Here is a 54,876-nt window from a genome sequence, read left to right as displayed (position 1 = left end):
ACGGCGGCGACGCGGGCTGAATCCCCGCGTGAAATGGAATACCGGCTGTTCGGCCAGGTGACGCGCGCCCTGATGCACGCCTCGACCCTGGAAAGGTCGGATGTCGCCGGGCGGATGGACGCGCTGGACTGGAACCGTCGGCTGTGGTCGACGCTGGCGACCGCCTGCACGGACCCGGACAACGCCTTACCGCAGGCGATGCGGGCGCAGTTCATTTCACTGAGCCTGTTCGTCAGCCGGCACACGTCCGAAGTCATGCGCGGCGAGGATGATTTCTCGACCCTGATCGAGATCAACCGCATGATCATGCAGGGGCTCAGCGGTCAGACCGACGCAGGCTGAGGCTCCGTCAGGCGGCCCTAGAACAGATTAGCGGCCCAGTGGGCGACGCCGCTGACCACCGCGACCACCGTGGTCCACACCAGAGCCAGATAGACGCCGCACACCGCCGTGCCGAACATGCCGGCCAGAATGAAGGCGCCGTCGCGCTGGATGATGCCCAGGCCGAACAGGGCCAGGGTCAGGCCGGGCAGGGCGTCGCCGAAAGGCACCGGCAACGCCATCATCAGCGCCAAAAGGATGCAGATCACGCCGATTCCAACGTCTGCGGCTTCGCCGGTCAGAGCGGGCCAGCGGGGGCGCGTCAGACGCTCGACCCGACGCAGGCGCGAAAGGACCTTTTCGACGGCCGTCCGATAGGCGGCGCGGCTCACCGACAGCTTCAGCAGCCAGCGGGGCAGCCAGACTCGGTCGCGTTGCAGCGCCAACTCCGCGGCGATCAGGATGATAGGAACTGAAAACACCGCCTTGCCGCCCGGCGGCCAGGGAAACAGCGCCATCAAAGCCAGCATCAGGATGACGGCGCCGAAGCCGCGCTCGCCGAACGCCTCGATCATTTCGCGCAGAGACAGTTTTTCAGCCTCGCCCTGGCCCAGTTGCTCCAGCACGTCGGAAAAGGTCCGTCCCTCATCGGGCGGTGGGGCGGAAACGAGCGTCATAAAGCGAGACTCAGAACGGTGTCATACGCGTAGTTAGGAGGCCGCAGCGCCTTGCGCCATCCCTACCGCTACGGTTGCTGTGCACTAGACGCCTAATGTTTCGAGACGTGTTCGGGTTTGCCCTTGCGCTTGGTGTGGACGAACTCTTCCAGCTGTTTCTCGCTCATCGATTCCATCATGGATTTCGACGCGCCCTTGAGCTTGGACTTGGGCGTATCGCCGCGCTTGGCCGCCAGGGCGGCTCCGGCGGCTTTCTGCTGGGCGGCGGATTTGGCGGGCATGACGATCTCCTTTCGAGAAGGGAGCAACTGTTCGCCTGTCCTAGGGTTCCTTGGGCAGGGTTAAACTGATCCGGGTTCGGCCGGCCTGCTGCTGGATTTCGTCGGCCGCGTCGATGCGCAGCGACAGGCCTTCCTTCTCAAGCAGAAAGGGTTCGCTGGCGCGTAATTCGTGAAGGTCGACGGCTGCCAGGGGCAGGGTGACGGCGTGTGCGATCACGCCGTTCGCTACCACGCCGACCGGAGCCTCGATCAGGGCCGGACTGCGTTCGCTCTTCAAAGCCAGCCCCGGAGCCTCCATGACCACCATGCCGTGCGGCAGGGCGATGGCGCCGTCGGCCAGCGGGGTCATCTCCGCCGCCGAGAAGGACAACTGGATTTCCTTGCCGCGATCGACGGGCGATTTCAGTTCCAGAACCAGCCAGTGCGGGGCCTGATCCAGGAAGGCTTCGCGGGTCGTGACGCCTGCGGGAGCATGGGCCAGTCTCTCAATCGCCTGGGCTTTGAGGGCGGCAAGGTTGAAATGCGCGGCTGCGGCCGAAACGTCCTCGGCGGAACCTTCGCCGATCGTCTGGCGCAGAAGGACATCCAGCGGGGCGCCCTGACCGACCTGGGTTCGCCACTGGTCCGCGCCTATGTCCGCCAACAGCCAGGAGAGGGCGGCGCCGACGGGATAGGCGCGCCAACGGAACAGCTCGGAGACCAGACTCATGTCGTTCTGACCGGGCGCTGCGAGCGCTCTGGCGATGGCGGAAGGCAGGGCTGCGTCGGGGCGACCGGCGATCAGGTGGCTGGCCTGCAGACCGATGAACTCGGCCGTGCCTTCGGACCATTCTCTTTGCTGCTGCACCGCCAGAACTTCGGCCGGCAGATCGGCGCTGCGTGCGGTCCTGAGCGCCAGATAGGTTCGCGCCAGTTGCTTTCGGGCGGGTGCGTCAGGCTCCAGCAGGGCCGCCTGCAGAACCAGACGCTCCAGATCCAGCGCGGCGATGAAACCGGCCAGGTCGGGTATTGCATCCAGATCGACGAATTCCTGATGCCCGTCGCCGGACATCCAGCGGAAGGCCGTGTCCTGGAAGTCGTGAAACTGTTCGTGGAAGAGGGTCGACAGGTCGTCGTCGGCGCCGTCGGGTCGCAACAGCACCGTGTCCGGAACGCCGGAAGGATAATCGAGGACGAAATGAAACTCGGCGCCTTCCAAGCGGCCGGGTCGGAAGCGGGGCGTGCCAGGCCGCCGGGCGCCGCCGAAGACGGCGCCGATATCCGGCGCATAGAGGATGAAGGGCTGATCCTTGGGCCAGTAGCCGGGCCACAGGCGGCTGAGCGCGTCGGCGTGTCGTTCGACGCGCTCGGCCTGCGCTATCAGGGCGTCCTGATCAAGTGTCGGCGCGGGGGCCTGAGCCCAGGCCGTGGAGGCGAAAAGCGCGCCCAGAGCGCCCAGCAAAGCCCCCCGCCCGATCACATCAGCTTCCCAGCAGCTCGCGGCCGATCAGGAAGCGGCGGATTTCGTTGGTGCCGGCGCCGATGTCGTAGAGCTTGGCGTCGCGGACCAGGCGCTCGACCGGCCATTCCTTGGTGTAGCCGGCGCCGCCCAGGGCCTGGACGGCCTCCAGGGTGACCTTCACGGCGTTTTCCGAGGCCAGCAGGATGGCGCCGGCCGCGTCGTAGCGGGTGGTCTTGCCCTGATCGCAGGCGCGGGCGACGGCATAGACATAGGCGCGGGCGCTGTTCAGGGCGACGTACATGTCGGCCACCTTGGCCTGCATCAGCTGGAAGGAGCCGATGGGCTTGCCGAACTGCTTGCGGTCGCGGACGTAGGGCAGGACCACGTCCAGCGCCGCCTGCATGATGCCCAGGGGGCCGGCCGACAGGACGGCGCGCTCATAGTCCAGGCCGCTCATCAGCACGGCCGCGCCGCGCCCTTCGCCGCCCATGATGTTCTCTTCGGGGACCTCGCAGTCCTCGAACACAAGCTCGGCCGTGTCCGAGCCGCGCATGCCCATCTTGTCCAGCTTCTTGGAGACGCTGAACCCCTTCATGCCCTTTTCGATCAGGAAGGCGGTGACGCCGCCGTTGCCGTCGCCGGTGCGGGCGTAGACGACCAGGGTCTCGGCGTGCGGGGCGTTGGTGATCCAGAACTTCGTGCCGTTCAGGACGTAGCGGTCGCCCTTCTTCTCGGCGCGGGTGCGCATGGACATGACGTCCGAGCCGGAGCCGGCCTCGGACATGGCCAGCGAGCCGACGTGCTCGCCCGAGATCAGCTTGGGCAGATACTTCGCCTTCTGCTCGGGCGTGCCCCAGCGGCGGATCTGGTTGACGCACAGGTTGGAGTGGGCGCCGTAGCTCAGGCCGATCGAGGCCGAGGCGCGCGACACTTCCTCCATCGCCACCACGTGTTCGAGGTAGCCGAGGCCGAGACCGCCGAACTCCTCCTCGACGGTGATGCCGTGCAGGCCCAGTTCGCCCATCTCGGGCCACAGGTCGCGGGCGAACTCGTTCTTTTCGTCGATTTCGGCGGCGCGGGGGGCCAGCCGTTCGGCGGCCCAGCGGGCGGTGGTGTCGCGGATGGCGTCAGCGGTCTCGCCGAGGCCGAATTCCATGGATTGGGGCGCGAAGGGAATGCTCATGCCCAAAGGCGTAGCATCGTGCGCGGCCTTCGCAAAGACGCCTGTTAGCGCGACTGTTTGTGCTTTGGCGGATGGTCCTTGGCGCGCAGGAAGCTCCAGGCTGCGACGCCGATGAAGACCAGCCCCGCCGCCGCCAGCCCGGCGCCGATCACCACTGTGGCGTCGCCCGAAGCGGGGGCGTTCAGGGCGCGTCGGAAGGCCGCGATTCCGGCCGCGAAGGCCAGGGCGCCGACGCCGCCGATGAACAGAACGGCGCCCTTGTCGCCCAGGGCGGCGTCGCCGGCGGCGGCTTTTGCGGCGCGTTTCTCGTGACGCAGGACGGGCACGCTGGGCGGCGGGGCGTCGGCGGAGGCGGCCTCCGCGCCGGGGCCCCGCACCGGGGCGGTCAGCAGGGCGTCCAGCGGGGCGGGCTGGTCGGGCGCCGTGTCGAACAGGGCGCGCTCGGCCGAGCGGCGGCGATAGAGGGCGTCGACCGGCGGGGACGCGCGCTCGGGCCAGGCGGACAGGGCCTCGGCGGCTTCGGGCAAGGCGTTCGCGTCCAGCTTCTCCAGCACGTCGGAGGCCTGAAACCGCTCAAGGCCGATGGAGAAGATGAAGCTGGCCAGGGCGTCGAACTGATGCTGGTTCAGCGGCAGGCGCACCCGCTCGTTCAGCAGGGCGACGATGGGCATCAGGTCGTATTGCAGCAGAAGTTCGGCCTCGGCCTCGCTGACCACGGCACCGGGCCGGGCCGAGCGCGCGTGGCCATAGCCGATGACCGGCGTCCCGTCGCGGCGCAGCACGGTGCGCGGGCGAAAGCCCTCGAAGCTCTTGATCAGCAGAAGGCCTTCACGAGAGACCTTGCGGCGTTGCGGCGCGGCTGCGGACACGGACTGACCCAATTCGAAACGGGCGTTCTCGCCCTGACCGGGGCGGAGCAAGCCTTGTTCCGAAACGGGCGGGGCCGTTTCAGGTCAGATCTACAGCAGGACGATGGTCGCCAGGCCCAGGAAGATCAGGAAGCCGAAGAAGTCGGTCGTCGCCGTCACGAACACGGCCGAAGACACGGCCGGGTCGAACTTCAGCTTGGCCAGGGTCAGCGGCGTCAGCACCCCCACGCTGGCGGCGACCAGCAGGTTTAGGATCATGGCCGTTCCGATGACGGCGCCGATGCGCCAATCCTGGAACCAGAAACCCGCCGCCAGGCCGATCAGCGGCGCCAGAATGAAGCCGTTGGCCAGGCCCACGGCCATCTCGCGCCAGAAGGTGCGCAGGGCGTTCGACGCGTTCAGTTCGCGCGTCGCCAGGGCGCGCACGGTGACGGTAAGGGCCTGCGTTCCTGCATTGCCGCCGATGGCCGAGACGATGGGCATCAGCACGGCCAGGGCGACGATCTGCTGGATGGTGCCCTCGAACAGGGCGATGACGCTGGCGCCCAGGACGGCGGTGAACAGGTTGATGCCCAGCCACGGCACCCGGCCGCGCACGATCTCCAGCACGCTGGACGAGCGGTCCTCGTCCGAGACGCCGGCCAGACGCAGGATGTCCTCGCGGTTCTCTTCCTGAATGATGTTGACGACGTCATCGACGGTCAGCTGGCCGACCAGCCGCCCGCCGGTATCGACCACGGGCGCCGAGATCAGGTGATACTTCTCGAAGATATAGGCGACTTCTTCCTGATCGACGTCGACCTCGATGACGTTGACCGGCTCCATCAGTTCGGTGAGCGGCGTGGAGCGCGGGCTGCGCAGCATCCGGCTGATGGCCACGCCGCCGACCGGGCGGTTCATCGGGTCGACGACATAGATGTCGAAGAAGAGCTCGGGCAGGTCGTCGCCCTGGGCGCGGACGTGGTCGATGGTGTCGCCGACGTTCCAGAACTGCGGCGCGGCCATGAACTCGCGCTGCATCAGGCGGCCGGCCGAATCCTCTTCATAGCCGAGCGAGGATTCGATGGCGGCGCGGTCAACCTCGGGCATGGCGGCCAGCACGCGCTCGCGCTGATCGTCCTCAAGGTCTTCGACCACCGAGGCGGCGTCGTCCGAATCGAGCTCCTGCAGGGCTTCGGCCAGGGTGGCCGAGGGGACGCGCTCCAGCACCTGCTCGCGGATGCCGTCGTCCATTTCGGGCAGGGATTCAGCCAGCAGGTCCGGCGGCAGCCACTGGACCACGACCGAGCGGTGCTCGGCGGTCAGGAAGCCCATCAGATCGGCGACGTCGGCGGGGTGCAGGTCTTCCAGCAGGCTGCGCAGGCGCAGGCCGTCGCCGTCGTCCGCCGCGTCCACCACCTTTTCGACGAAGGCCGCCGTCAGGGCGTAGTCTTCGCCAAGGGCGGCGTGACTTTCGTTTTCCAGATGGGAGTCCTCGGGGCGCAGAGGGGCAAGGTCCGTGTGGGTCACGTGTCTGCCTCCTCTGGAGTTGATGTCAGCTGTATCTAGCCGAGATTCGCCCTGTCAGATCAGATGGTGCGGTCGAGAAGACTCGAACTTCCACGGGTTGCCCCACAGCGACCTCAACGCTGCGCGTCTACCAATTCCGCCACGACCGCTCGCATCGGAGGGCGGGCAATAGCGGAGAGAGAGCGGAAAGAAAAGAGCGTTTTGCGGAAATAAGCCCGAGCCGGGTTTTTCCTCCCCATTTCATGGGGAGGGGGACCACGAAGTGGTGGAGGGGCCGCTCCGGCCGAACCAAGCAGCCCCTCCGTCTCGTCGGCTTTCGCCGCCGATCCACCTCCCCACTGCGTAGGGAGGAGAAGGCCGCGTCGGGTCGAGAAGGCGGAGCCTTCTGAGCGCGGCCCAGCATCAAGCCGCGTCGGGTCGAGAAGGCATAGCCTTCTGATCGCGGCCCAGCATCAAGCCGCGTCGGGTCGAGAAGGCATAGCCTTCTGATCGCGGCCCAGCGTTAAGCCGCCCCCGCCATGAAATCATAGACATCCGCGGGCCGCGTCACCGTGATGGCGATGCGGTCGTCGCGAATCTCGATCTCGCCGCGCGCGACCGGGTGGTTGTTGGCCAGGATCCAGACCTCGTCCCTTTCCGAGGCGTCCAGCGGGATCACCGCGCCACGGCCCATGCGCAGCAGCTGCTGCATAGGCAGGACCGAACGGCCCAGCACGACCGAAATCTCGACATCGACGGCTTCGATCTGGCTCAAAGAAGATACTCGCAAATCACCGGGCGACCCTTGCGCCGCCGCGTTCGGCCCCACATTGAGGGCATCATGCTTGCCGACCCGTTAAACTCTGCCCAACACAGCCTGCTCCGCGAGGATGAGCGCCCCGTCCAATGGGCGCTGTCGTCCGGCTATGTCGACTACGCCGCCGCCGAAGCCGCCATGGAGGCGCGCGTGGCCGCGATCGCGGCCGGCGAGGCTGAGGAGCTGGTCTGGCTGCTGGAGCATCCGCCGCTCTATACGGCCGGGGTCTCGGCCAAGGACGACGACCTGCTGGCGCCGGATCGCTTTCCTGTGCACCGGACCGGGCGGGGCGGGCAGTTCACCTATCACGGGCCTGGCCAGCGCGTGGCCTATGTGATGCTGGACCTGAACAAGCGAGGCAAGGACGTGCGCGGCTTCGTCCATGGGCTGGAGGACTGGATCATCGGCGCCCTGGACCGTTTCGGCGTCGAGGCCGGAATGCGCGAGGGCCGCGTCGGCGTCTGGGTCGAGCGCAAGGGCGCGGGCTGGAGCCGTGAGGACAAGATCGCCGCCATCGGCGTCAAGGTCCGCAAATGGGTCAGCTTCCACGGGATCAGCCTGAACGTGGAGCCGGACCTGGACCATTTCGGCGGCATCGTGCCGTGCGGCATCACCGAGCACGGCGTGACCAGCCTGGTCGATCTGGGGGTGCTGGCGACGATGGACGAGGCGGACGACGCGCTGAAGTCGTCCTTCCAGCGGGTGTTCGGCCCGGTTCAGCCGGGCGTCGCGCCGCTGTGACGCCGGGCGCCGGGCGCGGCGCCGTAGCGGTTAAAGGCCTTTTGGCCCGGCAGGACCCCCAGGTCGACGGCGACGACGGCCAGTCCTGCGACGGCGATCCAGCCGAGCAGGGTCATGGGCTGCGGCCAGGCCAGGGCGAAGGCCAGCAGGATCGGTCCGCTCCACCAGCCTGAGCGCCCCCGGTCATGCAGGCGCTGCGACAGGATGCAAAAGCCGCAATAAATCAGGGCGGCAGCGATCAGGGCGTGAAGCCAGCCGGACAGGCCGAGCACGAGGTCTACGACGGTCCACAGGCCCAGCAGGACGGCGGCGCCCGCCATGAAGCCGCTGCGTCCCACGCGGCCGGTCGAAGTCAGGAAAAGGTCGGTCAGGGCGATCATAAGCGTCGTCTTTTGACCTCATTGGCGGCTGCGGCGCCAGCCATCAAATGGATCAGGCGCGAGCGGAAGCCGCGCGCGGCGAATAAGCTGCGCAATTCGCCGCAGGGGTGGCGACGGCGCCGTTAATGAGTCTAAAACCCGGCGATACCGCGTTTTAGACGGACACCGGGAGATTCCCTCATGCAACGCCTGCTTTCCGCGTCGGCGGCCGCACTGGCCCTGACCTTCGCCGCCTCGGCCGCCTCGGCCCAGAACTTCAGCGATCTGGCGCGTCAGGATCTACAGGCCATGCACGCGGCCCTGCGCGACAACCATCCGGCCGCCGTGACGCCGGGCGAGGCCAGCGCGACGTTCCGCAGCTGGTTGGACGCCGGCTTGCAGCAGGCCCAGGCCAAGGCCGGACAGGTCAACAGCGGCGACAGCCACGCCTATCTGCTGCGTTGGTACGCCAACGGCTTCCGCGATTCCAACATCGCCGCCCGCCCGACCTATGAGGGCCTGGGCCCGTATTTCGCCACCAGCTGGCCGGGCGTGGCCACGGCCTGGCGCAACGGCCAGTACGTCGTCTCCTATGTTCAGGACGGCGTGCGCGGCGCGCCGCCGCTGGGCGCCGTGCTGAAGAGCTGCAACGCCGAGCCGATCGAGGACCTGGCCAAGGCCAAGCTGGACCAGTTCGAGGGCGACCTGACGACCGAAGCCGGTCGCGTCCGCAGCGCCCCCTATCTGCTCTGGAACCGCAACAACCCGATGACGACGGGCGTGCCGGGGACCTGCGAGTTCCAGGTCGGCCGCCGCACCCGCAGCTTCACCCTGTCGCCGCAGCCGGCCACGGCCCAGACTCTGGAGGCCGCCTATCGCGCCTCGGTCTATGTGCCTTCGGGCGCGCCGCTGTCGGTTCAGATGGTCGACGGGCGTCCGTGGGTCAGCGTTCACTCGCTGGCCGATGACGCGGGCTGGGACGCCTTCTTCGCCCAGGTCGAGGCCCAGTCCGCCGCTATTCGCGGGCCGCAGGGCTTTGTGCTGGACCTGCGCGGCGCCAACGGCGCCTCGGTCAACGCCACCTCGCGCGGCTATGGGCTGGCGAACCGCATCTGGTCGCCGGAATTCACCGTCAGCCGCCAGCCGGAAGCCGGTCAGATCACCTATCGCGCCACGCCGGGCAACCGCCAGTGGTTCGCGGACACCCTGAACCGGATGCAGTCTGATCCGCGCTTCGTCCAGGAATCGGGCGCGGTGATCGAACAGACCCAGGCTATCGTCGCCGCCTTCGACAGCGCCATCGCCGCTGGCCAGTCGACCTTCGTCATGCCGGGCCGTCCGGCGACCCCGGACACCGGCGCCGCCAATCCGGTGCAGGGCCAGGTGGTCGTGCTGGTGGACGCCGGTTGCTCGGGCGGCTGCCTGGACACGCTGGACCTGCTGAGCCGCCTGCCGAACGTGCGCATCGCCGGTTCGACCACGGCCGAGGACACCATCTTCATCGAGCCGACGACCCTGCGTCTGCCGTCCAACTACGCCGACCTGAGCTATGGTCATAAGGCGTGGACGACGCGTCAGCGCGGCAACAACTCGCCCTACGCGCCTGCAGGCGCCCTGGCCTACACGGGCGACGCCACGGACGAAACGGCCGTTCGCGCCTGGGTCGCCGGCCTGTTCGGCTGATCGCAACCATCTAAATCAGCCTATCGAGGGCCGGACGGTGGAACGACCGTCCGGCCCTTCCTATTTTCAGACCATGACCCAGACCGAATCTCACGCCGCCATGCGCTCCGCCTCCGGCTATGACCTGACGCCCCCGACCGACAGCCAGCGCGTTGCGCTGGAGGCCGACCTGTCGCCGGAAGAGAAGCGCGTGCTTCTGGCGCACGGCACCGAGGCGCCGTTTTGCGGGACGCTGCTGGGCGAGAAGCGGGCAGGGGTGTTCTGCTGTCGCGAATGCGGCCTGCCCCTGTTCCGGTCGGGAACCAAGTTTGAAAGCGGCACCGGCTGGCCCAGTTTCACCGAGCCGGTCGATCCGGCCCATGTCCGCGCCGTGCGCGACGACAGCCACGGCATGGTGCGCGTCGAGACGCGCTGCGCCCGCTGCGACAGCCATCAGGGCCACGTCTTCCCGGACGGGCCGCCGCCCACGGGCCTGCGCTACTGCATCAACTCGGTGGCGTTGAGCTTCGTGGCCGAAGGCGCAGCCCTGGCGGATCCTTTGGGGCGCGGCGACGGGACCGCCTGACCTTGGCCGCATTTAGGGGTAGGGTGGTTGTGAACGGGAGTAGATGCGTATGCTGATCGAACTCATGACCGCCTCCCTCTTGCTGGCGAGCAATGATCCCGAAGGCGTGGTTTCGACCGCTCCGCGCGCGGGTTCGGGCGCCGTGCCGACCGCCAGCGCGGCCGCCCTGGCCGAGACCGTAGGCGAGGCCTCGCCTGCTGTGACGCTGCAGACGGCGGCGCCGCACGGCCTCAGCACCGAAGAACAGATTTCTCGCTGGATCGGCGAGCGCAAGGCGGGTTCGCCGCCGGTCGAGCAATGGGCCGACGCCTGGGAAGAGGCCGCGCCGCGCAAGATGCGCGGCGAGGTCAGCGCCGGGATCGGCACCGGCGGCTATAGCGACTTCGCCGCCGCCGTCTCCATGCCGCTGGGCGAAAACGGCACGCTGAACCTGAGCGTCAGCCAGACCAAGAACGCGCCCTGGGGCTATGGCTACGGTCCCTACGGCTATTATGGCGCGGGCCGCTATGGGCTGAACGGCTACGGCTGGCGCGACGCCTATGGCGCCGTGCCGGGGCCGATGGGGGTGCGCAACCCGCATGAACGCCCCAGCCGCATCCGTCCCTTCAGCACGGACGAGCGGCAGGCTGAACCCGCGCGCGACCGGGATGGCGACGCCGGACGATAGTCCGACCGGCAGTAAAGTGCGTCTCATAGGCCACGCCGACCTTTTTTAGGGCCGGGCGTCGCATCGTCGCATTCCCTTGATAGCGCCTGATCCCATATGCCCTCGTGCAAAGGATCAGTATGGACAGTTTGCTTAGTTCGGCCGCCGACTTCATCGCCCGCAACGCCATGTGGGCCGGCGTGATCCTTGGCGCAGTGACCTTCTTTGAGTCGCTGGTCGTGATCGGCGCCTTCGTGCCCGCGACGGGCCTGCTGGTCGCCGCAGGCGGACTGGTGGCGGCCGGCGTGCTGGATCCCTTCACCGTCATTGGCGGGTGCGTGATCGGCGCCGTCATGGGCGACGCCATCTCCTACTGGATCGGCCGGCGGCTGGGCACGCGGGTGCTACGTCATCACCTGCTGGTGCCGCACCGCCGCAAGCTGGCCTGGACGCGCCTGTACTGCCGTCGCTACGGCGTGGCTTCGATCTTCATCGGCCGTTTCTTCGGTCCCTTGCGCGCCTTCGTGCCGGTGATGGTGGGCGTGCTGCAGATGCGCCAGCGCGTGTTCCAGTTCGCCAACGTGACCTCGGCCTTCGTGTGGGTGCTGGCCATGCTGGCGCCCGGCTATCTGGCCGCCAAGGGGCTGGCCCGACTGGAGATGATGAGCGAGGCGCACAACCCGACCCTGTGGCTGCTGGCCTTCGGCGCGGTGGTGGCGGCGCTGGTCCTCGCCATGCGCTGGCTGAAGGGCCGCGCGGCGCGGCGCAACGCCCTGCTGGAAGCCTCGGTGCGCGGACTGGGGGAGTAACCTCAACTCGCTCATTGTGCGGTTGTGGGGCGCAGGGGCGAGAGGCCGGCCCTCGGCCATCCTCGGGCTTGTTCTGAGTTGCGTCTGTTATCGCCGCTCATCCCGGCGTCCTTCGGGATGAGCGGGATGAAAGGGCGTGATCAACGCTCCAAGTGAACTGCTCACGAAAAAGGGCCCGGCTGACGCCGGGCCCTTTCGCGTTCCTGCCGTGCAGCGGGATCAGTCGTGGGTGTGGCCGTGGCTCTCGGCGGCCGTGGCCGTGCCCGAGGCGCTCCAGGCCTGCCCGTCTTCGCTCTCGAACCAGAACGGCTTGCGCTGAGGGCCGCCGACCTCGTTCATGCGGTTATCGTAGAGGCGGCCGTTGATCATGGTGTGGCTGATCTTGGTCGAGTCCCGCAGGTTCACCAGCGGATTGGCGTCCAGCACGACCAGATCGGCCAGTTTACCGGCCTCCAGAGAGCCGATGTCCTTGTCCATGCCGAGCGCACGCGCGCCGTTGATGGTGCCGACACGCAGGGCTTCGTGGGCGCTCATGCCGCCCTGTTCGAACATCCACAGCTCCCAGTGGGCGCCGAGGCCTTCGCGCTGGCCGTGGGCGCCGATCTGGACCGAGACGCCCTGATCCATCAGCCGCTTGGATTCGCGGGCGATGGAGATATGGTTCAGCTCTTCCGGCGGGGTCTTCACCGGACGGCGCGAACGGTCGTCCAGAATGCGGCGCGGGACATACTGGCTGAGGATCGGGTCCTTCCAGACGTCGGTGACCTCATACCAATGGTTCTCGCCCCAGGCGCCGCCGAAGCCGACGATCAGGGTCGGCGTATAGGCCGTGCCCGTCTGCGACCACAGCTGGACGGCGTCGTCGTACATGCGCGCCACGGGCACCGAGTGCTCGATGGTGGTGTGGCCGTCGACCAGCATGCTCATGTTGACGTTATAGAGCGAGCCGCCTTCCGGCACGACCATCATGCCCAGTTCGCGGGCGGCCTGCAGGATCTGTTGGCGCTGTTCGCGGCGCGGCTGGTTGTAGCTCTTGACGCTCCAGGCGCCGGCGGCCTGCATCCGGCGAAGGTGCGAGCGCGCGTCGTCCAGGTTGTTGACCACGGCCGTCGTCGGCGTCGCGGCGCCGTAGAGGATGGTGCCGGTCGAGAAGATGCGCGGCGCCACCACCCGCCCGGCCTTGGCCAGTTCGCTGTGGGCGAAGATCTCGCTGGTGTCGTTCGACGGGTCGTGCAGCGTCGTCACCCCGAAGGCCAGGGCGGCGTAGTTCACCCAGCTCTGCTGCGGGATGATCTCGTCGGAGCCCATGCGGCCGTGCCAGTGGGCGTCGACCAGTCCCGGGATGATCGTCTTGCCGGCCATGTCCATCACGCGGGCGCCGGCCGGAACCGTGACCGAGCCGCGCGGGCCGATGGCCTCGATGCGGTTGCCGTTGATGACGACGACGCCGTCTTCGATGACTTCCTCGCCCTTCATGGTGATCAGGCGGGCGCCGGACAGGACGGTGACGCCGCTGGGACGGGCGTAGTCGGCGGTGAAGCCGATCTTGATCCCATGCTCGGCGGGCTTGGGCAGAGCTGCCGGAGCGCCGTCGACGAAGGCGAAGCTTTCGCTCAGCGGACGCGAGAACAGCTCCGGTCCCAGAGACCACTGCAGACGGCTGGAATCGCCCGACCAGTGCAGCCATTCGCCCGCATCGCGGGTGACGCGCGTCTGCGGCAGGGCCTTGGTGTCGGCGCCGACCGTGATGGCGCGGCCCGTGGAGGCGAAGGGCGCGATATAGGCGTTGAAACGCTCGGTCCAGGCGATCCACTGCTCGTCCGGCGAGACCGAGAACTCGGCCGCCCATTCGCTGCTCAGGTGGTTGCGCACGTCGCCGCCCGACAGGTTCATCGAGCGCAGGACGCGCTTGTCGCCCTCACGCGCGCTGACGAAGATGCGGTCGTTGCTGGCGCCGAACTGCGGCGTCGTGCCCGAATCGGTGATCTTGACCGGTTCGCCGCCGCGGACGGAAACGCGGTAGATGCCCGGCTCGCGGCTCCACAGGGCCGAGCGCAGATAGCCGTCGCTGGACGTGCGGTAGACGACCGTCTGGCCGTCCGGCGAGAAGCGCGGCTCCAGATAGTGGCCGGGGTTGGTCGTGATGGTCCGGCCTTCGCCGCCTGCGACGGGAACCACGCGGATGGAGCCCAGCTTGTCGTCGTTCCAGGTCGTGTAGACGATCGAGCGGCCGTCGCGCGACCAGGACGGATACAGCTCGAAATGATCGCTCTGGCGCGTCAGGCGGCGCGGCGTTCCGGCCACGCCGTTGCGCAGGTCGCGGATCCACAGATTGCCCAGGGCCTCGAACACCACCTTGGAGCCGTCGGGCGAGGTCTGCGCCCAGCGGATCATCTTCACTTCGAACTGGTCCGGCGCCACCTCGACGGGGAAGCGGGCGGTCTCCTGCACCCGGCGGGTGTCGGTGACGCGGAAAGGGATCTCGCTGACGGCCTTGGAGGCCACGTCGATGCGGCGGATCTTGCCGCCCGCCCAGATGACGATGGAGCCGTTGTCCGGCGTCCAGGCGAAGCCCGGATAGACGCCGTGGATGGCCCAGGTCTCCTGCATGTCGCGGTCAAGCGCGTCGTAGATCGGCGTCTCGCGGCCCGATTCCAGGTCCATGACGTAGAGGACCGACTGGTAACGGTCGCGCCGCACGAAGGCGAGCGACTTGCCGTCCGGCGACGGGGTCGGGCGCACCGAGCCGCCCGGGCCGGTGACGAAGGGTTTGATCTCGCCCGTCTCGCGATCCAGTCGACGGATCACATAGAGCTGGGTGTTCGGGTCCTTGGAATAGTCGAAGACGCCGCCCGGCGTGGCGTCGTCGCTGAAGTACATATAGCGGCCGTCGGGCGAGAAGGCGGGCTCGCCCGTGTCCTTCTGCTGGGTGCGGCGCTCGGTCAGCTGCACGCCGCTGCCGCCGCCCGAGCGGTGGTACATCCACATCTCGCCCGCGCCCAGCGAGCGTGAAGAGGTAAAGTGCTTGCGGCCGACGACGAACTGGCTGTCCGGCGTCCAGGCCGGGGAGTTCAGCAGGCGGAACGTTTCATTCGAAACCTGGCGCGGGTTGGAGCCGTCGCGGTCCATGACCCACAGGTTTTCGCCGCCGCCACGGTCCGAGGTGAAGGCGATGAACCGGCCGTCCGGCGAATAGCGCGGCTGCATGTCCCAGGCGACGCCCGAGGCGATGGGGCGGGCTTCGCCGCCGCCGATGGGCATCACATAGATGTCGCCCAGCAGGTCGAAGACGATCTCGCGGCCGTCAGGGCTGACGTCGACAGCCATCCAGGTGCCTTCATCGACGTTGATGTTGATGTCGCGCTGGGCGCCGCCGGTTGGGTTCTGCACGTCCCATTTGGGCGTGGTCGCCGAGTTCGGATCCTGGGCGAACGCCGGAAAGGCTACGGTTAAAGCCGCAGCCGTAGTCAATAGAACGCGCTTCATGAAAGCCCCCTCGGCTATCAAACGTATACAGATGGGGGCGAGGCTAGCGGCAGCGGCCGGACCTTGGCCAGTCGGGATAAGACCGATAAGGCCGAATATTCTTCGGAGAAGTCTCGGGACCCCTGCGCGCCTGTCCAAAAGCAAAGCCTGCAGCCTGCTCTGTTATCGGCAGTGGCGCAGTAGATCAGGATTTCAGGGGCCAGAAATGGCCGGAGCCCAAACCCTTGCAGGTTTGGGCTCCGATGGTGCCGCCGGGCAGGATTGAACTGCCGACCTCAGCCTTACCAAGGATGCGCTCTACCACTGAGCTACGGCGGCGGGTCACTGAGGAAGCGGCCGTATAGCCAAAGGTTTTGGCCGGGCCAAGCCAAAAATGCACGCTTGATCAAAATCTTTCGGCGCGGTCTGCTGCGTCCATGGATAAGCCGACTAAAGACGCTGATGGGGCGGGCCCCGATGCCGCCGTCCCATCTTCACCTGCACCTGCCGCCGCAGCGAAGGCCGAGCGGGCGGCCCGGTTGGCCGCCGCCCTGCGTGCGAATCTGCGTCGCCGCAAGGCGCCGGGCGCGGGCGGCGCGCGCCCGGCCAAGGAAAGCAACTGAAAGTCATCCCTCTTGCGACGTTCCGGCCTTTCGCCGGCGCCGCCAGGCTTGCTAGATAGCCGGTTCGCCGGGCCGTAGGGGTCCGAGCCCCCCAGGACTTCCCCGATACTCATGGACAGCATCGTCATCCACGGCGGCCACCGCCTCAACGGCTCCATTCCGGTCAGCGGCGCCAAGAACTCGGCGATCAAGCTGATGGCGGCGTCGATTCTGACGGATCAGCCCCTGTTGCTGACGAATATGCCTCGCCTGGCCGACACGCGATTCCTGGGCCAGCTGCTGCGCCAGTTCGGCGTGGAAGTGACCGAGCGCGACGGAGCGGACGGCCAGGAGACCCTGTTCCACGCGCCAGAGCTCACCTCGACCTTCGCTCCCTATGACCTGGTGCGTCAGATGCGGGCTTCGTTCAACGTGCTGGGGCCGCTGCTGGCGCGCACGGGGCACGCCAAGGTCTCCCTGCCGGGGGGCTGCACCATCGGCGCCCGTCCAGTGGATCTGCACCTGCAGGCGCTGACCGCGATGGGCGCGGCGATCGAGCTGGAAGAGGGCTATGTCTCCGCCACGGCGCCCAAGGGGCTGCGCGGGGCCGAGATCGAGTTCCCCTTCGTATCAGTGGGCGCGACCGAACACGCCCTGCTGGCCGCCGTGCTGGCGAACGGAACCACGGTGCTGAAGCGCGCGGCGCGCGAGCCCGAGATCGGCGACCTGGCCCGCTGCCTGATCGCGATGGGCGCGAAGATCGAGGGCCTGGACACCGACGTGCTGACGATCACCGGCGTCTCGTCCCTGTCGGGCGCGACCTGGTCGGTGATTCCCGACCGGATCGAGATGGGCTCTTATGCGCTCGCGGCGGCTATGGCCGGGGGCCAAGTGCGCCTGACCAAGGGGCGCGCTGACCTGATCACCGCCCTGACCGACAAAATGATCGAGGCGGGGGTCGAGATCGAGCCGACTGACGACGGGCTGATCGTGCGCCGCGATCCGACGCAGCGGCTGAAGGCGGTCGACGCCACGACCGAGATCTATCCGGGCTTCGCTACCGACCTGCAGGCGCAGTTCATGGCCCTGATGACGACGGCCGAAGGTACGAGCGTCATCCACGAAAACATTTTCGAGAATCGTTTCATGCACGCGCCGGAACTGGCGCGTCTGGGCGCCGACATCACCGTCCACGCCGGCCAGGCGGTGGTGCGCGGCGTCGAGGAGCTGAAGGGGGCGCCGGTGATGGCGACGGATCTTCGCGCCTCCATGTCTCTGGTCATCGCCGGTCTTGTGGCCGAAGGTGAGACGACGGTCGGCCGCGTCTATCACCTGGATCGCGGCTTCGAGCGCATGGAAGAGAAGCTAGGCGCCTGCGGCGCCGATGTCCGACGCATCAAGGGGGAGGGCGATGAGCACTGACGGCGAATCCATCCCTGATCCCGTGATCGCCGGCGATGCCGGAGAGGCCGCGCCGATCGCGCCGCTGCGCTTGCTGGCCGAGGACGCGGACGACCTGCAGATCATTTCGGCCGCGCTTCAGGACGCCATCATGCGTCCGGTCGACATCCGCTGGGAAAAGGAGGCGCGGCGCCTGACCGTGGTCCTGTCGCGCTTCTGTTGGGAATGCGGGGGCGCGCGCGTGATGGCGGCCATGCAGTTCGGGGACGTCCAGGCGGTCAAGAGCCGCCGTCTGCCGCGCCTGCCCGATCAGGCGCTGGAGCTGCTGGCGATGGACTTTCAGCCGACCGAGGCGCCGGGCGGCCGCGTGTTCATGATGTTCGCTGGCGGCGGAGACCTGCGAATCGACGTCGAATGCCTGGACGCGGTCCTGACCGATCTGTCCGAGCGCTGGCCTGCGCGGGTGGCGCCCACCCATCTGGACGAGGCGGGCTGATGAGCGCGACGCACAAGCTGACGGCGATCGAGATCGACAACGCCTCCCTGCCGGCCGCGACGGCTGAGATCGAGCATGAGCGCCGCGTCGCCATCTTCGACCTGGTGGAGCAGAACCGTTTCGTGCCCGAAGGCGCCGCAGGGGGCCCCTATGCGCTGAAGCTGTCGTCGCAGGACAATCGCCTGGCTTTCGACATCACCGGCCCGGATTTCAGCCGCACCCATGTCCTGTCGCTGACGCCGATGAAGACTGTGATCCGCGACTACGGCCTGATCTGCGAAAGCTATTACGAGGCGTTGCGCGGCTCTTCGCCCAGTCAGATCGAGTCGGTCGACATGGGGCGCCGGGGCCTGCACAACGAAGGCGCGGCCCTGCTGAAAGCGCGTCTGGAAGGCAAGGTCGAGATGGACCAGGAGACCGCCCGGCGGCTCTTTACTTTGGTCTGCGCGCTCTATCGTCGGGGCTGAACTCGACTATCTAAGCGTTTTGGTGCATTAGGCGCCCTCACTTTTACGGCTCGCGCTCACGCCCGGCGCGAGCCTTATGCCGTATTCACCGGGCGAGAGAGGCCGCATGGCTAAGGAAGAACTGCTTGAGTTCCCCGGCGTGGTCAGCGAATTGCTGCCCAACGCGACGTTTCGCGTGACGCTGGAAAACGATCACGAGATCATCGCCCACACTGCGGGCAAGATGCGCAAGAACCGCATCCGGGTGCTGGCCGGCGACAAGGTGCTGGTCGAAATGACGCCCTATGACCTGACCAAGGGTCGCATCACCTATCGCTTCAAGTAAGGACGCGCGTGTCGCGTCCTGACGCTCCGGCTCCGAGGCTGATCCTGGCCTCGTCGAGCCCGCGCCGCATTGAACTGCTGGCGCAGATCGGCATTGCGCCCGATGTGGTCGATCCTGCCGATATCGACGAAACGCCCCAGCGGGCCGAGACGCCGCCGCGTCTGGCCCAGCGTCTGGCCTGTTCCAAGGCCGCTGTCGTGGCCGAACGCCATCCCGACGACGTGGTCCTGGCCGCCGATACGGTGGTGGCTGTCGGGCGTCGGTTGTTGGAGAAGCCCGTCGATGAGGCCGAGGCGACCCGGTTTCTGAAGCTGCTGTCGGGCCGCAATCATCGCGTCTTCACCGGCGTGGCCGTAGTGCGAGGCGGGCGAACCTCCTGGCGGGTGGTGGAAACCCGCGTCAGCTTCAAGCCGCTGTCGGACGGCGAGATCGCCGCCTATGTCGCCTCGGGCGAATGGCGGGGCAAGGCCGGGGGCTACGGCATCCAGGGCCGGGCGGCGGCCTTCATCACCCGAATCGTCGGCAGCCATCCCGCCGTCATGGGACTGCCCCTGTATGAGGCGGCGAATCTTCTTCGCGGCGCGGGATGGCGAGGCGGGGCGGCCTGATGGCCGATGTCGAGGTCTTCCTGGACGCGGCTCCGGGCGAGACCCGAGGCGTGGCGTTCCGCGACGGCCGCGCCGAGACGCTGATCCTTCATAGAGGGGACGACCGCCCCGAGCATCGCCTGGGCGCGCGCCTCGTGGGCCGGGTGGCGCGGCTGGCGCCGGGGCTGCACGGCGCCTTCGTCGACCTGGGCCGCGGCGAGCCGTTCGGCTTCCTGCCTCTGGGCAAGGCGGATCGCCCGACCGAAGGCGCTAAGCTCGAACTGGAAATCACCGCCGAGCCCCGTGAGCGCAAGGGGCCGGTGCTGCGCCGTCTGGGCGAGGCGAGCGGCGAGCCGCGCCTGCTGGCGCCGGGGCCTGACGTTGAGGCGATCCTGCGGGCTCTTTACCCTGACAGGCCCATTGCGACAGGCGCCGAGGCCATTCGCGCCGCGACCGAGGCTCAGGACGAGGCGCTGGCGGGCGGCGTCGTTGTTTCGGAGGTCGGCCTGGATCTGGCGATCCAGCGCACGCGCGCCCTGATCGCGGTCGACATTGATTACGCCCCTGTCGCCGGTCGTGATTCCCGCAAGGGGCGCGAGGCGGTGAATCGCGAGGGCCTGCGCCAGACCGCGCGCCTGCTGTGCCTGACGGGGTGGGGCGGTCTGGCGGCGGTCGATCTGGCGGGCGTGGGCCTGCATCCTGAAAGCACCCTGAACATGGCGCGTCAGGCTTTCGCCGGGACGCAAGGCGTCGCGGTGGGGCCGCTCAGCCGGTTCGGGCTGCTGCAACTGTCCCTGCCGTGGGGCCGAACGCCGGCGGACGAGCGGCTGGCCGGGCCGGGCGCAGCCGAACGCGCCGCCCTGCATCGCCTGCGGCTGGCGCTGGCGACGGATCGGGCGACGCCGCGTTTCACGCTGCATTGCAGCCCGGCCTCTGAAATGATTCTGTCGCCCTGGGCGGCTGAACTGGGGCCGCGCGCCCATATCCGCCCCGACGCCGCACCGGGCGAATTTCATATCAAGGAGGGCTGACGCATGGCCCAATGCCCCATTTGCCGCCGCGCCGAGTCTGTCGCAGCCTATAAGCCCTTCTGTTCCAAGCGTTGCGCCGACGTTGATCTGCAACGCTGGTTCACCGGCGGATACGCCATTCCCGCCGAAGAAGCGCACGATGATGAAAAAGATCGCGGAATTGAGTGAATTGGCGTCTGGACAGCCCGCCCGGGCTCGCCTATAGAGCCGCCTCTCGCGACGCAAAGCGAAGCCTGGATAGCTCAGTTGGTAGAGCAGCGGATTGAAAATCCGCGTGTCGGTGGTTCGAATCCGCCTCCAGGCACCACTTTCCCCTAAATGATGAATCTTCGCCACGGCCGCAAAAAAGCCGAAAATTCGTCATGGGCCTAAACTTTTCTTAACAATCGGTAACACTGCAAGTTTGTTGCCGGATCATGACAGTGACGTGCATTTTTTGTGCGTGTCGCGCCGCGCTGCGTCCGGCCGGGGGTGAAAAGACATTTTCCGCCCTTGACGCTAAGATAGGGCTTCGCCAAAGGGACAGGACCGCATTCCTGCTTGCAGGCTGTGGGCGGCGAGATATTGTCTCTGTCGCCAGGTCCGCAGACGTTTCGACGTTTGGAGGATTGCGGCGCCGACCGGCGGGGGAGAAATCCGGCGGGAGGAAAAGATTTCACTGTAAAGGCGCGGCCGACTGACGCGGCCGCCGTCTTGGGTTCCACGAGTCAGACCAAAGCAGGAACTGGCGAAACATGCTCGATAAGAAGACGAATATCCTCCTCGCAATGGCCGGCGCCGCCGTCCTGATGGCGAGCTCGCCGGTTCTGGCGCAGGACGCAGCCGCTCCGGCCGCTCCGGCCGCCGCTTCGGCTCCCGCCGCTGCCGACGCCGCCGCTCCGGCCGCCGACGCCGCCACCCCGGCCGCTGATGCAGCCGCCACGGAAGAAGCCGCCGCCGAAGTTCACGGCGGTGCGGGCCTGACCCCGATCGCCATGTTCATGATGGCGCACCCGGTCGTTAAGGTCGTCATGGCCGGCCTGATCCTGGCCTCGATCTTCTCCTGGACGCTGCTGCTCATCAAGCTGGTCGAGTTCAGCTCGCTGAGCAAAAAGACCAACCGCTTCCTGGAAGAGTACCGCGGTGCTCGCACCCTGGCTGACATCCGTCGCCTGGCCACCTCGGAAGAGTTCGACGGCAACCCGCTGGCCGACATGGCCGCCGCCGCCACCGGCGAAGTGGAGCTGTCGCGTCAAGCCGGCCTGGACGTCGCCGGCGTTCACCGCGGCTCGACGATCGACCGCGCGAACAACGCCATCGGCGCCGTTCAAGGTGGTCTGGGCATCCGTCTGTCGGGCGGCCAGCAGTTCCTGGCGTCGGTCGGTTCGGGCGGTCCGTTCATCGGTCTGTTCGGCACCGTGTACGGCATCATGAACTCGTTCATCGGCATCGCCGAATCGAACACCACCAACCTGGCCGTCGTTGCTCCGGGTATCGCTGAAGCCCTGCTGGCCACCGGTATCGGCCTGTTCGCGGCTATCCCGGCGGTTATCTTCTATAACTACTTCAACACCCGCATCGCTTCGTACGGCGCTCGCGCCGACGGGTTCAACGCTGAGCTGATCAACTCGATCTCGCGTCAACTCGACAAGGGAGCGTAAGCCGAATGGCCGCCAAACTTTCCGGTTCCGGCGGCGGCAAGTACACCGTCGAGGCGAACAGCGAAATCAATGTCACGCCTTTCGTGGACATTATGCTTGTTCTCCTCATCATCTTCATGGTGGCGGCTCCGCTCGCCACCGTGTCGGTGCCGGTGACGCTTCCTCGCGCCGTCGCTCCGCCGGCCCAGAATCCGCCCAAGCCTGTCTTCATCTCCATCCAGAATGGCGGTGAAGTGTGGATCGGCGACTTCCGGACCACGGTGGGCTCGTTGGGCGATGATCTGAAAGTCCAGATCGGAACACGTGACCCTGAGCAGGAGCGGATTTTCATCCGCGCTGACCAGCAAACGCGTTACGGGGACTTCATGCAGGTCATGAACGCCTTGCAGGATAATGGTTTCTACAGTGTCGCCCTGGTTGGCGAAGATCAGTCGTAAGGGGGCGTGACGCAAGCATGACTGCTGAACATCGCGAGCACCGCGACCCTCTGCTCGACGCTCCGAGAAAGAAAAAACTTTCGACGGGCGCAATGATCGGGATCGGCATCTCTATCGCCGTTCACGTTCTTGCGGGTCTTTACCTCTACAAGAGCAAGTTCGAACTCCAGGAGTTCAACTATGTGGACGAGGCTGTAGATGTGGAGCTGATGGCGCCGCCGCCACCGCCTCCGCCTCCGCCGCCGCCGCCTCCGCCGCCGGACACGCCTCCGCCGCCGAAGCTTCAGGTGCGCGAGCCGGTCGTCAACACCTCGGCGCCTCCGCCGCCGGTGACCTTGCCGATCGAGCCGACGAAGAAGGAAGACCGCGTCGAATACACGGGCCCGCCCGTGATCGTCCCAGGTCCTCCGCCTCCGCCGGCGCCGCCCGCGCCGCCGCGTCCTTCGGTGATCACCAACCCGCAGTGGGCTCGCCCGCCGCGTCCGACCGAACGGGACTTCCCGCAGCGCGCTCTTGATCGCGGCGTGGGTGGTTCGGCCACGGTCGAATGTACGGTGACCCCGAGCGGTCGTCCTGAAGACTGCCGTGTCGTCTCGGAAGAGCCGTCGGGCATGGGCTTCGGCGCCGCTGCGGTCCGCATCGTCCAGCGCGGGCAGCTTTCGCCCCGCACGGTCGATGGCGCTGCAACGAACGCCAAGTTCGTGGTCCGGGTGCCGTTTAACCTGGACTAAGCGAGCGATCGCACTGAACGAAAAGAAGCGCCTCGAGGTTTCGCCTCGGGGCGTTTTTTTGTGGCCGTCTTCGGCCTCGAGGTTGGCGTACCAGCAGGGTCATGGGCGTGGTTTATTCCGTCGCGTCATCTTCGGGCCTGTTCCGAGGATCCGAACACGGCGCATGAGCCGTTTGGAGCGATCCGCGCGGATCACGGCTCACGTTGAGAGACTGATTCCTTGCCGCGAAGGCGATGATGAGGCCGGTCCAAGCCGCGCTGCCGCCGCTCAAGGTGAAGAGAGCGTGGAGCCGAGCCGACAGGCTGTGCATTATGGACAGCGATTGCTGTCTGGAGGCCCCATGTCCCACAAACCCATCCTCGTTGCTCTGGCCGTTGGCGCGAGCCTTCTTGGCGTCGGCGTCGGCGGCTGCGCCTATAATGAGGCGCTGGGGCGCAGCCAGTTCGTTCTGATGGACGACAGCGCCCTGATCCAGCAGTCGCAGGCCGCCTGGGCCGAGACGCTGAGGACGCAGAAGGTGTCGAACAACGCCGCCCAGAACGCGCGCGTTCGCCGCGTCGGCGATCGAATCGTCCAGGCGGCGAACCTGACCAATCGTCACTGGGACTATGCGGTGTTCGACGACGCCACGCCGAACGCCTTCGTGCTGCCGTCCGGCCATATGGGCGTGACGACGGGCCTGCTCGCCATCGCCAAGAACGATGACCAACTGGCGGCCGTGATCGGTCACGAGGTCGGCCACGTCGTTGCGCGCCATGCGGCTGAGCGGGCGTCGACGACGCAGACGACGGGTCTGGTGCTGGGCGCGGTGCAGAGCCGGGCAGGGGACTATGGCCAGGCGGTGCAGGCCTTCGGCGGCCTGGGCGCCCAGTTGGGCGTGCTGCTGCCCTTTTCGCGCAGCCATGAGCTGGAGGCGGATCGGCTGGGCGTCGATTACATGGCGGCGGCCGGCTACAAGCCGTCTGAGTCGCTGACGCTGTGGCGCGCGATGGCGGCGGGGCGTCAGTCGGGCACGCCGGAGTTCGCCTCGACCCACCCGTCGGACCAGACCCGGATCGCCCAGTTGCAGCAGTATATCGCCAGCCGCGGTTGGAACTGACGGGTAAAGAAGATAAAATCCGCGCGAGGGCGAAAAGGCCGCTTGCCCCCGACGGCGAGGCCCGCTAGAGAACCGCCCTCGCGCAGAGATGTGCAGCCTTAGCTCAGCTGGTTAGAGCGCCGGTTTGTGGAGCCGGAGGTCCTCAGTTCAATCCTGAGAGGCTGTACCATTCTCCCTCGAATCGCTTTCGCGATGATCGAGGGAGAATAACGACGATGACGTCGCCGGCGTGGGACCCCCACCAATACAATCGTTTTGAGCGCCAGCGCGATCGCGCGGCCATCGACCTGCTGTCGCATCTGCCGGACGATCTGGACCCGCATGAGGTCTGGGACATCGGCTGCGGCACGGGGCAGCATGCGGCCTTGCTGAAACGACGCTGGCCGGGCGCGCGGGTGCACGGGCTGGATTCCAGCGCGGCGATGCTGGAACAGGCGCGCGGCCTGCCGGACGACGTGCGCTGGGTGCAGGACGATCTGCAGAGCTGGGCGCCGGATGCGCCCGTCGATCTGATCCTGGCCAACGCCTCGCTACAGTGGGCGCAGGATCATGCGGCCCTGTTCCGGCGGATGACCGAGGCGCTGGCCCCGGGCGGCGTGCTGGCGGTGCAGATGCCGATGGCGTGGGAGACGCGCCACCATACGCTGATGCGTCAGACGGCGGCGGAGGGACCGTGGCGCGAGCGGCTGAGCGGCGTGGACACCATTCAGCCTCTGCTGGGGGCCGAGGCCTATTACGACGCCGTGGCGGATCTGTGCGAGGAGGTCGACACCTGGTCCACCACCTATCTGCATGTGCTGGAAGGCGACGACGCCGTGCTGGAGTGGATGAAGGGGACGGCGCTGCGACCCTATCTCACCGCGCTTTGCGAAGACCCAGCCAGCCGCGACGCTTTCCTGACGCGCCTGGGCCAGGTGTTGGGCCAGGCATTTCCAAAACGTCCTGAGGGAAGGACGCTTCTGCCATTTCCTCGACTGTTTCTTGTGGCGCGTCGGCGCGGCGGCGCCGGTGCAGGGTCTCGACCGGGCCGTTGAGGCTGTCCAGGGCGGCGCGCGCGGCCTCATAGCCGGCGGCGACGCCGGGCTCATAGGCCTTCCAGTCGCGGATATCGACGCCGTCGGAGGGCGGCAGGATCAACAGATCGGTCTCGGCGCGGGCCTGAATCCGCTCGGCCTCGCTGGACAGGGTGGCCGCGCGCATCAGGATAGAGACGATCGGCGGGCCGTGCTTCCACGCCCCCGACAGGATCCAGCGCCACCAGGAGGGGGGATTCTCCAGCGCGGTGGCGTCCACGCCGCGCGACTGGGACACGTCGACGCCGACGAGCGGGCCGCTGTTCAACCGACGCATCACGTCGCTGGGGAAGTTGCGCAGAACGGCGCCGTCGACCAGCACCTGGCCGTTCATCACCACAGGCGGCATGACGCCGGGAATGGAGATGGAGGCGCGCAAGGCGTGGCGCAGGGTGCCTTCGCGGTGCACCTCCAGCCTGCCTGCGGTCAGATTGGTCGAGACGGCGAAGAAGGGCAGCAGCATGTCCTCCATCTGCACGTCGCCGAAGGCCTCCTTCATCAGCGCCTTGACCTTGCGGGCGTGGGTCATGGCGATGATGGGCGGGGCGATGTCGGCCAGAGGATCGGACAGGACGAAGGCCTGGCGGATGTGGTGCTCCAACTCTTCGTCGGACCAGCCCAGGGCGGGACCGGCGCCGATGACCGCCCCCATTGAGGCGCCGCCGATGAAGTCGATGGGCGTGCCAGACTCGCGCAGGGCCTTCAGCGCGCCGATGTGGGCATAGGCGCGCGCGCCGCCGCCGGACAGCACCACTCCGACGGAGGAGCCGGTGATCAGCCGGGCGATCCGCGCCGTGTCGTCAAACAAGCCCTCGACCGCGTGGAACCAGCGGCCGGGTTTGAGCACGTCCAGCCAGGCGCGGGTGTTGCTGGGGCGCGGCATCCGCGGGTCGCGCAACAGGATCAGATCGGTGCGCTGCCCGGCGTCGTCCCATTCCTCGGCCACAGGCGGGGCGGGGGGCGGCGGGCGGTCGGCGGCGCCGACCAGGAACAGGCGGTCGACCTGACGCGCGCACAGGGCGGCCCAGTTCGGCTCGTTCGCCTCGGCGACATAGAGGACGTAGTCGTGGGCGTCCTCGACCCGCGAAAACCACTCGGCGGCGGATGACAGGGCCGAACTGTCGATGACGTGGCAGGTGGCGCCCTGAGCCTCGACCGCGCGGGCGACGCGTTCGACGAAGGCGCGGATCGGCTTGTCGCGGGCTGAGACGAAGCCGAAGACGTTGGGCTCGGTCCCGCCGCCGCGCTCACGCGCGCGGGTCAGCATGATCTGACCCAGTTCCGACATCAGCAGGGGATCAGTGCGCGCCGCGTCGAAGAAGGCCTCGCGCGGCAGGGCCAACACGTCGCTGTCGCGCAGGGCGACCACGTCCGACATGTGCGAGGTGCCCGCCAGCATGGCCAGTTCGCCGACCGGGTCGCCGGGTTTGATGACCGCGATCATCTGCGGGACGCGGCCGTCGTCGCGACGGAAGACGCCCAGCCGCCCGGCGCGCAGCAGATAGAGGGTGTCGGCCCGGTCGCCGGCGGAAAACAGCCGCTCGCCCCGCGTCAGGGCGAACCAACTGGCGCGGCTGTCCTGCGCGCCCTCGAAGGCGCGGGTCAGGGCGGCGGCGAGGGTGTCCGGTCGAAGCGGGGCCATGAGGAGGAGATATAGCGGATTTCGCGTTCGGTGAACCGAACGGCTTCCCCCCGGCGCGGAAGCCTCCTAAACCTTAGGCATGCCCAAGCTGATTTCCGCCGTCGATCGCAACAGTCCTGCTTTCAAGTCGCTGGATGCGCACAATCGCGCCCTGCGGGACGAGCTTTATGAAAAGGTCGCCATGGCGGCCCGGGGCGGCTCGGACGCCAGCCGCGAGCGCCATGTGGCGCGGGGCAAGCTGCTGCCGCGTGATCGCGTCGAGCGCCTGCTGGATCCGGGCTCGCCCTTCCTGGAGGTCGGTCAGCTGGCCGCCAACGGCATGTATCGCGATGAGGCGCCCGGCGCAGGCATGATCTGCGGCGTCGGCCGGGTGTCGGGGCGCGAGGTCATGATCGTCGCCAACGACCCGACGGTGAAGGGCGGCGCCTACTTCCCCATGACGGTGAAGAAGCACCTGCGGGCGCAGGAGATCGCCGAGCAGAACAATCTGCCGTGCGTCTATCTGGTCGATTCGGGCGGGGCCAACCTGCCGCACCAGGCCGAGGTCTTCCCGGACCGCGACCACTTCGGCCGTATCTTCTTCAACCAGGCGCGGATGAGCGCAAAGTCGATCCCGCAGATCGCCTGCGTCATGGGCAGCTGCACGGCGGGCGGCGCCTATGTGCCGGCCATGTCGGACGAGACGGTGATCGTGCGCAATCAGGGCACCATCTTCCTGGCCGGGCCGCCGCTGGTGAAGGCTGCGACCGGCGAGGTCATCTCGGCTGAGGAACTGGGCGGGGCCGAGACCCACGGCCGCAGGTCCGGCGTGGTCGACCATGTGGCCGAGGACGACGAGCATGCGCTGGAGATCGTGCGCTCCATCGTCGCCAATCTGAACACCACCAAGCCCCAGCCGCTGGACGTGCGCGAGCCGCGCGCCCCGGCTTACGATCCGGCTGAGCTCTACGGCATCATCCCCGAGGATGTCCGGGCCCCCTATGACGTGCGCGAGGTCATCGCCCGCATCGTCGACGGCTCGGAGATGGACGAGTTCAAGGCGCTGTACGGCACGTCGCTGGTGTGCGGCTTCGCCCGCATCTGGGGCCAGCCGGTCGCCATCCTGGCCAACAACGGCGTGCTGTTCAGCGAAAGCGCCCAGAAGGGCGCGCACTTCATCGAACTGGCCTGCAAGCGCAAGATCCCGCTGCTGTTCCTGCAGAACATCTCGGGCTTCATGGTCGGCGGCAAATACGAAGCCGAAGGCATCGCCAAGCACGGCGCCAAGCTGGTGACGGCGGTCGCCTCGGCGGAGGTGCCCAAGTTCACCGTCCTGATCGGCGGCAGCTTCGGGGCGGGCAACTACGGCATGTGCGGTCGGGCCTATTCGCCGCGCTTCCTGTTCACCTGGCCCAACAGCCGCATCAGCGTGATGGGCGGCGAGCAGGCGGCCAGCGTCCTGGCCACCGTCCACCGCGACGCGGACACATGGACGCCGGAGGAGGCCGAGGCCTTCAAGGCGCCGATCCGTCAGAAGTACGAGGACGAGGGCAATCCCTATTACGCCACCGCCCGCCTGTGGGACGACGGCGTCATCGATCCGGCCCAGACGCGCGACGTGCTGGGCCTAGCCATCAGCGCCAGCCTGAACGCCCCCATCCCCGAGACGACCTTCGGCGTGTTCCGGATGTAATGACCGCCGCGGCCCGTCAGGGCCGAATGCCCGCCACGAGGACTGAGACATGAAGAAGACCGCGGCCCTGATCGCTTTGACGGCCTTGCTCGCAGCCTGCGGATCGCAAGCGGACGCTCCGACGCCAGAGGTGGCCGAGCCTGCGTTGGAAGCCGCGGCACAGCCCCAGGCCGACCCGGTTTCGGCGGCGGAAGAGGCTGCTGCCCGCGCGGGCGAACCGGCGCAGGCGGTCTTTCCCGTCGGCTATCGCGGTGAGTGGGACTATAGCGACGACGGCTGCGCCAGACAGGAAAGCGGCACGCGCTTCGTCATCACAGCCACCGAGATCAAGGGCTATGAAGACACCTCCAGGCTGGTGGCGCTGGAGCCGCTGAAGGATCAGGGCGAGGCTATTCGGGTGGTGCTGGAGAACCAGTCCTCTGAAGGCGACCAGACCATGGTTCAGATCCTGCGCCTGTCGCCGGTGGTCGGGGTGTCGCTGCGGATCGAGCAGGACGGCAAGACCGTTCGGGCCAGCCGCTGTGATCCGGTCTAGGCGGGATATTTCTCTGCGGCGCGCCGTGACGCCGCCTGATGCGTTCTACCGGCTGAGAGGAGCCGACCATGACTGATCAAAACCCTAACGAAGACGAGCTGAACGCTCTGGACATCACCGACGCCGAGGCGGCGGAGATGAACGCCATCGCCCATCCCTTCGTCGCCGACCCGGCGCCGGACGCGAACGACGATCTGGTGCAGATCGACGCCACGGCCGACGGCGTGGTCTTCGTCACCATCAACCGGCCGCAGAAAAAGAACGCCTTCGACGCCGCCACCATCGCCGCCCTGTACGAGGCGTTTGAGACCCTGCAAGGCGCCGACCGGGTGCGCGTGGTCTTCATCCGCGGCGCCGGCGGGACCTTCAGCGCGGGCGCTGACCTGAACTGGATGCGCGACGCGGCCGACTGGTCCGAAAGCGACAACCGCGACGACGCCATGGGGCTGGCAAAGATGCTGAAGGCCCTGCATGACGTGCCGGCGCTGACGGTGGCCCTGGTCGAGGGCGCGGCCATGGGCGGCGGGGCGGGCATCGTCGCCGCCTGCGACATGGCGGTGGCGGTCGAGGGGACGCGCTTCGCCTTCTCCGAGGTCAAGCTGGGCCTCATCCCGGCGACCATCGCCCCCTATGTCATCGAGGCGGTCGGCGCGCGCCGTGCGCGCCAGCTGTTCCTGACGGCCAACATCTTCGACGCCGATTACGCCGCCCATGCGGGGCTGATCGACATGGTCCTGCCCGAAGGCTCGGTGGAGGAGTTCATCTCCATGCTGACCGACAGCCTGTCGGCCAATGCGCCGGGCGCGATGGGCGACGCCAAGCGGCTGGTCAACGATGTCGCGGGCGAGGATATCGACAACCGCCTGCTGGAAGAGACCGCCAAGCGCATCGCCCGCGCCCGCGTCTCGCCCGAGGGCCAGGAAGGCGTCCGCGCCTTCCTCGACAAGCGCGCGCCGAACTGGGCGCAATGAGTGGTGAGTGGCGAGTGACGAGGCTGACTCGTCGACGGATCTCGCCACGCCGACTCTTTTCGCCCGACGCATGATCGCACGCGCCTTCTCGTCACCCGCCACTCGTCCCTCGCCACTTCGGAAAGCCTGATGTTCAAATCCGTCCTGGTCGCCAATCGCGGCGAGATCGCCTGCCGCGTCTTCCGCACCGCCCGTCGCATGGGCCTGCGCACCATCGCCGTCTATTCCGAGGCCGACGCCAACGCCCTGCACGTGCGCGAGGCGGACGAGGCGGTGCTGATCGGCCCGGCGGCGGCGCGCGAGTCCTATCTGGACGCGGCCAAGGTGCTGGCGGCGGCCAAGGCGACGGGGGCGGAGGCCATCCATCCCGGCTACGGCTTCCTGTCCGAGAACGCTGACTTCGCCGAGGCGGTGGCGGCGGCCGGCGTCGTCTGGATCGGCCCCAAGCCGTCTTCGATCCGCGCCATGGGTCTGAAGGACGCGGCGAAAAAGCTGATGATCGAGGCGGGCGTGCCCGTCACCCCAGGCTATCAGGGCGAGGACCAGTCGCTGGAGACCCTGAGCGCCGAGGCGAACCGCATCGGCTTCCCGGTGCTGATCAAGGCGGTCGCGGGCGGCGGCGGCAAGGGGATGCGCAAGGTCGACCGGCCTGAGGACTTCGCTGAAAATCTGGCGTCGGCCCAGCGCGAGGGGCAGTCGTCCTTCGGCGATCCGCGCGTGCTGATCGAGAGCTACATCACTCGCCCGCGTCATATCGAGGTGCAGGTCTTCGGCGACAGCCACGGCAATGTCGTCCACCTGCACGAACGCGACTGCTCGCTGCAGCGCCGCCACCAGAAGGTGATCGAAGAGGCGCCTGCGCCCGGGATGGATCAGGCCACGCGCGACGCTGTCACCGCCGCCGCAGTCCGCGCCGCCAAGGCCGTGGACTATCAGGGCGCCGGCACCATCGAGTTCATCGCCGACGCCTCCGACGGGCTGAAGGCCGACCGCATTTGGTTTATGGAGATGAACACCCGGCTGCAGGTCGAGCACCCGGTGACGGAAGCCATCACCGGCGTCGATCTGGTCGAATGGCAGCTGCGCGTCGCGGCAGGCGAGCCGATCCCGCTGGCGCAGGCCGACATCCCGATGAAGGGCTGGGCCATGGAGGCCCGCCTCTATGCCGAAGATCCCGCCAACGGCTTCCTGCCGTCGATCGGGCGGCTGGATCACTTCGTCATGCCCGATGACATCCGCGTCGACACCGGCGTGATGCAGGGCGGCGAGGTCAGCCAGTTCTACGACCCGATGATCGCCAAGCTGATCGTCCATGAAGACACCCGCGAAGCCGCCGCCGCCCGTCTGGCCGACGCCTGCCGCGAGGTCGAGGTCTGGCCGGTGAAGACCAACGCGGGCTTCATGGCGCGTTGCCTGGATCACCCGCGCTTTGTCGAAGGCGACGTGGACACCGGCTTCATCGCGGCGGAGGAGGGAGCGCTGATCGCCCCGGCTCAGGTTTCCGCTCGCGCCCTGGCCGCTGCGGCCGGTCAGATCGGGCTGGAGGCGGACGCCGCCGCCTTTGACGCGCCGGACAATGTGCTGGCGCCCGCTCGCGCAGGCCTGTTCGGTTTCCGCCTGAACGCAGCGCCGCAAGCGCATACGGCGGTTCACCATGACGGCGCAGCCCACGCCCTGACCCTGACGGGCGAGCCGGGCTGGTACGGCCGGTCGTCCAGCTTCACGGTGAACGGCGATTTCGGCTCGGCTCAGGTCTATGGCGCGCCGGGCATGGTGGTCGTGAACGGCGAGGCGGTCAGCACCCTGTCGCCCGACGCCGAGCGGGTGCTGGTGTTCGACGGCGGCGACGTGGTCGAGTTCCGGCGCCGCAAGTCCAGCGGCCCGGCCGGCGGCGCCGCATCCGACGGCGGCCTTCGCGCGCCCATGCCGGGCAAGATCGTCGCGGCGCCCGCCAAGGCCGGGGACGCGGTGACCAAGGGGCAACCGGTCGTGGTGCTGGAGGCCATGAAGATGGAGCACGCCCTGACCGCGCCCTTCGACGGCGTGGTGGCCGAGTTCAATGTCGCCGTCGGCGATCAGGTCACCGACGGCGCGGTGCTGGCTGTGGTGAAAGCGGCCGACTAGATCCCGCTCATCCCGGCGGACGCCGGGATCCAGTTCTTTGGCCTCATCAACGAGGTCGGGAACTGGGCTGAGCGTTTTGTCGAGCGTCGCGTGCGGGGCTCTTACTGGGTCCCGGCGTCCGCCGGGATGAACGGAGTAGAGGCGGCGTTTCATGCCCCTGCACATGATCAAGCTCTGCGTCGGCGTCTCCGAGGTCGAGACCCTGGAGGCGAACGCCAAGCGGTCCGACTGGCGCATCGTCCACACCCGCATGACGCCCAAGCGCGCCGCCGAGATCGAGGACGGCGGCTCGCTCTATTGGGTGATGAAGGGCATCGTGACCTGCCGTCAGCGCATCCTCGACATCACGACGGTGGGCGAGGGCAAGGCCAGCCGGTGCGAGATCAAGCTGGACAGCGAGGTCATCCGCACCGCGCCGCTGGCCCGGCGGCCGTTTCAGGGCTGGCGCTATTTCGACAAGGACGTTCCGCCGGACCTGTCGGTGGCCGAGCCGACGGACCTGCCGCCCGAGCTGGCGCGGGAGCTGCGCGAACTGGGCGCCTGGTAGGCGCCCGAAGCGCTCGGAAAATCGATTGACGCGCGCATGGGCGCGTGGCTGTTGCGGCCTCCGATGACCCACGCCCTGTTCAGCTTCAAAACCCGCGCTGCCCTGTCCGAGCTGCTGAAGCTGGCCTGGCCGGTCGTCATGGCGCGTCTGGGCATCATGACTATGGGGCTGACGGACGCCATCGTCGTCGGCCACTACGCCAGCCGCGAGCTGGCCTTCCACTCCCTAGCCTGGGCGCCGTCGTCGGTCGTGCTGACCACGGCGGTCGGCCTGATGATGGGGGTGCAGGTCATGACCGCCCGCCTGCTGGGCGAGGGCAGGGGCGATGAAGTCGGCGCCGTCCTGAGGCGCGGCATGACCTATTCGCTGCAGATCGGTCTGGTCTCGATGATCGGTCTGCTGCTGCTCGGACCGTTCGGGCTCGTTCATATGGGGTTGGAGGACGGTTTGGGCGAGGGCGCGACGCCCGCCCTGATGGTCTTTGCGCTGTCGATGCCGGCCTATCTAATTTCGGTCTGCGCCCAGTTCTTCCTTGAGGGACTGCACCGGCCCAAAGCGGGCATGGTCGCCATGTGGGTGGCCAATGCGGTCAATCTGGCGCTGAACCTGCTGCTGGTGCCGGACCTGCTGGGCATCGGCTTGCACGGCGCCGTGGCTTCGGCCTGGGCGACGTTCGGCGCGCGTACGGCGCTGGCGATCTTTCTGGTCATCTTCATCCTGCGCCTGCCCGAGGCGCGGGCCTGGGGCGTGTTCAAGAAGCCCCAACGCGACAAGGCGGTTGAGAGCCAGCAGATGAAGGTCGGCCTGGGCGCGGGCGCGTCGAACTTCATCGAGGTCGGCGCATTCGCCGCCATGACCCTGTTCGCCGGTCAGTTGGGCGCCGCCCAGACCGCCAGCTGGGCGGTCGTGATCAACATCTCGGCCATCGTCTTCATGGTGCCGATGGGACTGTCGTCCGCGACGGCGGTGCTGGTCGGCCGCAGCTATGGCGCAGCGGACAAGGCGGGTGTGATGCGCGGCGGTCTGGCCGGCATCGGCGTGGTGACGGTGCTGGCCTTCATCATCGCCCTGGTCATCTGGCCTTCGGCGCGGCTGATCGTCGGCGCCTATACGACCGACCCGGCGATCCTCGCCATCGCGGCGCCGGCGCTGGTGCTGGCGACCCTGTTCTTCGTCGCCGACGCCATGCAGGTAGTCGCGGCGCAGGCCAACCGTGCGGCGGGCGACGTGGTGTGGCCGACGCTGATGCACCTGCTGTCCTATGGCCTCATCATGATCCCGCTGGGCTGGTTCCTGGCGCATCGGATCGGGGTGGACGGACTGGTCTGGTCGGTGATCGTCGCCAGCCTGATCTCGGGCGCCCTGCTGACCGGGCGCTTCGTGCGCATCGCGCGGAGGCTTTGAGAAGTGGCGAGTGGCGGGTATCGAGTGGCGAGCGAAACGCATTAATGCGCCGTTCGGTGTTGCGGTAGCTCGCCTCACTCGCCACTAACCACTCGTCACTCGTCACTCGTCACTTGTCACTCGGATAATCATGGCCCGCATCCTCATCACCTCGGCGCTGCCCTATATCAACGGCATCAAGCACCTTGGGAATCTGGCCGGGTCGATGCTGCCCGCCGATGTGTGGGCGCGTTTCATGCGGGCGAGGGGGCATGACGTCCTCTATGTCTGCGCCACCGACGAACACGGCACCCCGGCCGAACTGGCCGCCGCCGCCGCCGGCCAGGACGTGCGCGCCTATTGCGACGAACAGCACGAGGTGCAGCGCCGCGCGGGCGAGGCCTTCAACCTGTCGTTCGACATCTTCGGCCGCAGCTCCAACGCCCCGAACACCCGCCTGACCCAGCACTTCGCCAAGGTGCTGGAAGAGCGCGGCCTGATCGAAGAGCGCGTCGACCGGATGATCTATTCGATCGACGACGCCCGCTTCTTGCCCGACCGCTACGTCGAAGGGACCTGCCCGCACTGCGCCTATGAGAAGGCGCGCGGGGACCAGTGCGATAACTGCGGCCGCCTGCTGGATCCGACCGACCTGATCGACCCCTATTCAGCAGTGTCGGGCAGCCGTAATCTGGAGGTCCGCGACACGCGCCACCTCTATCTGCTGCAGACCAAGGTGGCCGACGAAGTGCGCGCCTGGGTCGACGCCCGCTCGCCGCAGTGGCAGCCGCTGGCCCGCTCCATCGCCTATAAGCATCTGGACGAGGGCCTGATCGACCGGGGCATCACCCGCGATCTGAAATGGGGCGTGCCGGTCGTCGGTCCCGACGGCGGCCCGCGCCCGGGGATGGAGGGCAAGGTCTTCTACGTCTGGTTCGACGCCCCCATCGAATACATCGGCGCGACCGAGGAATGGGCCGACAAGACCGGCGGAAACTGGCGCTCGTGGTGGCGTCTCGACGAGGGCGCCGAGGACGTGCGCTACGTCCAGTTCATGGGCAAGGACAACGTCGCCTTCCACACCGTCAGCTTCCCGTCGACCATCCTCGGCTCAGGCGAGCCGTGGAAGACGGTGGACCAGCTGAAGGCCTTCAACTGGCTGAACTGGTACGGCGGCAAGTTCTCGACCAGCATGGGCCGGGGCGTCTTCATGGATCAGGCGCTGGAACTGCTGCCCGCCGATTACTGGCGCTGGCACCTGACGGCCTATGGGCCGGAGCATTCCGACGCGGCCTTCACCTGGGAGCAGTTCCAGTCGACGACGAATAAGGACCTGGCCGACGTGCTGGGCAACTTCGTCAACCGCATCGTCAAGTTCACCGAGTCCAAGTTCGACGGCGTCGTGCCCGAGGGCGGAGAGCCGGGCGCGCTGGAAGAGAAGCTGGCCGCCGACGTCAAGGCGGCTCTCGCCAGCCTCACTGACGAGTTCGAGGCGATGGAGTTCCGCAAGGCGGCCCAGGCCGCCCGCGCCCTGTGGGTCCTGGGCAATGAGTATCTGCAGGTCGCGGCCCCGTGGACGGCGCTGAAAACGGACCGCGAGCGGGCCGCCGTTGTGGTGCGCACGGCGCTGAGCCTGGTCGCCCTGTTCGCCCGCGTGACGGCGCCCTTTATGCCCGAAGCGGCGGGGCGGATCGCGGCCACGGTCGGCGCGACCGATCTGTCATGGCCTGACGCTGAGGGCGACCTGTTGAGCCTGGTTCCTGCCGGCCAAGTAGTGGCGGCGCCCCAGGTTCTGTTCGCCAAGATCGAGGACGCCCAGGTCGCGGAATGGACCGAGCGCTTCGGCGGCGCCGAGGTCTGAAAGCGCCGGTCTAAAAATGAAAAAAGGCCCGGAGCGATCCGGGCCTTTTGTGTTTCTAGGAGGCGGCATCCGTCGGCGCGACAGTCGGCGGGGGCGGATCGCGTCGCTCGCGGCCGCCGGGCAAGGCTTCGGGCGTGTGCCGTCCCGGACCCTCACCGCTGTGGCGCAGGTGCTTTACCTCTTCCTCGGCGCTGATGTCGAGGAAGGCGGGGGCCGAGGCGTTGAACTGCGCCGTATGGCCAGTGCGCACGATGACCGAGCGTCCGCCGTCCCAGATCATGTGCAGGGCGACGTACAGGACGATGACCAGGCCCACATAGGCGATCCAGCGATAACGGTTCAGCAGCTTGGCGATGAAGGTGGCCGCCAGACCCATCAGGGCGATGGACAGGATCAGGCCGAACACCATGATCCACGGGTGGTCATGGCTGGCGCCGGCCACGGCCAGCACATTGTCCAGGCTCATGGTCAGGTCGGCGATCATGATCTGGATCAAGGCGGCGCCGAAGGTCTTGCGCTTCAGGCCCAACTCCTCAGGCGAGGGGCCGCCGCCGTGTTCAATGGCCATGGCCCGTTCGATCTCGGCCTCGGCTTCGGCCTGATCGTGGGTGGCCTGTTCGCGCAGCTCGCGCCACATCTTCCAGCAGACCCACAGCAGCAGGAAGCCGCCCGCCAGCAGCAGGCCGACGATAGCCAGCAACTGCACGGTGATCAGCGCCAGGCCGATGCGCATGACGACGGCGGCGGCCAGCCCGATCAGGATGGCCTTGCGACGCTGTTCCTGCGGCAGGGCGGCGGCGGCCAGGCCGACGGCGACAGCGTTGTCGCCAGCCAGCACCAGGTCGATCATCAGCACCTTGCCGAGGGCGGAGGCCTGACTGATCAATTCGGGATTTGAGAGGAAGTCCATGCGCGACTCTTAATGCCCGGCGGGGCCCGCGCCAAGACGCCGCAGGGGCGAGTTGACGCGGGCGTTCGCCTTCTTAGCTCGCGCGGCTTTGGGCCCTGGCGACCTCATACAGGGCGATGGCGGCGGCGTTGGAGACGTTCAGACTCTCGAAGCCGCCGGGCATGGGAATGCGGGCCATGGCCTCGCAATGCTCGGCCACCAGACGGCGCACGCCGTCGCCTTCGGAGCCCATGACGATGACGGTCGGCCGGGCGTCCAGCGCCTGCTCCAGCGTCAGGTCCGAGCCGCCGTCCATGCCGATGGCGCGCCAGCCGTGATCGGCCAGCTTCTCCAGCGCGCGGCTGAGATTCGTCACCCGGGCGCAGGGCAGGCGCTCGGTGGCGCCGGCCGAGGCCTTGGCCAAGGCGCCGGCGAGGGCGGGGGAGTGGCGGTCCTGCACGACGATGCCGCGCGCGCCGAAGGCCAGGGCCGAGCGGAAGATGGCGCCGACGTTCTGAGGGTCCGTCAGCTGATCCAGCATAACGATGACGCCTTCAGCCGGTTCGGCCAGGTCTTCCAGATCGACGCCTTCCAGCGGCTGGACCTTGAAGGCCATGCCCTGGTGTACGGCCCCGGCGGGCAGCATCCGGCCCAGGGCGACCGAATCGACCACCTCGATTCGGTGGCCGTTCGCCAGATTCTCGCGCTGAATCTCGTCGGCGCGGTCTTCGGTGACCATCAGACGGCCCATTCCGCGACGCGCCGGATTCGCCAAAGCGGCCAGAACCGGGTGGCGTCCCCAAAGAAAATTATCGGCGTCCGGGCGCGACCGGGCGGGTTTGCGCTCGTTTTCGGCGGGGTGGCGGCCTTGCGGCGCGGGGGTTTGAGCCCGATTTGGGCGTGTTTCGTCCCTCTTGTGGAAAGATTGTTTTTTACCGGTTTTCCGGTCGTTGCGTTCTCGAAATGACGACACTATAAGACGGCCTCCGATTTGGGCCCCAGGGCTTTCGGTTCAGGCGCTTCCTCTACTGCAGGCGTCGCCCGACAGCGAAGGCTTTCGTCGCGAAATGATCGAAAGATTGTTTTCGGCGTTTCCAGACCGGCATTGACATAAGGCGCGCTGGGGGAATGTCCCGAGCGGCAAAGGGGGCGGACTGTAAATCCGCTGCGTAAGCTTCGCAGGTTCGAGTCCTGCTTCCCCCACCACGCGCCTTCAATGCCCGCCGGGCCGGGAGTCCAGAAAGGAATCGGGTGCGGAAACGTCGCTCTTCAAACGAAGGGCGGTGCAGCCGCATTCTTCGCGCGGGTATAGCACAATGGTAGTGCAGCAGCCTTCCAAGCTGAATATGCGGGTTCGATTCCCGCTACCCGCTCCAGGTTTTATGAACTGAGCACAGCGCCCCTCCGTTCCGGACCCGGGCCACAGGAGTTTGGCCATGGCCAAGGAAAAGTTCGAACGCACTAAGCCGCACGTGAACATCGGCACGATCGGCCACGTTGACCACGGCAAGACGACGCTGACGGCGGCGATCTCGATGACGCTGGCGAAGGCCGGCGGCAGCAAGGCGATGAACTACGCCGACATCGACAACGCGCCGGAAGAAAAAGCGCGCGGCATCACCATCAACACGTCGCACGTGGAATATGAGACGGCCAACCGTCACTACGCGCACGTGGACTGCCCGGGCCACGCCGACTACGTGAAGAACATGATCACGGGCGCCGCCCAGATGGACGGCGCGATCCTGGTGTGCTCGGCCGCTGACGGCCCGATGCCGCAGACCCGCGAGCACATCCTGCTGTCGCGTCAGGTCGGCGTTCCGGCCCTGGTGGTGTTCCTGAACAAGGTCGACATGGTCGACGACGAGGAGCTGCTGGAGCTGGTCGAAATGGAAGTGCGCGAGCTGCTCAGCTCGTACCAGTTCCCGGGCGACGACATTCCGGTGATCAAGGGCTCGGCCCTGGCCGCTGTCGAAGACCGCGACCCGCAGATCGGCGAAGAGCGCATCCTGGAGCTGATGGCGGCGGTCGACGCCTACATCCCGCAACCGGAACGCCCGATCGACATGCCGTTCCTGATGCCGGTCGAAGACGTGTTCTCGATCTCGGGCCGCGGCACCGTGGTGACGGGTCGCGTCGAGCGCGGCATCGTCAAGGTCGGTGAAGAAGTCGAAATCGTCGGCATCCGTCCGGTTCAGAAGACGACCTGCACGGGCGTCGAAATGTTCCGCAAGCTGCTGGACCAGGGTCAAGCCGGCGACAACGTGGGCGTGCTGCTGCGCGGCACCAAGCGTGAAGACGTCGAGCGCGGCCAGGTGCTGTGCAAGCCGGGTTCGATCACCCCGCACACCAAGTTCGTGGCCGAAGCCTACATCCTGAACAAGGAAGAAGGCGGCCGTCACACGCCGTTCTTCACGAACTACCGCCCGCAGTTCTACTTCCGCACGACGGACGTGACCGGCATCGTGCGCCTGAAGGAAGGCGTCGAAATGATCATGCCGGGCGACAACGCCGAGCTGGACGTCGAGCTGATCACGCCGATCGCGATGGAAGAGAAGCTGCGCTTCGCCATCCGCGAAGGCGGCCGCACCGTCGGCGCCGGCGTCGTGGCCAAGATCGTCGAGTAATCGACGTCAGAATGAGCGGGGGCCTCGGTCCTCGCTGGTTCGCCAGTAACGAGTAAGCGTAAGCGTACCGGCCTGAAGCAGCCCGCAAGGGCGTTAGGCCGCAGTAACGGCCTCAAGCAGCGCGAAAGCGCGTTAGGCCAGGCGTAAAGCGTAACAGAGCGGCCCCCGGAGCGATCCGGGGGCCGTTTTGCATGGCCCACGGGCGCGTTGCGCGGGATCAAAGCGTAACCCTAGACCTTGGTCGGTGGTTAAGATTAAGCATTTGGCAGCGATGACGGGCGCATGTGGCGGTCTGAAAGGACCTCCCACCCTATGTCTGACGTCGATTGGCCCCGCCGGGCAGGGCTCTCTGCCGCACTGGACGAGGCCGCCATTGTGGCGATCACCGATCGCGCGGGTCGGATCCTGTATTGCAACGACAAATTCGAGGCGGTCAGCGGCTACTCGCGAGCGGAACTGATCGGCCAGACGCACCGGGTGGTGAACTCAGGCGCCCACACGCGCGATTACTTTCGCGATCTGTACCGCACTATTGCGAGCGGGCAGGTCTGGCGCGGCACCATTGAAAACCGCAGCAAGGCTGGCGAGCCCTATTGGGTGGACACCACCATTGTGCCGAACCTCGGGCCTGACGGGCGGCCGGAAACCTATACGGCCATTCGGTTCGAGGTATCGGATCACGTGCGCGCGCTGAAGGCGCTGGAGGTCGCCCAGTCCGAGGCGCGCGTGGCCGCCGAGGCGCGGGATCGGTTTTTCGCCAACATCAGCCATGAGGTCCGCACCCCGTTGAACGCCGTGCTGGGGCTGGCGTCGGCCCTGACGCACACGGCCCTGACGCCGCGTCAGAACGAGATGCTGGATCTGATTACGGGGGCGGGGGACGCGTTGCGGCGGGTGCTGGATGACATGCTGGACCTGTCGAAAATGCAGGCCGGCCAGTTCACCCTGGCGCCCGCGCCGTTTGACCTGAGGGCCGACATAGGCGCGGTCGTGGAGATGCGCCGCGCGGGCGCGGAGGCCAAGGGACTGACGCTGGCGGCGACCTTCAGCGACGCGGCGAACGGCATGGTGGTCGGCGACGGCGTAAGAATCGCGCAGATCGTCTCCAATCTGGTGTCCAATGCGGTGAAGTTCACGGCTCAGGGCCATGTGGCGGTCCGCGTCGATGTGGCCGGCGATGCACAGGCTGAACGCCTGCTGATCGAAGTGGAGGATGAGGGGATCGGTTTCGACGAACAGGCGGCGCAGCGCCTGTTCCAGCCGTTCGTTCAGGCCGACGACGCCATCTCTCGCCAGTTCGGCGGGACCGGCCTGGGTCTGTCGATCTGTCGCCTGCTGGCGGAGTTGATGGGCGGCGCGATTTCAGCGGAGTCGGCCCCGGGACGGGGCAGCGTATTCCGCGTGGCCATACCCATCGAGCGGCAGGCGCCGAATCCCGCCGAGGCGCCGAATCCCGCCGAGGCTCCGACGGCGACGGGGGACGAGTCTGAAGCGCCTGGACGCCTGCGCGTGCTGGCGGTGGAGGACAATCCCGCCAATCAGATGGTGGTGCGCTGTCTGCTGGAGCCGCTGGGCTTTGACATCGTCACCGCAGACAACGGCGCCGAGGGCGTCGAGCGCTTCATGCTTGAGCCGTTCGACATGGTGCTGATGGATATGCAGATGCCCGTCATGGACGGGCTTGAGGCCATGCGGCGAATTCGGGCGGCCGAGGCGCAATCAGGCCGGCGACGTACGCCGATCGTCATGCTGACCGCCAACACGACCGAGGCGCATCATGTGAAGGGCATGCAGGCCGGGGCGGACCATCTGACAGCCAAGCCGGTGACGCTGCAGATTCTGTTGGACGGGATGGAACGGGGCGCCGCAGCGGCCGAGGCCTGGTCGGAAGTCGCGATTCCAACGGCGGCCTGATGCGGGCCGGCGTAATGCTCGCCGCATAGCAGACAAGAACGCTGGCGCAGACCGAAGTTCATCTTTACTATAGGCTGCGCGGACGCCGTTAGTCGCGCCGCGTCAGGGCTTCTCCCTTTTCGATGTTGACCATCGCTATCGTCGTCGTGCTGCTGCTTGTGGTGGTGAACGGCCTTTTCGCCATGACCGAACTTGCGGTCGTGTCTTCCCGAAAGTCCAAGCTGCAGAGCCGCGCCGAAAGAGGCGACCGGGGCGCCCGAGCCGCGCTGAAGCTGGCCGAGGAGCCGACGCAGTTCCTGTCCGCCGTCCAGGTGGGCATCACCCTGATCGGCATTCTGGCGGGCGCCTATGGTCAAGCGGCCATCGCCGGCCAACTGGATGAAATCCTCAAGGCGAACCTGCCCGCCCTGGCGCCGTATTCGCAGATCATCGCCACCGCCGTGGTGGTGGTGCTGATCACCTATGTCTCGCTGATCGTCGGCGAGCTGGTGCCCAAGCGTCTGGCCCTGATCTTCCCCGAGGCGATCGCCTCCAAGATGGCCGGTCCGATTGCGACCCTGGCCTTGGCGATGAAGCCGTTCGTGCTGCTGCTCACGGCTTCGACCTCGGGCATCCTCAAGCTGATGGGCGTCAAGGACCGCGATGGTTCGGACGTCACCCAGGAAGAAGTCGAGAGCATTCTGGCCGAGGGCACCTCTGCGGGCCTGATCGAGCCGGAAGAGCAGGAGATGATCGAAGAGATCCTGCGGCTGGGCGACCGGGCCGTCCGCGTGGCCATGACGCCGCGTCACGAGGTCTACTGGATCGCGCTGGACGATTCCGAAGAGACGCTGCGCGAGGAAATCCGCACCTGTCCCTATTCGCGCATCGTCGTGGCGCGCGACAACGACATCGATAATCCGCTGGGCGTGGTCCACAAGAAGGATCTGCTGGACAGCCTGCTGACCAATGGCGAGTTCAACGTCGAGACGCTGGTGGCCGAACCGGCCTTCATCCCCCAGTCGACCTCGGTGCTGAAGGCGCTGGAGATCCTGAAGGGATCGAAGGTGCACATGGCCTTCGTCGTCGACGAATACGGCGCGTTTGAAGGCGTGGTCACGGCGACGGACCTGCTGGAGATGATCGCCGGCGACTTCAACGAAAGCCACGACGAAACCGAGACCGCCGTGCGCAAGCGCACCGACGGCACCTGGGCCGTCGATGGTCAGGTCGACCTGGACGAACTGGGTGAAATCCTGGGCGAAGACTTCGGCGAACACGAAGGCTTCCACACGGTGGCGGGATTGGTGCTGCACCACCTGTCGCGCGTGCCGAACGAGGGCGACATCCTGCAACTGGGCCGTTTCGAGGTCGAAGTCATCGACATGGACGACCGCCGCATCGACAAGCTGCTGTTCCGTCCGATGATCCACACACACGCCGACGACGCCGCCTGATCTCTCAGGCGGCGTCGCGCGGACGCCTTCGATTGTGGGCGGTCGTCAGGCCGTGGGAAGCGGCTGGGCCAGGGTGACGCGATAGGCGCGCATATCCCCGCCCGGCTGGGCCAGGGAGACGTATTCGCCGACGACGAACTGTTCGTCGTCCAGACGGAAGCCCTCTGCGTCCGTATCTTCGCCTGGAAGGTCGAGAACCCACCGGCCGTCTTCGGCGCGCGTCAGTTGGCCGACGGCCAGCGTCTGGGTCCCCTTGAAGCGGCGGACGCGGGTGTTCTCTGGCGCGGCGGCGATGGCGGCTGCGTCAAGGCGGGCGTCCTTGTCCAGCGTCAGCACCAGGTCATAGCCGTCGTCGGCGTTGCCGTGCGGATGGTCAGGCTCGCGCGCCAGTTCCAGGCGGATGTGATGCAGGGCCATGATGCTCAGCCCTTCTCAGGCTTGGCCAGGCTGCTGGCGATGCAGCCGTAGGCCATGCCGACGATGAAGGTCATGAAGAAGGCGCCGATGGCGATGACGGGGGCGATGATGTCTGCGGGCATGGGTGTTCTCCTCTGCCGACAGAAAAGCGGGTGACGGCAAGCGTCGCCTTGATAGAGATCAAAGATATCGCCCTATCAGGCGGCGGCCTGCCGGGGCTTTGCGCTGATCTGGATGCGGCCGTCGGCGGCTATGCCTGAAACGGTCAGGGCGACATCGCACAGGGCGAGGGGGGCCGGGCGGTGGCTGACCACGATCAGGCCCTGGCCGCTGTGGTGCAGACGGGCGGCCAGCCGTTCAAGAACCTGCGCTTCGGTAGCGGCGTCCAGACCCTCGGTCGGTTCATCCAGCACCAGCCAGGGCGCCGGGCGCAGATAGGCGCGGGCGAGGCCCAGACGGCGGCGCTCGCCGCCCGACAGGCGGGCTCCGTTCTCGCCTACGGACGCATCCAGCCCGCCCGGCGCGGCGCGGACGCGATCGGCTAAAGCGGCGTCTTCCAACGCGGCCCATAGATCGTCGTCGGCAGCCGACGGGGCGGCCAGGCGCAGGTTTTCGCGCACGCTGCCGGTCAGAAGCACCGCCTGTTGCGGCGCATAGGCGAACATAGGACGCAGGGTCTCGGCGCCGAGGGCGGCGGCGTCGGCGTCTCCGTGCAGGATCTCGCCGGGGGAGGCGGGGCGCAGGCCCATCATGCGTTCAATCAGGGTCGTCTTGCCCGCGCCGGACGGGCCAGTGATCGCCAGGCACTGCGGCGGGGAGACTGTCAGATCGGCGCCGGACAGGCGCAGGCTCGGCGAGACAGCAGCGACGGCCGACGTGGGCGCTTCCTCGTCCAGAAGCTCGCCCAGGCGCTGGACCGCCGCCTTCACCGCGCCGTTCTGGCGCAGGGCGTTGAGCAGGGTTCCTGCGCTTTCGACCGTGGCGACGGCGGCCAGCATGGACAGGGCGGTCAGCGCAGGAGCGCCGGCGCCTGCCGCCAGAGCGGCGCCCGTCACGCCAACGGCCATGGCGAGGCTCTGGCTGGCCATGATCAGACCGCCGGCGCGGGCCAGTCGCTCGGCTGCGTCCTCGACCGCGTCGCCGTGCTCCGCCAGGCGGTCGGCGGCCCAGGCCTTCATGCCATAGGCCTGAAGCTCGGGCGCGGCGGCGGCCAGGGCGGCGAACTCGGTCTTCAGGGCGCCGGAAGTCTGCTGAAGGCGCTGGCCGGCGGGCTCGGCGAAGCGGCGTCCGATCACGACGGCCAGGATGACGCCCAGAGCGGCGGCGCCCGCGACGACCAGCGCCGGGGCCCATCCGGCCAGGGCCGCCATGCCGACGCCGGCGATCAGACCGGCACCCGCGCCCCAGGGCGTCGACAGGCGCACGAAACGGTCCTGGATCGCGTCCACGTCCTGAACGAGCCGAGCGGAGGCCTCGCCGCCCGCCAAGGAAAGGGCCTTGGTCGTGGGGGCCCGGGCCAGGCCGATGAACAGTTGCGGACGCAGGGCGGCCAGCGCCTTCAGCGCAGCGTCGTGGCCGGTGACGCGCTCGCCATAGCGCGAGGCGGTGCGCACGATGGCGAAGAAGCGGATCATGGCGCTGGGCACCATGTAGTTGAAGACGTGGGCCACGGCGGGTCCGGCGGCCCCGGCCAGGGCGGCGGCGGTGATGAACCAGCCCGACAGGCCCAGCAGCAGGACGGCGCCGGCCGACACCAGGGCGGCGGTGACAGAGGCGGCCAGCAGGCGCGGGCGCTGAGCCTTCTCCTGCGCGCGGGTCAGGGCCTTCAGGCGGGCGACGCCGGGCGAATCGGACCGGCTCACAGGCGCACCACCTTGTCGGCCAGGGCTGCCACCGCGTCGGAATGGGTGGCGATCAGCACGGTGCGGCCGCGCGCGGCCTCCCGAATGACGGGCAGCAGAGCGGCTTCGGCTTCGGCGTCCAGGTTGGCGGTGGGCTCGTCCAGCAGCAGCAGGGGCGCGGGCTTCAGGAAGGCGCGGGCCAGGCCCAGACGGCGGCGCTCTCCGCCCGACAGGCCGCCGCCGCGTTCGTCGATCAGACGATCCAGCGCGCCGTTCAGGCCCGCCTTGCGCGCCGCCTGTTCCACGGCCTCGGGCGTCGCGCCGCGATGGGCTAGGGCGATGTTCTCGGCCAGGGTTCCGCGAATGACGACCGGGGCTTGCCCGGCCCAGGCGATCCAGTCGGTCAGGTCGCCCGCCTGCGACAGGCGCGTCTCGCCGAGCATGACCTCTCCCGCGCTGAGGGGCGACAGGCCCAGGAAGAGGTGCAGCAGGCTGCTCTTGCCCGAACCGCTGAGGCCGGTCAGGGCGACGATGGAGCCGGGGGCGACATCCAGAGTGAAGCCCTCGATCACAGGCGCGCCGTCATAGGCGATGGCGACGTCGTGAAAGGCGATGGCGGGCGCCTGGCCGGGGCGGGGCGGGCGCGTGGTCCGCGCGGCTTCGACGCTCAGGCGACGCAGGCTGGGGACGGCGGACTCGGCGGCCTGACGGTCGTGGTAGGCGGCGGCGAGGCGGCGCATCGGCTGATAGACTTCCGGCGCCAGGGCCAGAACGAAGAAGGCGCGCGTCAGGCTGAGCTGTTCCGGCGCCGGAAAGGGCAGCAGTTCCAGAAGATTAAAGCCGCAATAGACAGCGACCAGTGCCACGGCCAGGGCGGAGAAGAACTCCAGCACCGCCGATGACAGAAAGGCGACCTTGAGCACTTTGCCGGTGCGGCGGGCCAGGTCGTCCGAGGCGCGGGCGATGACGCGGCTCTGCTGCGTCTCGGCCTGGAAGGCGAGGATGGCGGGCAGGGCGCGCACCCGGTCCAGGAACAGACCCGACAGGCGCTCCAGCGCCTGGAACTGACGGCGGCTTTCGGCGCCCGCCGCCATGCCGGTCAGGGCCATGCCGATGATGAAGGGCAGCAGGGTGAAGATCAGTATGCCGGCGGTGAACGGGCTGACCACGGCGGTCACGGCGATCAGAATCAGCGGCGAGGCGGCGGCCGCCGTGCGGGCGGGCGAAAAACGCGCGACATGGCCGTCCAGCGCCTCGACCCCTTCGACGACGGCGGTCATGGCGGCGGCGTCGGACAGGCGGCCGGACAGGGCCTCCGTCAGGATGGAGCGGCGAATCCCGTTCTTGGCGGCGCGGGCGGCGCGAGTGTTCACCCTGACCGCCGTGTGGCTGAGCGCGCCGCGCGCCAGCAGGGAGACAGCCGCTAGACCCAGGCCCGGCAGGGCGCCGTCGATGCCTTGAGGCAGGGCCCCGACCGCCAGGGCCAGACCGGCTGCGAATCCGACCGCAGGCACGGTGTCGGCGATGACCAGCGCCCCGCCCAGCGTCATCAGCCGCCGCCACGGCGCCAGCGCAGCCTTGAGCCAGGCGGCGGGCGGCGTCTCGTCTAAGGCCGGGGCGTTGGGGGCGATCGGCTGGGCCGTCATCTTGTCTCCAGGGTCGATCAGCGGATCAGCCATGATCGCCGACGACGCGGGATTGGGCAAAAGGCCCATGGGACGAAAGGACCTTGGGCGAAACGCCGTCTAGTCCGAGTCGGCCCGGTCGGCTTTGATCAGGATCAAGGCGCGCCAAACCGCGTGGCTTTAGGTTAGAGTAGAACGCCGGTCGATGGGGGCTGGCGGTCAGGAGCCTGGAATGATGATCGACCTGGCGGTCGTAGACCTTTCACGCCTTCAGTTCGCACTGACGGCGCTATACCACTTTTTGTTTGTGCCCCTCACATTGGGCCTCTCCTTCATGCTGGTCATCATGGAGAGCATCTATGTGATGACCCGCCGGCCGATCTGGCGGACGATCACCCGTTTCTGGGGCGTGATTTTCGGCATCAACTTCGTGCTGGGCGTGGCCACCGGCCTGACGATGGAATTCCAGTTCGGCATGAACTGGAGCTACTATTCCCACTACGTCGGGGACATCTTCGGGGCGCCGCTGGCGATCGAGGGCCTGATGGCCTTCTTCCTGGAGGCGACCTTCGTCGGCCTGATGTTCTTCGGCTGGGACAAGCTGAAGCCGCACGCCCACCTGTTCGTCACCTTCATGGTCGCCCTGGGCACCAACCTGTCGGCCCTGTGGATCCTGGTCGCCAACGGCTGGATGCAGAACCCCGTCGGCGCGGCCTTTAATCCCGACACCATGCGTATGGAAATCACCGACTTCATGGCGGTGATCTTCAACCCGGTGGCCCAGGCCAAGTTCGTACACACCGTGTCGGCCGGCTACGTCTGCGCCGCCGTGGTCGTGCTGGGCATCTCGGCCTTCTATCTGCTGAAGGGCAAGCACAAGGGCTTCGCCAAGCGGTCGATGACGGTCGCCGCCGCGTTCGGCCTGCTGTCCTCGCTGTCGGTGGTCGTTCTGGGCGATGAGTCGGGCTACGCCCTGACCGACAACCAGAAGATGAAGCTGGCCGCGCTGGAAGCCATGTGGCGCACCGAGCCGGCGCCGGCCGGCCTGACCCTGTTCGGCCTGCCCAGCCTTGAGGACCGTCACACCCATTTCGAGGTCAAGGTGCCCTATGTCCTGGGCCTGATCTCGACGCGCAGCATCGACAAGCCGGTCGAGGGCATCCTGGAGCTGGTCGCCGTCGCCGAAGACCGCATCGAACGCGGCGTCGTCGCCTATGACGCGCTGGAGAAGGTCAAGGCCGATCCGACCGACATGGCCGCGCGCGGTCAGTTCGAGACGGTCCGCAACGACCTGGGCTACGGCCTGCTGCTGAAACGCTATGTCGAAGATCCGCGCACGGCCACGCCGGACCAGATCAAGCAGGCCGCCTGGTCGACCGTGCCGAACGTGCCGCTGATGTTCTGGGTCTTCCGCTTCATGGCGGGCATCGGCTTCCTGATGATCGGCCTGTTCGGCACGGCCTTCGTGCTGTGCACCCTGCGCAAGCATGAGACCAAGTGGTTCCTGCGTCTGGCCGTCCTGGCCATCCCGCTGCCGTGGATCGCCATCGAGGCCGGTTGGCTGCTGGCCGAAGTGGGGCGTCAGCCCTGGGCCGTGGAAGGCGTCCTGCCGACCTTCCTGGGCGCGTCCAGCCTGACCGTGGCGCACCTGTGGACCACGATCATCTGCTTCACCCTGCTGTACGGCGCCCTCGCCGTCGTCGAGGTCGGCCTGATCCTGCGCGCGGTCAAGAAGGGGCCGTTCGCCGAACAGGAAGCCCGTGAAGAAGACGCCCGCACGGAAGGCGAGCCCGCGGTCGCCTGACCCGGTCGTTGAAGGAAAAGAGAGATGGAACTCCCCCTCGACTACACCACCCTCCGCCTGATCTGGTGGGGACTGCTGGGCGTGCTGCTGATCGGCTTCGCCCTGACCGACGGGTTCGACATGGGCGTCGGCGCCCTGTTGCCCTTCGTCGCCAAGAAGGATGAAGAGCGTCGCATGGTGATCAACACCATCGGCGCGACCTGGGAAGGCAACCAGGTCTGGCTGATCGTGGGCGGGGCGGCGATCTTCGCCGCCTGGCCGCAGGTCTACGCCGTCAGCTTCTCGGGCTTCTACCTGGCGATGTTCCTGGTGCTGTCCGCGCTGATATTGCGGCCCGTGTCGTTCAAATACCGCTCCAAACGGCCTGAGGCGCGCTGGCGCTCCATGTGGGACTGGGGCCTGTTCATCGGCAGCTTCTTCCCGGCTCTGGTGTTCGGCGTGGCGGTCGGCAACGTCCTCATCGGCGCGCCCTTCCGCCTGACCAGCGACCTGCGCAGCTTCTATGAAGGCGGCCTGCTGGGCCTGTTCACGCCCTTCACCCTGCTGTGCGGCCTGCTGTCGGTGTCCATGCTGGTCCTGCACGGCGCCGCCTGGTTGGCGATCAAGGGCGAAGAGGGTCCGGTGCTGAAACGCGCCCGCGCTATCGGCACCGCCGCCGGCGTGGCCAGCCTGGTGCTGTTCGCCATCGGCGGGGTGATGGTGGCCTTCGGCGACATGGGCTTCCGCATCACCGGCGTCGTCGATACGGCGGGCGCCTCCAACCCGCTGCGCACGGCGGTCGAGGCGGCGCCGGGCGCCTGGATGGACAACTACGGCCGCTATCCGTGGATGATCATCGCGCCCGTTCTAGGCTTTGCGGGCGCTGCGGTCGGCCTTTTGGGGATGTGGCGCAAGTCGGCGGCCCTGGCTTTCGGCGGTTCGTCGGCCTCGGCGGTCGGGATCATCTCGACGGTCGGCCTGTCGATGTTCCCCTTCATCCTGCCCAGCTCGATCGACGCCCAGTCCAGCCTGACGGTGTGGAACGCCTCGTCCAGCCATACGACCCTGTTCATCATGCTGGTGACGACGGTGGTCTTCCTGCCCTTCGTCCTGCTCTACACCTCCTGGGTCTATAAGGTGCTGTGGGGTCGCTCGACGATGGACGCGCTGAAGACCAACCCCGACCTCTACTGATCCCGCGAAAGGAGATCATCTCATGTGGTATTTCGCCTGGATCCTGGGCCTCGGCCTGGCGGTGGCCTTCGGTGTTCTGAACGGCCTGTGGCACGAGTTCCGCCTGTTCGACGAAGGGGACGAGGGGCATTCGGAGCCCTGATCCCCGTCCTCTGACGGACTGGACTGAATCATCCCCTTCGGCGCCCGCCGGAGGGGATTTTTCTTGGGCGAAACGGATGAAATATCCGTCGCTTGCGATGGATCAAGGCGAGGAGGGCGGCGTGTGTTCAGAGTGATCGGGACATCGAAGCCGGGCCCTCTTCCGACCCGGCGAATGTCGGGGATTGAACCGATGAAAACCGCCGCCGCCCTTATCGCCGCCGTCAGCCTGCTGGCCGTCGCGGGCGCCGCATCCGCCCAGACGACCGCCCCCGAATCGGTGGGCAAGGGCTCGCTGATTGTGACGGCCCGCATGACGGGCGTCCTGCCCCAGGCCGACGACGCCATCGTCACCGCCGCCGGGGCTGACAGCGGCCTGAAGGTCGATGTGGGCGACGACTGGATGCCGACGCTGGGCTTTACCTATTTCGTCGCCGACCACTGGGCCGTCGAGGCCATTCTGGGCGCCACCCAGCACGAGGTGCGCGCCAAGGGCGGGACGACCGATGTGGCCGTGCACGAGACCTGGGTGCTGCCGCCGGTGGTGACGCTGCAATACCGGCCGACGCCGAACGCGACGGTCAGCCCCTATGTCGGGGCGGGCGTCAGCTACATGGCCTTCTTCAGCGGCAAGGACAAAAACGGCTTCGAGGTCGATCTGGATGACGGCTTCGGCGTCGCGCTTCAGGCCGGGGCCGACTGGAACATATCCGGCCCGTGGACGCTGAACCTGGACGCCAAGAAGGTGTGGTTCGACACGGACGCCAAGATCAACGGCGGCGCGCTGAAGAGCAGCGTAAGTCTGGATCCCTGGGTCGTGTCGGTGGGCGTCGGCCGCAAGTTCTAAGAGCCGATGCGGGGAGGGGCGCGGAACGTCAGGCCGCGCCCCCTTCACCCTATTCGTCGAAATGGATCAGGCGGCGCCTTCCCCCAGAGCCTTCAGTGCGGCTGGATCGGGCAGGGCGACGTCATTGCCCGGCAGCAGCTGAATCAGGCCCGAGGTCTTGAACTGGGTGAAGACCCGGCTGACGGTCTCGATCGTCAGGCCCAGGTAGTCGGCGATGTCCAGCCGCGTCATCGGCAGGTGGACCTGGTCCTCCGGGCCGCCCAACTGAACCTGACGTTCCGCAAGACGGGTCAGGAAGCTGGCCAGCCGTTCGCGCGCGGTCTTGCGGCCCAGCAGCACGATCTGTTCTTGCGCCGCCATCAGTTCGTCCCCGGCCAGGGCCACCAGCCGGTGCTCCAGCGCGGGCAGGGCGTTTAGCAGTTGATCGAAATCGCTGCGCCGGAAGCGGCAGGCGTTCAGCGGCGTCAGAGCCTCGGCCGTGAAGCTGGACGCGCCGCGCCCGCCCAGGCCCAGAAAGTCGCCCTGGAACAGGAAGCCGGTGATCTGGCGTCGTCCGTCGGGCAGCAGGCGATACAGCTTCACCGCCCCGTCCACCACATTGAAGACGAAGGGATTCGGATCGCCTTCGTGGAACAGGGCCTGTCCGGGCTGGGCCGTGACGGTCTCGCTGGCGCAGGCCATGCTTTGCAGCTCATGCCCCTTCAGGTCGGCGCAGACGCCCAGCGGACGGGCGCCGCAGTTGGCGCACGGATGCACGTCCTCCAGACGCACCTCTTCGATTTGGGTCTGGGCCGCAGCGGTGTTCACGAAGGTCGTCTCCCGGATGACGGAACAGTCTAGGCCAAGCGTCGTCGATTCCGAATAGGTCAGCCTGTCCTAGCCGTCCTTTCGACGGCGCAGTCCGGCGTCTGGGCCTCTTCGGCATAGCGCAGCCGGGCGCCCAGTTGGGCGGCCAAGGCGGTCAGCTCGACGGCCAGGCTCTGACGCACCAGCGGGCGCACGCCCATTTCGCGCACCACGAAGGGACCGGCCCACAGCGTTTCGCCGTACTCCAGATCAGGCTGGCGCCACCAGCTGACAAAGCCCAGAACGCCGCCGCGCTGATTGCGGGCGCTGAGGATGCCGCGGCTTTCCGGCGCGGCGCGCCAGGCCGACAGAAAGGCGTCCCACTGGGCGGGCTCCAGACTGGGGCGCCACAACCGCGCCAGCGCAAAGGCGGCGGGCGCCTCGGCTTTGCTGAGGGGGGACACCTCGAGACGAGGCGCTTCGGGCGCGAGGCGGGACTCTGTCATGGGACGATTGGAACCGAAGCGGCGTCCAGTCGCCTTGATCTGCGTCAAGGCCGGGTCGAAGCTGCCGCCCCAGTCTGCTGTCGCCTTCTGTTGGAGAATCGCCATGAGCTCGACCTCGCGCACGACCCCGATCCATGGCGGGGCGGTCGCCGCCATCCTGAAGCTGCTGGATAGTCAGAAGCTGATGACCCTGGCGGTGAATCGGGCGGATGGGCGGCCTCAGGCTGCGACGCTCGGCTATCTGAACGACGGGCTGAACCTCTACTTCGTCACCGGCCGCGACAGCGAGAAGCTGAAGAACCTGACCGCCGATCCGCGCGTGGGCGTGGCCGTGCGCGGCGTGGGCGAAGAGGGGGAGGCGGTCGGCGTCTCCATCGACGGTCGCGCCGAAGAGGTCACGGACGGCGACGAGGTGAAGCGGGTCAACGATCTGATCATCAAGCGCGCGCCGGAAGTCAGCCCGTGGGCGCCGGGCGGGGACGCCGTGGCGGTGGTTAAGGTTGTTCCCGAGGAGATCGAGGCTGTGGCGGTGATCGATGGCCGCAGCCGCGCCCAGACCTTCTCGATCGGCGACGCCGACGATCTGGTCAAAGGCCTGAGCTATGAGCCGAGCGCGGTGGCGCGGTTGTTCTGAGGAAAATCCGCGGCTTCATGCGTCTGCGGCGCAGATGGCCCTTGAAATGGCCGTAGGGCTCGGGCATACGCCCCCCTCTGGCGAGGGTCGCGCCGCTGGAACGATTTCCACGGCGCGCTGATCTTTGTCCGGGACACTAGGAGTGTAGCTCAGCTGGTAGAGCATCGGTCTCCAAAACCGAGGGCCGGGGGTTCGAGTCCCTCCACTCCTGCCATTCCCCCTGTTGTTATCGCCTGGGACTTCCCATGTGGGGCAGCAGGATCCAGAGGTTGAAGAGACGTCAAATGGCCAAGGCGAAGACCCCCGGCGGCCGCCGCACCACGGGGACCAAGACCGCAGCAGCCGCGCAAGGCGCAGCGACCGTGGCCGTCGACGCGCCCGCGCCGAAGAAAAAGACGTCCATCCCCCAGTTCATCAGCGAAGTCCGCGCTGAGGCCCGCAAGATCACCTGGCCCAGCCGCAAGGAGACCTGGATCACTTCGGTGATGGTCTTCATCATGGTGCTGATCGCAGCCGCCTTCTTCTGGATCGTGGATACGGGCCTTGGCTTCGCGTCCCGCATCATCCTCAGCCTTGGCCAATAAAGGAGACGCGCACATGACCGATGCAGCGCCCAAGCCGGCGGCCAATCCCCGCCACAAGTGGTACATCGTCCACGCCTATTCCAACTTCGAGAAGAAGGTCGCCGAACAGCTGCGCGACCAGGCCAGGCAACAGGGCCTGGAAGACGCCTTCTCCGAAATCCTGGTCCCGACCGAGGATGTCGTCGAGATCCGTCGCGGCAAGAAGGTCAACGCCGAGCGCAAATTCTTCCCTGGCTATGTGCTGGTGAAGATGGAGATGACCGACGAGGCCTATCACCTGGTCAAGAACACGCCGAAGGTCACGGGCTTCCTGGGCGCCGCGGGCGGCACCAAGCCGCTGCCGGTCTCGGAACGCGAAGTCCAGAACATCATCGGCCAGGTGGAAGAGGGCGTCGAGCGTCCGAAACCCACCATCCGCTTTGACATCGGCGAGAACGTCAAGGTCACCGACGGCCCGTTCGCCAGCTTCGACGGCCAGGTCGAGAGCGTCGACGAAGAGAACGCCCGCCTGCGCGTGGCCGTCTCCATCTTCGGCCGCCCGACCCCGGTCGATCTGGAATACAATCAGGTGGAGAAGGTCAGCGCCTGATCGGCCGCTGACGCCACGCAGAGAACGGGACCGTCTCCGGGCGGTCCCGTTTGCGTTTTCAGGGTCTGCCTGCTAAACGCGCGCCTTCGCTGGACGACCCTGGAGTCGCCCAGCGTCAAATCCGTGGGAGGCAGCCATGCCGGACCACGGCTCACCGGCCCGACGCATCGTCATCGGGTCATTCATAGGAGAGACCAATGGCCAAGAAGATTCTCGGCTATATCAAGCTGCAAGTGCCGGCCGCCTCGGCCACGCCTTCGCCCCCGATCGGCCCGGCTCTGGGTCAGCGCGGCGTGAACATCATGGGCTTCTGCAAGGAGTTCAACGCGCGGACCGAGAAGGAAGCCAAGGGCACCCCGCTTCCGACCGTCATCACCGTCTATCAGGATAAGTCGTTCACCTTCATCACCAAGACGCCCCCGGCGACCTGGTATCTGAAGCAGGCCGCTGGCATTAAGTCGGGCTCCAAGCTCGTCGGCCGCGAGTTCGCTGGCAAGATCACGCAGACGCAACTGCGCGAAATCGCCGAGAAGAAGATGAAGGACCTGAACGCGAACGACCTGGACGCCGCGTCGCGCATCATCGAGGGCTCGGCCCGCGCCATCGGCATTCAAGTGGTGGAGGGCTAAGACATGGCTAAGCAGACCAAAGCCCATAAGGCCCGCACGGGCGTGACCGAAGACCTGCTGGTCTTCTCGGACGCCATCAAGCTGGTGAAAGACAACGCCAAGGCCAAGTTCGACGAGTCGATCGAAATCGCCATCAACCTGGGCGTCGACCCGCGTCACGCCGACCAACAGGTCCGCGGCGTGGTGAACCTGCCCTCGGGCACCGGCCGTGACGTCCGCGTCGCCGTCTTCGCCAAGGACGCCAAGGCTGAAGAAGCCAAGGCGGCCGGCGCCGAGCACGTCGGCGCTGAAGACCTGTACGAGAAGATCGCCGGCGGCTTCATGGAGTTCGACCGCGTGATCGCGTCGCCGGACATGATGGCCCTGGTCGGCCGTCTGGGTAAGGTGCTGGGCCCGCGCGGCCTGATGCCGAACCCGAAGGTCGGCACCGTGACCCCGAACGTCGCTCAGGCCGTCAAGGACGCC

The 54,876-nt window shown here is 67.4% G+C and carries 55 protein-coding genes, 7 tRNA genes and 1 pseudogene (3 of these 63 running past the window's edge); 44 read left to right on the top strand and 19 right to left on the bottom strand.

The features are described from left to right. A protein-coding gene (flbT, locus tag ACLBV5_RS04295) for a flagellar biosynthesis repressor FlbT (protein ID WP_447604887.1) crosses the window boundary here: on the top strand, nt 1-20 show its final stretch. 406 nt of this gene lie to the left of the window's left edge; the window shows 20 of its 426 coding nt (coding positions 407-426); the start codon falls outside the window, past its left edge; its stop codon occupies nt 18-20. Beyond that, nucleotides 1-342, top strand: partial view of a flagellar biosynthesis regulator FlaF gene (gene flaF / locus ACLBV5_RS04290; RefSeq protein WP_029972678.1) — the 3' portion only. Its footprint begins 21 nt before the window's first position; only the last 342 of its 363 coding nucleotides appear in the window; the start codon falls outside the window, past its left edge; it ends in the stop codon at nt 340-342. Before flbT ends, flaF begins: the two co-directional genes overlap by 41 nt. A gap of 17 nt (nt 343-359) precedes the next feature. Here flaF and ACLBV5_RS04285 read toward each other — a convergent pair whose 3' ends face one another. The 8 genes from ACLBV5_RS04285 to ACLBV5_RS04250 form a co-directional block, all read right to left on the bottom strand. After that, the gene (locus tag ACLBV5_RS04285) at nt 360-998 is read right to left on the bottom strand and encodes an exopolysaccharide biosynthesis protein (protein WP_025978271.1); all 639 of its coding nucleotides are present in this window, start codon (nt 996-998) and stop codon (nt 360-362) included. A 92-nt stretch (nt 999-1,090) separates the two neighbouring features. After that, a complete protein-coding gene (locus tag ACLBV5_RS04280) occupies nt 1,091-1,279 on the bottom strand; it encodes a DUF3008 family protein (RefSeq protein ID WP_447604886.1) in 189 nt (62 codons plus the stop codon). A 40-nt stretch (nt 1,280-1,319) separates the two neighbouring features. Beyond that, nucleotides 1,320-2,738, bottom strand: a complete 1,419-nt coding sequence (locus ACLBV5_RS04275) for a hypothetical protein (RefSeq protein WP_447604885.1) — start codon at nt 2,736-2,738, stop codon at nt 1,320-1,322. Between the two features lies 1 nt (nt 2,739). Continuing rightward, nucleotides 2,740-3,903, bottom strand: coding sequence for an isovaleryl-CoA dehydrogenase (locus ACLBV5_RS04270; protein WP_025978274.1), 1,164 nt, complete (start codon nt 3,901-3,903; stop codon nt 2,740-2,742). A 44-nt stretch (nt 3,904-3,947) separates the two neighbouring features. Beyond that, on the bottom strand, nt 3,948-4,823 hold the full coding sequence (locus tag ACLBV5_RS04265) for a lysozyme (protein ID WP_312447651.1): 876 nt from the start codon (nt 4,821-4,823) through the stop codon (nt 3,948-3,950). Between the two features lie 39 nt (nt 4,824-4,862). Further along, complete coding sequence (mgtE, locus tag ACLBV5_RS04260; protein ID WP_447604884.1) at nt 4,863-6,281, bottom strand: magnesium transporter; 1,419 nt, start codon at nt 6,279-6,281, stop codon at nt 4,863-4,865. A gap of 64 nt (nt 6,282-6,345) precedes the next feature. After that, nucleotides 6,346-6,430 (bottom strand) — tRNA-Leu (locus ACLBV5_RS04255). A 353-nt stretch (nt 6,431-6,783) separates the two neighbouring features. Continuing rightward, nucleotides 6,784-7,089 carry a FliM/FliN family flagellar motor switch protein gene (locus ACLBV5_RS04250; protein WP_201105605.1) on the bottom strand — a complete coding sequence of 102 codons (306 nt, stop codon included), beginning with the start codon at nt 7,087-7,089 and terminating at the stop codon, nt 6,784-6,786. A gap of 12 nt (nt 7,090-7,101) precedes the next feature. Between ACLBV5_RS04250 and lipB the strand changes: the two genes are divergently transcribed. Further along, nucleotides 7,102-7,818, top strand: a complete 717-nt coding sequence (lipB, locus tag ACLBV5_RS04245; RefSeq protein ID WP_134580306.1) for a lipoyl(octanoyl) transferase LipB — start codon at nt 7,102-7,104, stop codon at nt 7,816-7,818. Here the strand turns inward: lipB and ACLBV5_RS04240 are convergent. Continuing rightward, nucleotides 7,794-8,198, bottom strand: a complete 405-nt coding sequence (locus ACLBV5_RS04240; RefSeq protein ID WP_253120490.1) for a DUF805 domain-containing protein — start codon at nt 8,196-8,198, stop codon at nt 7,794-7,796. The two genes, lipB and ACLBV5_RS04240, sit on opposite strands and share 25 nt — an antisense overlap. A 180-nt stretch (nt 8,199-8,378) precedes the next feature. Here ACLBV5_RS04240 and ACLBV5_RS04235 point away from each other — a divergent pair, with 180 nt between their 5' ends. The 4 genes from ACLBV5_RS04235 to ACLBV5_RS04220 all read left to right on the top strand — a co-directional run bounded on the left by ACLBV5_RS04235 (nt 8,379) and on the right by ACLBV5_RS04220 (nt 11,880). Continuing rightward, entirely contained in the window at nt 8,379-9,860 is a 1,482-nt protein-coding gene (locus tag ACLBV5_RS04235; RefSeq protein ID WP_447604883.1) for a hypothetical protein, read from the top strand. Nucleotides 9,861-9,933: 73 nt separating this feature from the next. Beyond that, nucleotides 9,934-10,425, top strand: a complete 492-nt coding sequence (gene msrB, locus ACLBV5_RS04230; protein WP_447604882.1) for a peptide-methionine (R)-S-oxide reductase MsrB — start codon at nt 9,934-9,936, stop codon at nt 10,423-10,425. 43 nt (nt 10,426-10,468) lie between these two features. Further along, entirely contained in the window at nt 10,469-11,092 is a 624-nt protein-coding gene (locus ACLBV5_RS04225; RefSeq protein WP_278070722.1) for a hypothetical protein, read from the top strand. 119 nt (nt 11,093-11,211) lie between these two features. Beyond that, the gene (locus ACLBV5_RS04220; RefSeq protein ID WP_025978283.1) at nt 11,212-11,880 is read left to right on the top strand and encodes a DedA family protein; all 669 of its coding nucleotides are present in this window, start codon (nt 11,212-11,214) and stop codon (nt 11,878-11,880) included. Between the two features lie 219 nt (nt 11,881-12,099). On the opposite strand, the gene ACLBV5_RS04215 is transcribed toward ACLBV5_RS04220, so the two are convergent. Continuing rightward, nucleotides 12,100-15,366 (bottom strand): amidohydrolase family protein, encoded by a 3,267-nt coding sequence (locus ACLBV5_RS04215; RefSeq protein ID WP_447604880.1) that lies wholly within the window; start codon nt 15,364-15,366, stop codon nt 12,100-12,102. Nucleotides 15,367-15,609: 243 nt separating this feature from the next. Next, a tRNA-Thr gene (locus tag ACLBV5_RS04210) sits at nt 15,610-15,684 on the bottom strand. Nucleotides 15,685-15,782: 98 nt separating this feature from the next. On the opposite strand from ACLBV5_RS04210, the gene ACLBV5_RS04205 reads away from it, so the two are divergent. From ACLBV5_RS04205 to ACLBV5_RS04135, 15 genes and pseudogenes are all read left to right on the top strand, one after another. Then, nucleotides 15,783-15,968, top strand: coding sequence for a hypothetical protein (locus ACLBV5_RS04205; protein WP_447604879.1), 186 nt, complete (start codon nt 15,783-15,785; stop codon nt 15,966-15,968). A 111-nt stretch (nt 15,969-16,079) separates the two neighbouring features. Further along, on the top strand, nt 16,080-17,369 hold the full coding sequence (gene murA, locus ACLBV5_RS04200; RefSeq protein ID WP_025978286.1) for a UDP-N-acetylglucosamine 1-carboxyvinyltransferase: 1,290 nt from the start codon (nt 16,080-16,082) through the stop codon (nt 17,367-17,369). Next, the gene (locus tag ACLBV5_RS04195) at nt 17,359-17,844 is read left to right on the top strand and encodes a DUF2948 family protein (protein ID WP_303683555.1); all 486 of its coding nucleotides are present in this window, start codon (nt 17,359-17,361) and stop codon (nt 17,842-17,844) included. The genes murA and ACLBV5_RS04195 overlap by 11 nt, the downstream gene beginning before the upstream one ends. Beyond that, the gene (locus ACLBV5_RS04190; RefSeq protein ID WP_303705981.1) at nt 17,844-18,311 is read left to right on the top strand and encodes a UPF0262 family protein; all 468 of its coding nucleotides are present in this window, start codon (nt 17,844-17,846) and stop codon (nt 18,309-18,311) included. Before ACLBV5_RS04195 ends, ACLBV5_RS04190 begins: the two co-directional genes overlap by 1 nt. A 106-nt stretch (nt 18,312-18,417) precedes the next feature. After that, complete coding sequence (gene infA / locus ACLBV5_RS04185) at nt 18,418-18,636, top strand: translation initiation factor IF-1 (protein WP_003164348.1); 219 nt, start codon at nt 18,418-18,420, stop codon at nt 18,634-18,636. Nucleotides 18,637-18,644: 8 nt separating this feature from the next. Beyond that, the gene (locus tag ACLBV5_RS04180) at nt 18,645-19,244 is read left to right on the top strand and encodes a Maf family protein (protein ID WP_447604878.1); all 600 of its coding nucleotides are present in this window, start codon (nt 18,645-18,647) and stop codon (nt 19,242-19,244) included. Beyond that, the gene (locus ACLBV5_RS04175) at nt 19,244-20,254 is read left to right on the top strand and encodes an RNA-binding protein (RefSeq protein ID WP_447604877.1); all 1,011 of its coding nucleotides are present in this window, start codon (nt 19,244-19,246) and stop codon (nt 20,252-20,254) included. Before ACLBV5_RS04180 ends, ACLBV5_RS04175 begins: the two co-directional genes overlap by 1 nt. Nucleotides 20,255-20,257: 3 nt before the next feature. Then, entirely contained in the window at nt 20,258-20,422 is a 165-nt protein-coding gene (locus ACLBV5_RS04170; protein WP_082891468.1) for a DNA gyrase inhibitor YacG, read from the top strand. Between the two features lie 63 nt (nt 20,423-20,485). Beyond that, nucleotides 20,486-20,561 (top strand) — tRNA-Phe (locus ACLBV5_RS04165). 427 nt (nt 20,562-20,988) lie between these two features. Next, a complete protein-coding gene (locus ACLBV5_RS04160; protein ID WP_447604876.1) occupies nt 20,989-21,894 on the top strand; it encodes a MotA/TolQ/ExbB proton channel family protein in 906 nt (301 codons plus the stop codon). 5 nt (nt 21,895-21,899) lie between these two features. Further along, nucleotides 21,900-22,331: an ExbD/TolR family protein gene (locus ACLBV5_RS04155; protein ID WP_025978292.1), complete on the top strand. Its 432-nt coding sequence runs from the start codon at nt 21,900-21,902 to the stop codon at nt 22,329-22,331. A gap of 92 nt (nt 22,332-22,423) precedes the next feature. Then, nucleotides 22,424-23,062, top strand: coding sequence for an energy transducer TonB (locus ACLBV5_RS04150; protein ID WP_244093320.1), 639 nt, complete (start codon nt 22,424-22,426; stop codon nt 23,060-23,062). A gap of 340 nt (nt 23,063-23,402) precedes the next feature. After that, nucleotides 23,403-24,161, top strand: a complete 759-nt coding sequence (locus ACLBV5_RS04145; RefSeq protein ID WP_447604875.1) for a M48 family metallopeptidase — start codon at nt 23,403-23,405, stop codon at nt 24,159-24,161. A gap of 92 nt (nt 24,162-24,253) precedes the next feature. Further along, nucleotides 24,254-24,330, top strand: a tRNA-His gene (locus tag ACLBV5_RS04140). A 46-nt stretch (nt 24,331-24,376) separates the two neighbouring features. Next, nucleotides 24,377-24,775 (top strand): annotated as a pseudogene (locus ACLBV5_RS04135) (methyltransferase domain-containing protein); the annotation flags it as partial. A gap of 241 nt (nt 24,776-25,016) precedes the next feature. Here ACLBV5_RS04135 and ACLBV5_RS04130 read toward each other — a convergent pair. Next, the gene (locus tag ACLBV5_RS04130; RefSeq protein WP_447604874.1) at nt 25,017-26,876 is read right to left on the bottom strand and encodes a patatin-like phospholipase family protein; all 1,860 of its coding nucleotides are present in this window, start codon (nt 26,874-26,876) and stop codon (nt 25,017-25,019) included. Between the two features lie 79 nt (nt 26,877-26,955). Here ACLBV5_RS04130 and ACLBV5_RS04125 point away from each other — a divergent pair, with 79 nt between their 5' ends. From ACLBV5_RS04125 to metG, 7 genes are all read left to right on the top strand, one after another. Continuing rightward, nucleotides 26,956-28,548, top strand: coding sequence for a carboxyl transferase domain-containing protein (locus ACLBV5_RS04125; RefSeq protein ID WP_447604873.1), 1,593 nt, complete (start codon nt 26,956-26,958; stop codon nt 28,546-28,548). A gap of 49 nt (nt 28,549-28,597) precedes the next feature. Next, nucleotides 28,598-29,083 (top strand): hypothetical protein, encoded by a 486-nt coding sequence (locus ACLBV5_RS04120; RefSeq protein ID WP_447604872.1) that lies wholly within the window; start codon nt 28,598-28,600, stop codon nt 29,081-29,083. Nucleotides 29,084-29,151: 68 nt separating this feature from the next. Beyond that, nucleotides 29,152-30,054 carry an enoyl-CoA hydratase-related protein gene (locus tag ACLBV5_RS04115; RefSeq protein WP_025978299.1) on the top strand — a complete coding sequence of 301 codons (903 nt, stop codon included), beginning with the start codon at nt 29,152-29,154 and terminating at the stop codon, nt 30,052-30,054. A 129-nt stretch (nt 30,055-30,183) separates the two neighbouring features. Continuing rightward, a complete protein-coding gene (locus ACLBV5_RS04110; RefSeq protein WP_447604871.1) occupies nt 30,184-32,178 on the top strand; it encodes an ATP-binding protein in 1,995 nt (664 codons plus the stop codon). Nucleotides 32,179-32,329: 151 nt separating this feature from the next. Then, complete coding sequence (locus ACLBV5_RS04105; protein WP_447604870.1) at nt 32,330-32,725, top strand: DUF1489 family protein; 396 nt, start codon at nt 32,330-32,332, stop codon at nt 32,723-32,725. Nucleotides 32,726-32,788: 63 nt separating this feature from the next. Continuing rightward, nucleotides 32,789-34,129, top strand: a complete 1,341-nt coding sequence (locus ACLBV5_RS04100) for an MATE family efflux transporter (RefSeq protein ID WP_447604869.1) — start codon at nt 32,789-32,791, stop codon at nt 34,127-34,129. Between the two features lie 130 nt (nt 34,130-34,259). Next, nucleotides 34,260-35,969: a methionine--tRNA ligase gene (gene metG / locus ACLBV5_RS04095; RefSeq protein ID WP_447604868.1), complete on the top strand. Its 1,710-nt coding sequence runs from the start codon at nt 34,260-34,262 to the stop codon at nt 35,967-35,969. A 55-nt stretch (nt 35,970-36,024) separates the two neighbouring features. On the opposite strand, the gene ACLBV5_RS04090 is transcribed toward metG, so the two are convergent. Together ACLBV5_RS04090 and rlmB are read right to left on the bottom strand one after the other, a co-directional pair. Continuing rightward, nucleotides 36,025-36,879 (bottom strand): TerC family protein, encoded by an 855-nt coding sequence (locus ACLBV5_RS04090; RefSeq protein WP_447604867.1) that lies wholly within the window; start codon nt 36,877-36,879, stop codon nt 36,025-36,027. A 73-nt stretch (nt 36,880-36,952) separates the two neighbouring features. Then, the gene (gene rlmB / locus ACLBV5_RS04085; protein ID WP_447604866.1) at nt 36,953-37,831 is read right to left on the bottom strand and encodes a 23S rRNA (guanosine(2251)-2'-O)-methyltransferase RlmB; all 879 of its coding nucleotides are present in this window, start codon (nt 37,829-37,831) and stop codon (nt 36,953-36,955) included. A gap of 149 nt (nt 37,832-37,980) precedes the next feature. Between rlmB and ACLBV5_RS04080 the strand changes: the two genes are divergently transcribed. The 5 genes from ACLBV5_RS04080 to ACLBV5_RS04060 all read left to right on the top strand — a co-directional run bounded on the left by ACLBV5_RS04080 (nt 37,981) and on the right by ACLBV5_RS04060 (nt 42,835). After that, nucleotides 37,981-38,064: transfer RNA gene (locus ACLBV5_RS04080), tRNA-Tyr, on the top strand. Between the two features lie 96 nt (nt 38,065-38,160). Next, nucleotides 38,161-38,234: transfer RNA gene (locus ACLBV5_RS04075), tRNA-Gly, on the top strand. A 60-nt stretch (nt 38,235-38,294) separates the two neighbouring features. After that, a complete protein-coding gene (tuf, locus tag ACLBV5_RS04070; protein WP_064108282.1) occupies nt 38,295-39,485 on the top strand; it encodes an elongation factor Tu in 1,191 nt (396 codons plus the stop codon). A 312-nt stretch (nt 39,486-39,797) separates the two neighbouring features. After that, the gene (locus ACLBV5_RS04065) at nt 39,798-41,399 is read left to right on the top strand and encodes an ATP-binding protein (RefSeq protein WP_447604865.1); all 1,602 of its coding nucleotides are present in this window, start codon (nt 39,798-39,800) and stop codon (nt 41,397-41,399) included. A 122-nt stretch (nt 41,400-41,521) separates the two neighbouring features. Continuing rightward, nucleotides 41,522-42,835 (top strand): hemolysin family protein, encoded by a 1,314-nt coding sequence (locus ACLBV5_RS04060; RefSeq protein WP_447604864.1) that lies wholly within the window; start codon nt 41,522-41,524, stop codon nt 42,833-42,835. Nucleotides 42,836-42,880: 45 nt separating this feature from the next. Here ACLBV5_RS04060 and ACLBV5_RS04055 read toward each other — a convergent pair whose 3' ends face one another. The 3 genes from ACLBV5_RS04055 to cydD form a co-directional block, all read right to left on the bottom strand. Then, nucleotides 42,881-43,252, bottom strand: a complete 372-nt coding sequence (locus tag ACLBV5_RS04055; RefSeq protein WP_025976255.1) for a hypothetical protein — start codon at nt 43,250-43,252, stop codon at nt 42,881-42,883. Nucleotides 43,253-43,449: 197 nt separating this feature from the next. After that, nucleotides 43,450-45,114, bottom strand: a complete 1,665-nt coding sequence (locus tag ACLBV5_RS04050) for an amino acid ABC transporter ATP-binding/permease protein (protein WP_447604863.1) — start codon at nt 45,112-45,114, stop codon at nt 43,450-43,452. Further along, entirely contained in the window at nt 45,111-46,772 is a 1,662-nt protein-coding gene (cydD, locus tag ACLBV5_RS04045) for a thiol reductant ABC exporter subunit CydD (RefSeq protein ID WP_447604862.1), read from the bottom strand. The genes ACLBV5_RS04050 and cydD overlap by 4 nt, the downstream gene beginning before the upstream one ends. 184 nt (nt 46,773-46,956) lie before the next feature. Between cydD and ACLBV5_RS04040 the strand changes: the two genes are divergently transcribed. From ACLBV5_RS04040 to ACLBV5_RS04025, 4 genes are all read left to right on the top strand, one after another. After that, nucleotides 46,957-48,522: a cytochrome ubiquinol oxidase subunit I gene (locus ACLBV5_RS04040; RefSeq protein ID WP_025976258.1), complete on the top strand. Its 1,566-nt coding sequence runs from the start codon at nt 46,957-46,959 to the stop codon at nt 48,520-48,522. 24 nt (nt 48,523-48,546) lie between these two features. Continuing rightward, complete coding sequence (gene cydB / locus ACLBV5_RS04035) at nt 48,547-49,695, top strand: cytochrome d ubiquinol oxidase subunit II (protein ID WP_303682619.1); 1,149 nt, start codon at nt 48,547-48,549, stop codon at nt 49,693-49,695. Nucleotides 49,696-49,717: 22 nt separating this feature from the next. Further along, nucleotides 49,718-49,837 carry a cytochrome bd-I oxidase subunit CydX gene (gene cydX, locus ACLBV5_RS04030; RefSeq protein ID WP_024355286.1) on the top strand — a complete coding sequence of 40 codons (120 nt, stop codon included), beginning with the start codon at nt 49,718-49,720 and terminating at the stop codon, nt 49,835-49,837. A gap of 192 nt (nt 49,838-50,029) precedes the next feature. After that, nucleotides 50,030-50,683: an OmpW/AlkL family protein gene (locus ACLBV5_RS04025; RefSeq protein WP_447604861.1), complete on the top strand. Its 654-nt coding sequence runs from the start codon at nt 50,030-50,032 to the stop codon at nt 50,681-50,683. A gap of 66 nt (nt 50,684-50,749) precedes the next feature. Here the strand turns inward: ACLBV5_RS04025 and ACLBV5_RS04020 are convergent, their stop codons facing one another. Then, nucleotides 50,750-51,490 (bottom strand): Crp/Fnr family transcriptional regulator, encoded by a 741-nt coding sequence (locus ACLBV5_RS04020; protein ID WP_447604860.1) that lies wholly within the window; start codon nt 51,488-51,490, stop codon nt 50,750-50,752. Nucleotides 51,491-51,549: 59 nt separating this feature from the next. Continuing rightward, complete coding sequence (locus ACLBV5_RS04015; protein WP_278070741.1) at nt 51,550-52,080, bottom strand: hypothetical protein; 531 nt, start codon at nt 52,078-52,080, stop codon at nt 51,550-51,552. Between ACLBV5_RS04015 and ACLBV5_RS04010 the strand changes: the two genes are divergently transcribed. From ACLBV5_RS04010 to rplA, 6 genes are all read left to right on the top strand, one after another. Continuing rightward, nucleotides 52,079-52,609, top strand: a complete 531-nt coding sequence (locus ACLBV5_RS04010) for a pyridoxamine 5'-phosphate oxidase family protein (protein ID WP_029972303.1) — start codon at nt 52,079-52,081, stop codon at nt 52,607-52,609. The two genes, ACLBV5_RS04015 and ACLBV5_RS04010, sit on opposite strands and share 2 nt — an antisense overlap. 138 nt (nt 52,610-52,747) lie before the next feature. Continuing rightward, nucleotides 52,748-52,823 (top strand) — tRNA-Trp (locus ACLBV5_RS04005). 70 nt (nt 52,824-52,893) lie between these two features. Then, nucleotides 52,894-53,193, top strand: a complete 300-nt coding sequence (gene secE, locus ACLBV5_RS04000) for a preprotein translocase subunit SecE (protein ID WP_025976264.1) — start codon at nt 52,894-52,896, stop codon at nt 53,191-53,193. Nucleotides 53,194-53,206: 13 nt separating this feature from the next. Then, a complete protein-coding gene (nusG, locus tag ACLBV5_RS03995; RefSeq protein ID WP_025976265.1) occupies nt 53,207-53,782 on the top strand; it encodes a transcription termination/antitermination protein NusG in 576 nt (191 codons plus the stop codon). Between the two features lie 197 nt (nt 53,783-53,979). After that, complete coding sequence (rplK, locus tag ACLBV5_RS03990) at nt 53,980-54,411, top strand: 50S ribosomal protein L11 (protein ID WP_024355292.1); 432 nt, start codon at nt 53,980-53,982, stop codon at nt 54,409-54,411. A gap of 3 nt (nt 54,412-54,414) precedes the next feature. Further along, nucleotides 54,415-54,876, top strand: partial view of a 50S ribosomal protein L1 gene (rplA, locus tag ACLBV5_RS03985; RefSeq protein WP_134580334.1) — the 5' portion only. 228 nt of this gene lie beyond the right edge of the window; only the first 462 of its 690 coding nucleotides appear in the window; its start codon is at nt 54,415-54,417; its stop codon lies off the right edge, out of view.

It is taken from the genome of Brevundimonas sp. M1A4_2e, assembly GCF_053345555.1.
The sequence above is the reverse complement of the archived record's forward strand: the minus strand, read 5'-3'. Positions and strand labels throughout refer to the sequence as shown.

Bases quoted from the DNA above. Each gene is read 5' to 3' on its own strand.
- ACLBV5_RS04155 (WP_025978292.1), top strand. From the start codon at position 21,900: ATGGCCGCCAAACTTTCCGGTTCCGGCGGCGGCAAGTACACCGTCGAG.
- ACLBV5_RS04235 (WP_447604883.1), top strand. From the start codon at position 8,379: ATGCAACGCCTGCTTTCCGCGTCGGCGGCCGCACTGGCCCTGACCTTC.
- ACLBV5_RS04215 (WP_447604880.1), bottom strand. From the start codon at position 15,366: ATGAAGCGCGTTCTATTGACTACGGCTGCGGCTTTAACCGTAGCCTTT.
- secE (WP_025976264.1), top strand. From the start codon at position 52,894: ATGGCCAAGGCGAAGACCCCCGGCGGCCGCCGCACCACGGGGACCAAG.
- ACLBV5_RS04225 (WP_278070722.1), top strand. From the start codon at position 10,469: ATGCGTATGCTGATCGAACTCATGACCGCCTCCCTCTTGCTGGCGAGC.
- ACLBV5_RS04190 (WP_303705981.1), top strand. From the start codon at position 17,844: ATGAGCGCGACGCACAAGCTGACGGCGATCGAGATCGACAACGCCTCC.
- ACLBV5_RS04150 (WP_244093320.1), top strand. From the start codon at position 22,424: ATGATCGGGATCGGCATCTCTATCGCCGTTCACGTTCTTGCGGGTCTT.
- ACLBV5_RS04220 (WP_025978283.1), top strand. From the start codon at position 11,212: ATGGACAGTTTGCTTAGTTCGGCCGCCGACTTCATCGCCCGCAACGCC.
- ACLBV5_RS04015 (WP_278070741.1), bottom strand. From the start codon at position 52,080: ATGGCGATTCTCCAACAGAAGGCGACAGCAGACTGGGGCGGCAGCTTC.
- ACLBV5_RS04125 (WP_447604873.1), top strand. From the start codon at position 26,956: ATGCCCAAGCTGATTTCCGCCGTCGATCGCAACAGTCCTGCTTTCAAG.
- ACLBV5_RS04170 (WP_082891468.1), top strand. From the start codon at position 20,258: ATGGCCCAATGCCCCATTTGCCGCCGCGCCGAGTCTGTCGCAGCCTAT.
- ACLBV5_RS04280 (WP_447604886.1), bottom strand. From the start codon at position 1,279: ATGCCCGCCAAATCCGCCGCCCAGCAGAAAGCCGCCGGAGCCGCCCTG.
- ACLBV5_RS04270 (WP_025978274.1), bottom strand. From the start codon at position 3,903: ATGAGCATTCCCTTCGCGCCCCAATCCATGGAATTCGGCCTCGGCGAG.
- ACLBV5_RS04025 (WP_447604861.1), top strand. From the start codon at position 50,030: ATGAAAACCGCCGCCGCCCTTATCGCCGCCGTCAGCCTGCTGGCCGTC.
- cydX (WP_024355286.1), top strand. From the start codon at position 49,718: ATGTGGTATTTCGCCTGGATCCTGGGCCTCGGCCTGGCGGTGGCCTTC.
- ACLBV5_RS04195 (WP_303683555.1), top strand. From the start codon at position 17,359: ATGAGCACTGACGGCGAATCCATCCCTGATCCCGTGATCGCCGGCGAT.
- ACLBV5_RS04110 (WP_447604871.1), top strand. From the start codon at position 30,184: ATGTTCAAATCCGTCCTGGTCGCCAATCGCGGCGAGATCGCCTGCCGC.
- ACLBV5_RS04240 (WP_253120490.1), bottom strand. From the start codon at position 8,198: ATGATCGCCCTGACCGACCTTTTCCTGACTTCGACCGGCCGCGTGGGA.
- ACLBV5_RS04100 (WP_447604869.1), top strand. From the start codon at position 32,789: ATGACCCACGCCCTGTTCAGCTTCAAAACCCGCGCTGCCCTGTCCGAG.
- ACLBV5_RS04010 (WP_029972303.1), top strand. From the start codon at position 52,079: ATGAGCTCGACCTCGCGCACGACCCCGATCCATGGCGGGGCGGTCGCC.
- infA (WP_003164348.1), top strand. From the start codon at position 18,418: ATGGCTAAGGAAGAACTGCTTGAGTTCCCCGGCGTGGTCAGCGAATTG.
- murA (WP_025978286.1), top strand. From the start codon at position 16,080: ATGGACAGCATCGTCATCCACGGCGGCCACCGCCTCAACGGCTCCATT.
- ACLBV5_RS04145 (WP_447604875.1), top strand. From the start codon at position 23,403: ATGTCCCACAAACCCATCCTCGTTGCTCTGGCCGTTGGCGCGAGCCTT.
- ACLBV5_RS04105 (WP_447604870.1), top strand. From the start codon at position 32,330: ATGCCCCTGCACATGATCAAGCTCTGCGTCGGCGTCTCCGAGGTCGAG.
- tuf (WP_064108282.1), top strand. From the start codon at position 38,295: ATGGCCAAGGAAAAGTTCGAACGCACTAAGCCGCACGTGAACATCGGC.
- cydD (WP_447604862.1), bottom strand. From the start codon at position 46,772: ATGGCTGATCCGCTGATCGACCCTGGAGACAAGATGACGGCCCAGCCG.
- cydB (WP_303682619.1), top strand. From the start codon at position 48,547: ATGGAACTCCCCCTCGACTACACCACCCTCCGCCTGATCTGGTGGGGA.
- ACLBV5_RS04205 (WP_447604879.1), top strand. From the start codon at position 15,783: ATGGATAAGCCGACTAAAGACGCTGATGGGGCGGGCCCCGATGCCGCC.
- ACLBV5_RS04060 (WP_447604864.1), top strand. From the start codon at position 41,522: ATGTTGACCATCGCTATCGTCGTCGTGCTGCTGCTTGTGGTGGTGAAC.
- metG (WP_447604868.1), top strand. From the start codon at position 34,260: ATGGCCCGCATCCTCATCACCTCGGCGCTGCCCTATATCAACGGCATC.
- lipB (WP_134580306.1), top strand. From the start codon at position 7,102: ATGCTTGCCGACCCGTTAAACTCTGCCCAACACAGCCTGCTCCGCGAG.
- ACLBV5_RS04130 (WP_447604874.1), bottom strand. From the start codon at position 26,876: ATGGCCCCGCTTCGACCGGACACCCTCGCCGCCGCCCTGACCCGCGCC.
- ACLBV5_RS04175 (WP_447604877.1), top strand. From the start codon at position 19,244: ATGGCCGATGTCGAGGTCTTCCTGGACGCGGCTCCGGGCGAGACCCGA.
- ACLBV5_RS04160 (WP_447604876.1), top strand. From the start codon at position 20,989: ATGCTCGATAAGAAGACGAATATCCTCCTCGCAATGGCCGGCGCCGCC.
- ACLBV5_RS04115 (WP_025978299.1), top strand. From the start codon at position 29,152: ATGACTGATCAAAACCCTAACGAAGACGAGCTGAACGCTCTGGACATC.
- ACLBV5_RS04120 (WP_447604872.1), top strand. From the start codon at position 28,598: ATGAAGAAGACCGCGGCCCTGATCGCTTTGACGGCCTTGCTCGCAGCC.
- msrB (WP_447604882.1), top strand. From the start codon at position 9,934: ATGACCCAGACCGAATCTCACGCCGCCATGCGCTCCGCCTCCGGCTAT.
- ACLBV5_RS04090 (WP_447604867.1), bottom strand. From the start codon at position 36,879: ATGGACTTCCTCTCAAATCCCGAATTGATCAGTCAGGCCTCCGCCCTC.
- ACLBV5_RS04285 (WP_025978271.1), bottom strand. From the start codon at position 998: ATGACGCTCGTTTCCGCCCCACCGCCCGATGAGGGACGGACCTTTTCC.
- ACLBV5_RS04055 (WP_025976255.1), bottom strand. From the start codon at position 43,252: ATGGCCCTGCATCACATCCGCCTGGAACTGGCGCGCGAGCCTGACCAT.
- ACLBV5_RS04065 (WP_447604865.1), top strand. From the start codon at position 39,798: ATGTCTGACGTCGATTGGCCCCGCCGGGCAGGGCTCTCTGCCGCACTG.
- nusG (WP_025976265.1), top strand. From the start codon at position 53,207: ATGACCGATGCAGCGCCCAAGCCGGCGGCCAATCCCCGCCACAAGTGG.
- rplK (WP_024355292.1), top strand. From the start codon at position 53,980: ATGGCCAAGAAGATTCTCGGCTATATCAAGCTGCAAGTGCCGGCCGCC.